Raw genomic sequence first — 52,707 nt, 5'->3', positions numbered from 1 at the left:
CCCCAAGCAACTCGACGTGATCGACCAGCTCACCCGTCCGACGCTGACGGGTGACCCACCGGCCGATATCGTCGGCCTCGATTGGAACGGTGTCCATCGCGGAGCGCAGTTCGGCGAGTTCTGGACGCCCGACGGCTGGAACGACAGCGGTCGCGACGCCGAGCATATGACGATTCGCAAGACCGTGCGCCACGGCCTTGCCCGGATTCGTGAGTTCTGGCAGGCACACGACGTCTGGCCCGAGTCGACGCCCCAGGAGGACGGGCCCGAACTCACATATCGCGGCCCGTCACCAGGCGATATCGAGAGCGCAGCCTGTACCAAGTGTGGAGCGAACGTGTGGACGACCGAGCGCGGTCCGTACGTCGCTGAGTACGACACGGGCGAGATCTGTGGCTACTGTAGTTACGACTGCTACTTCTCGCACCGCCATGGGAACAACCTCGAGGAACTCGTCGGTGAGCAGAGCGTCTACGTCCCACTGGCGTGACGCCACGAGTGTTTTTTGCGCCCCGAGGGGTGCGGCGCGTCCTACTCCGACGCAGTCGCCGTGAACGCGATTTACTGAAATCATGACTCCGACCAGTAACTCGTCGGTCTCATTCGAGGAGACCGACGCCAGACGCGACGAGATGCACAGTACCATCGAAGCGTGGATCGACGAGCTCGTCGCCGGCGTCGACGACGCGCAGGCCAGCGCGGAGTTCCAGGAGTGGCTGGACGTCCAGAGTCGCTTCCAGGACTACTCCTACCGGAACACGCTCCTCATCAAGCGGCAGTGTCCCGAGGCGAGCGGGGTTGCGGGCTACCGGACGTGGCAGGAGGAGTTCGACCGCCACGTCACGGAGGGCGAGTCGGCCATCTGGATTTGGGCGCCGATCATCACCAAGCAGTGCCCGGAGTGCGAGAACTCGCCGAGCTACCACGAGGACAGCGACTGTGAGTACGACGAGACGCCGCCCGAGGAGTGGTCCGAGGGTCTGGTCGGATTCAAGCCCGCGCCGGTGTTCGATGTCTCCCAGACCGAGGGCGAGCCTCTTCCCGACCTGGACACGGAAGCAACCGGGGACGCCGGCGACCTCGTCGAACAGTTGACTGTCGCCGCTGACGACCTCGGCGTCACGGTGCGGATCGTTCCAGCCGAGGAGTGGACCCACGGCGAGGCCAAGGGCATCTGCGAACAGCTGAGCCCCGTCGACGTCCAGCCGCTCGTCAAGGTGCGTGATCGGGAGAACGAGGCCGACCTGGCGCGGACGCTGATTCACGAGTACGCGCACGCTCTGCTCCACTTCGACGTCGACGACACCGAGCGGGCGAAACGCGAAGTCGAGGCCGAAGCCGTCGCGTACGTCGTCGGGCGCTACTGCGGGCTCGACACTAGCGGGTCAGCGTTCTACCTCGCTGCGTGGGAGTCGGACGATCCCGAGATCGTTCGCGAGCGCCTCGGACGGATTAGTCGAACGGCAGAAGAACTCATCGATGTCCTCGAAGACTAATTCTCACGCTAATTTTGTTAACCAACAAATAGCCATTACTCCGCCTATTCGTTTGTTAAGTCTATCAGTCTCGCCTATCGTTATCAGTTGGTCTTCGATATTTTCGGGGCTAATCGAATAGTCCCGGACACCGCAGTGAGGGTGAGAGAAGTACCTGGCTCGGCCGTAGCTGTCGGGGCGGCGTCACCTCACGATCCCCTCGTCGCCGGAATCCAGAAACTGACCGCCACAACCCTCGAGTACGCCGATGGTGATCACTCCCGTCAGCTGGAGAGGACTACGACGGGAAAGCCGGTCCGGTTACGCGGCACAGTTATTCGGTCCTAGTTCGAGTTCAGTCGCCTCGCTCTCGTTGTCGACAGTGTCTTTGCCCGTGTTGATGGCGATGACTGCCTCGTAGTTCGGGGGTTTCTCCGGGACGTCCTCGGTCAGACGCTCAACGAACGCGTCGCGGTCCAGCCCGAGAAAGCCGAGTTCGTTACGGAGGTCCCCGAGTCGGGCCTTGAGGGGATCGCCTGGTGAGCCGTTCTCGTATCGGCCGTCGCTCATGACGGTGAGGTGACCCGGCAGGATCGTCGTGTCGTCTGGAAGTTCGAGGATCGTCTCGTGGAGCGAGTCGTACAGCAGTTCCGCTCCACGCGAGGCGTCGTCCTCACCAAACTGGAGTTCGGTCCGTCCAACGGAGTCGACGAACAGCGTGTCGCCCGTCAACAGGAGTTCGCCGTCAACGAGGTAGTTCAGCATCTCCGAGGTGTGCCCGGGCGTGTGTAATGCCTCGATTTCGACCTCCCCGACCTCAATGGTCTCTCCATCCGATAGTGGTTCGTATTCGTACTGGACGCCACGCTCGCTGGCTGTGTCGCCGAGGTGGTAAGGCAGGCCGATCTTGTCGGCGAGTACCGGGCTGCCAGAAATGTGGTCGGCGTGGACGTGCGTATCGAGTACACGAGTTATGGAGAGTCCGGCGTCCTGAGCGGCGACTTTGAACTGGTCAGTTTGTCGGCTCGCATCGACCACGACAGCCTCCTCCGCCTCCTTCGAGCCGACGACGTAGCCGAGACAGCCCTTCGCTCGTCGCTGGACCTGTCGAACGACGAGGTCGTCACTAACTGTCTCGATGGGGACGGTCTCGTAGAGTTTGCTCCACGCCTCCATGCCGCCAGTGACCGCGGAGACGTCGTCGTAGCCGTACTCTTCGAGTTCGAACGCGAACGCCGTCGACGTCAGGCCCTTGCCACAGATGGCGACGACCGGCTGGCTGGCGTCCAGTTCGTTTTCCCCGTTCAGTGGGTCTTCACTCAGTCCGTCGGCCGGGTCGTAGGGGACGTTCTCTGCGTCGGGCACGTGCCAGGCCTCGAAGCTGTCTTCAGGGCGTGTGTCGACGAGTGTGAACCGTTCGTTCGCGTCGGTCTTCTCCGCGAGTTGTTCCGCAGTGATAGTTTTGACCATTATTTCTGACCTGTGTCGTGTCTGGGTTTCCGCTTGTCACCTCTCCCCCGTACGCTGTCACTGCCTAGCGCGTTCGATTACGCCCTCCTTCGGGGAAAGTGTTCTTGCGCGGAATCGTGGCCGCCTCGCGGTACGCCTCGCCGGCCGTGTAGTCACCACTGCGCTGGATGAACGGATACAGCGCGTTTACGGGCGTGTTCTGGGCCCGACCATCGTCGCCCGCGCTCCCGATCAGTCCCATCACCTCCTCGTCAGCGGGCGAGTGTTCCGCGATATATTCGACGATGACGTCGACCAGTATCGTCGCGACCGCTGTCGTCCTGAAACGGGACGCCGCAGTTGCTGAACTCGCGCTGGAGTAGCCACGTCGAGAGCCAATTTTTAGCGCGGTCGCCACCATACTCTCAACGATGCTCGAACTCTACCAGTCCGAAGGCTGTCCGCACTCCGGCAAGGTCCGCGAGAAGCTCTCCGAGCTCGGCGTCTCGTACGTCATTCACAACCCGCGGCTCCCTGGAGACCAAGGTGGCGACGTGACCAACGAACTCACACACGACGAGCTGGTGGCCGGCGGAAACGACCAAATTCCGTATCTCGTAGACATCGACCACGCTGTTACGGTGTACGGTAGCGACGACATCGTCAACCACCTCGAACAGCACTACCAGTAGCACCCTGGAACTGTGCTCCCGGCATCGAGCCGCTAACTCGGCGTCCAACCGCTCGTCGAGGTTCGTGATTGTAAGAACGGTGCCAACCTTGCGCGGACGCGGATCCACGAAAACACGCACGCCCAGCTTTACTTCGGCGTTGGCGATGACACTGAGCGGTCGAACGCGACGCCGAGGCAGAGGCAGTCTTGCAACGTCGTCGTGCGCTTTTGCGGGCTCGACACCAGTGAGTCAACGTTCTACCCGCCGCGTGGGAGTCGGGCGATTCGGAGGGGGTTCGTGACCGTTTGAGGTGTAGCAGTCGAACGCTAGAAGAACTCGTCGAAGGCTACTCATCGCGTCATTCGAATCAGGAACAGTAGTCATCACAAGAGACGGATCTGGTCGGACGGTTGTCCGCAAATTACTCCTCAAGTCGGCGACGACGCTCTTCGAATTCCTCCTCGGAGAGCTCTCCACGAGCGTACCGGGAACGTAGCGTCGACAGTGCAGTATCCGTGTGAGTTCGCTCATTAGCCGGGGTACGCCCGTGTGTGTAAACTCCATAGCCGACAATGAGAAGCACACTTAGCAGGACGACCGACCAGACGAGTGGCCACCAGGTGAAGCCGCCCATCCCACCCATCCCACCGGAACCGCCGCCGTGCTGGGCGGTCGCAATACTCGAGAAGGGTACTATAAGCGCAGCTGCAGAAACGCCGTGAGCCACGGCAGACCTGAATGTAGGAGTACTCATGGATTTCTCAGGTGGTTACGCGGTCGCGGTTACCGTCGATTCGTCTGCGTCTTGAAGTGTCTCAAGGAACTCCTCGGCGTCGAGGGCAGCCATGCTCCCGGTTCCCGCAGACGTGATCGCCTGTCGGTAGCGGGGGTCAGCAACGTCGCCAGCAGCGAACACGCCATCGACGGCCGTCTGAGCTGTGGGCCGCCCAGCGTCGTCGGTCTGAGTGAAGATGTAGCCGTTCTCGTCCCGTTCGACGCCGGTCCCCTCGAGGAACTGCGTGTTCGGCGTGTGACCGACAGCATAGAACACGCCGCCCACGTCGACCGTCTCTCGTTCGACGTCGACACCGGACTCGGCCTTCTCCCGGGGGTATCCGTCGGGATGGGAGACTAGCGTCGCGCCGGTAACACCCTCCGCTTGGGAGCCGTGGATAGCTTCGAGCTCCGTGTTCCAGCGGAACTGAACGTCCTCGTGCTCGCGAGCACGGTCGGCCATGATCTCTGAGGCCCGCAGCTCCTCACGCCGGTGGACGACCGTCACGGAGTCGGCGAACTTCGCGAGGAACAGCGCCTCCTCCATGGCGCTGTCGCCGCCGCCGACGACGAGGACGTCGTCGCCGCGGTGGAACGCACCGTCACAGGTCGCACACGTCGACAGCCCGGCCCCCATCAGTTCGTCCTCGTTCTCGGCACCGACCCAGCGCGCGCTCGCACCGGTCGCGACGATCAGCGATCGCGTGTAGATCGTGTCGCCGGTCGACAGCGATAGCTCCAGCGGCTGGCCGTCCAGGTCCGCATCCTCGATGCGACCGTGTTCGAACTGGGCGCCGAACTGCTCGGCCTGTTCTTTGCCGCGCTGGACGAGCTCCATGCCGCCGACGCCGTCGGGGAAGCCGAGATAGTTCTCGACATCGGTCGTCAGCGTGAGCTGGCCGCCCGGCTCGTCGCCCTCGAGAATGAGGGGGTCGAGGTCGGCCCGCGCAGCGTAAACCGCAGCCGAGAGGCCGGCAATTCCCGACCCGGCGATGACGAGGTCGTGGATATCCTGAGTCATTTACTCGGTGTAGGTCTCGATGAGCGTTCGGAGCTGGTCTTCGCCCTGGAGACCGACAATTTCCTCGACCTGTTCACCGTCAGCGAACAGGACGAGGGTGGGAACCCCCCGGACGCCGTACGCGGAGGCGAGTTGCTGGTTGGCGTCGACGTCGACTTTCGCCACAGTCGCGTCGGTCTCGGCGGCGAGCGTCTCGACAGTCGGTTCGAGCATCTGGCACGGCCCACACCAGTCGGCGTAGAAGTCCGTGAGGACGACATCGTTCTCTGCGATGACGTCGTCGAGCTGGGACTGCCCGTCGACGTACAGCGGTTCGGTCGTGGACGCGGTGCCAGCGTCGGATGCAGTATCAGTTGCCATCACCAGTACGTATGCACCAGCGCTAATTAAGGGTTTTGGATAATATGTACAATACTACCCAATATAGATTGTCGGCAGGAAAGAGTGGTGGTAACGTTGTAACACGCAAGAATCTGCTTCCCGAGGCGAGTACTAGAACTCTAGGGAAAGAGAAGAAGGAAGCGTTAGCTTTCGGCGGCCGGGGCCGCAGCCTCGGTCTGTTCGTACTTGGTCTCGAACTCCTGGATGAGCTGGCCCATCTTCGCGTACCAGTCGTTGAGCAGCCGCTGCATGTCGTCGGCGATCTTCGCGGGGTCCGTCGGCGAGTAGACGTGGTAGTAGCCACCCTGGTCGTAGTTGATCTGGTTCTTCTCGATGAAACCGGTCTGGAGCAGGCGCTGGACGGCCCGGTAGGCCGTCGAGCGCTCACGGTCGACTGCATCGGCGATCTCGTCCACGGTCAGCGGTTCTTCGGCCTCGACGAGCGCTTGGAAGCACTCCTTATCGAGTTCTTTGAGACCGTGGAAACACTCCAGCAGCCCCTCGCACTCCATGTCCCTACGGAGCTGTTCAGACATCGAATCTGGCATTGTTATCAATACTACGTAGGTCCTAGCCCATTAAAAGACTTTTGCACAGTTCGCACAATTTCGCGGTGAACCAAGAGAGGGAAACAGGAAAAGGCGTGAACAGCTACTTGTCACTCTGGGGAGATCCAGGGAGTAAACAATCAATTAACCCGACCGGGTAGCGGGTTGGCGGAAAAACAGATTAGTCGGTAACCGTGGTTCCCTGTTGACGCTTCTGCCGGAGCGACGAAATCGTCGTGTATAGAATCGCGAAGGAGACGACGACTGCCGCGCCGATAACCAGTACCAGCCCGAGCAGCTCAAGCGTCGGGCTTCCGACGTAGGAGCCGATTTCGCCGATACCCACGGCGATGGCACCGATCAGGAGCATCCCGCCGAAGTAGATTTTGATGCCGTCAGCGTCGACGACGGCGGTCGCAGCAGAGCCGATACGCGCACCGAGTGCGCTCCCGAACAACAGCGGGGCGACGATACCGAGATTCACGCCGCCGCCCTGTCCGTAGAGGTAACTTCCGAGACCGCCGGAGAAGACGATCTCGAAGAGGTCGGTCCCGACGGCGACGGGTACCGGGACGCCGATGGCGTAGATCATCGCCGGCATCCGGATGAACCCGCCACCGACGCCGAGGAAGCCGGACAGAAGACCAGTCGCGAAGGCGACGGCCGTGATTACCCACACGGAGACACGGACGTCGCCGCGGAGCGTCACCATCGGTGGTATCCGAACGGTCCGTTGGATGGTTTTAGCGATTTCGGGAATCTCGTACTCACTGAGGTCCTGGTCGGCCGCCTCGTGGTCGATTCCACCGCCGCCGTCGCTGTTGAGGGCGTCACGGGTTACCATCGCGCCGACACCTCCGAGCAGGACCACGTAGGCGACGCTGATGATACCGCCTGCGAGTCCCAGTGACTCGAGGTAGTAGACGCTGGCGCGCCCGGCCTCGATTCCGATTGTCGTCCCGGTGATCATGATCGCGCCGAGTTTGTAGTCGACCTGCCCGAGGTCGTGGTGTTTCAGGGTCGCGATGACGGCTGTCCCGAACACGAACGCCATCCCGCTCCCGACGGCGACCGACGGTTCGTAGTCCAGCATCAGCAGGGCCGGAGTGACGAGGAACGACCCGCCCATGCCGAAGAAGCCGAACAGGACCCCGACAACGAGACCGAAGCCGACGAATAGCGCCAGCATCTCAGGGCTGGTTCCCAAGATCCCGAGGCCGTCGAGGAGACTATCGAGCATCCACGTCACCCCCGACGAGGACCTTCATTAGATACGGTCCGAAGAGCCGTTCGAGGCCGCCGTAGCCCACGTAGAGCACGATCGCTTCCAGTAGTATCGTGCCGATAAGCAAGGCTGTCTCCGGATCCCATGTGGGAATCTCTAATCCTGCCATCGGTTCTCCCTCTGAGTTTCGAACACGGAAATTCGCTGGTTGCACATTTCTGCTCAGTAGGCCCTACCCGCCTCGTGCCTATAACGGTTTTGGGATTGCTGTACAATATTATATTCTGGTAACCTCGCTCAGAGTATCGATAACTTATAGGAAACATATGGACGCTGGCCGCTCACGAAACTGCTCAGCGGAGATGCCGTTGTCGACTATTCCTACGAAATCGAACAAAACCATGTTGTGGACACTCGACAAAAGGGTCGCTATGAGGGCCCTGTGCGCGACCGACCTGTCGGCTGCAAGTGAGGCCGCAATAGAGAACGAAACCTGCCTCGAGTGCTTGGGCCGTATCGGCGTCGATACAATCCACCTCGTGACAGTCGTTCCGGCGAACGTCCACTCCGGGATGCCCGGCATGAATTTCGAGGAGCAACGTCGACGAGCGCTCGACCAGTATCGGACAGTGATCGAGGCCGCCGGATTCGACGTCGAGACTCACGTCGTCCGTGGGACCCCCTATCGACGTATTAACGGCATCGCTGAGACCGTCCACGCCGATCTATCGGTCGTCAGCTCACGGGGACAAAGCCCGTTAGAGAACCGGATCATCGGCTCGACGGCCCGCAACCTCGCGCGGACGACTGTCGTTCCGTTGTTGGTCAACCGCGTCGAGCGGGGGACCGACGACCCCGAGGTTCTCCGGGAACACCTCTTTCAGCGTGTTCTCTTCGCGACGGACTTCTCTGAAAACGCCAACCGAGCGTTCGACGCCTTCTCGTACCTCCGTCACGCGACCGAGGAGGTGACGCTCGTTCACGTTCGGTCGCCGAAAGACAAGGATGTCGACGCCGATGCCAGCCCACAGGAGCAGTTGGCCGAGCATGCGAGCACGCTGGAAAACTGGGGCATCGAGACACAGGTCAAGGTCCGACACGGCGATCCTGCCAACGAAATCCTCGCTGTCGAATCTGAGGTAACACCGTCGATGATCCTTGTCGGGTCGAAAGGGAGAAGCCGTATCCGACGGCTGCTGTTGGGGAGCGTTTCGGAGGAGATCGTCGCACAGGCAACGGGAAACGTCTTTCTCGTCCCGCCACCTCGGGCAGTCTGAGAGAGACAACAGCAGGGCTTCGATATCGTTGGGCGTCGGCAACCCCTGCCAGCTCTCAGGTCGCGTGGGGGCTCCACGAGACGGGGCCCCACGGAACATTCAATCTTCAGTGACGCTACCCCTTCCGGCCCTCGCAGGCGCGGGGCGGCTTGTGAGTACCGAACTCGGGATGGGTCTCCTCCATCCAGACGTACACCACTGCACCTGACGCGAACATCAGACCAGCGGTCAGGTAGAACGCGACTTCGGCGTTCGCGAACTCCATCGAGAGTCCGATCAGGACCGCGCCGACAGCGTAGCCGGAGTCACGCCACATCCGGTAGACGCCCATCCCCGCCGAGCGCCACGTCGGGTGGGCCGCGTCGCTCGGAACCGTCATCAGGTTCGGGTACAGCAGTGCCATGCCGAGCCCGGAGACGCCAGCCAAGACGGCCCACGGGAGGTAGCCATCAACGAGCACCATCCCGAGGACGCCCCCGCCGGCAAGGAACATCCCGGCGATAACGGGCGGGCGACGGCCAATGCGGTCGGCGAGCCCGCCGGTCGCGATCTGGAGGAAGTACATCGCGCTGTGGACGCCGACGACTACCCCGACCGCCGCGATACCGAGTCCCTCGCTCGTCAGGTACAGCGGGACGGCGATCCAAAACAGCGTGTCGACGAAGTTCTCGATGTGGCCGGCCTGCGCCGCCGCGAACAGCGTCCGGTCGCCGTACGTCGCGCGCTTCAGCACCTCGTCGAACGGCAGATTCGCGTCGTGGTGGTCGTCGTCCCCCTCGGCTTGGGCGTACTGGACGGTCTCCTTGATCAAGAAGATGGAGATGAGGAACGCCAGCACGACGACTACGGCGAGGAAGTAGAACGGCTCGGGCCGCAGACTCCACTGGCCGGCGATGACACCCGTGATCCAGGCGCCGACGGCGACGCCAGTGTAGCCGAACGCCTCGTCGATGCCGACCGCGAGTCCGCGCTGGTCGGGGCCCGCGAGGTCGATCTTCGCGTTAATCGCCATGCTCCAGGTCAACGCCTGGTTAATCCCCAGCAGGACGTTCCCCACCGTGATCCAGCCCCAGCTCGGAGCGAAGATGAGGATGATCGGCAGCGGGAGCGCCGTCGCCCATCCGGCGATTAGGACGGGCTTGCGGCCGTACTTCTCGCCCCACTTACCGGCGTAGAGATTGAGGATCGACTTCACAACGCCGAACGAGACGACGAACGAGCCGATCACGAGGAACGACTCGACGCCGAGGACGTCCTCTCCCAGCACGGGAACGACTGTCCGTTCGGAGCCGATGGTCAGGCCGGTCGCGAAGACGAGCAGGACGTGCAGCGAGAACTGCCCGAGGTGTTCGCGGATCCCCTGGCGGAGTTCAGTTGTCGTACTCATGGATTACTCGGCCGCACAGTTGTTTGGGCCCAGTTCCAGTTCAGCTAGTTCATCCTCGGGGACCGACTCCTGGCCGACGTTCGTCCGTTTGACGCGTTCGAAGTTCGGCGGATGGTCCGGGATGTCCGACGCGAGCTCCTCGACGAACGCCTCTCGGTCGCGGCCGAGGTCGTCGTTCCGTTCTCTGACCTCCGCGAGCGTGGCGGCTACTGGCGGTTCAGGCGAGCCCGGATCGTGCGCCGGCAGGACCAGCGCGTCATCAGGGCAGTCCAGCAACCGCTGGAGGCTCTCGTACAGCGTCGCGGCGTTCCCCTCGACGTCGGCGTCCTCGATGCCGGCCTCGACGCCGAGTTCGACGCGGCCGACGCTGTCGTGGAACAGCGTGTCGCCAGTCAGAAGCGCCGCCCCCTCGACGTCGAAGGAGACGCTGCCCTCGCTGTGGCCGGGCGTGTGGACGACCTCGATGTCGAGGCTCCCGACCGTCACAGTCTGCCCGTCCTCGACCGGCGTCGCGTCGACGGCGAGCGCATCCTTCTGGTGGAGATAGTATGGAACGTCGTGGCGGTCAGCGAGGTCTGCCGCCCCTGAAACGTGGTCCGCGTGGGCGTGCGTGTCGAAGACGCCGACAAGCTCGGCATCATACTCGTCGAGGACAGTGTCGTACTCGTCGAGGTAGTGTGACGGGTCGAAGACGGCGGCCTCGCCGTCGGAGACGAGCACGTGAGAGAGACAGCCCTTCCCCGGACGGGCGACTTGCACGAGGGCCCCATCGACGTCTACGGGGACTTCCGCGTGCCGGTGGACGCGGCTCCAGCCGTTCATCCCGTCCGTCAGCGTCACCGCGTCGTACCCCAGCTCTCGGAGGACGGCCGTCGCAGTCTGGGAGACGACGCCTGCTGCACAGACAGTAACGATTTGTTCGTCACTGGGCAGGACGGAGAGCGGTTCGATGGCCTGTTCCGGGTTGTCAGTCAGTTCGTCGTAGACGTCGACGTTACGGCTGCCCGGAATGTGCCACTCCTGGAAGTCTTCTTCGTGGCGAATATCCAGCACGAGTGGGCCATCATCATCCTGTAACTGTTCGCCGAGTTCCGCTGGCGAGAGTTCCTGCATCGGTAGTCCGGATTAGCAGATATATTAGCATATGGGTACTGCCGGCCATGACCGGCACCGCTAATTACGTCGAGTTCGAAACTACGCGTATGGGACTGTACGAGGCCTCCATTCGAGTTAAACACGAATGCCCGTACCGACGGATCTCGGAGCGATACCCGGATCTGACAATACGTGAGTGGCCGTTGAGCGACTGCCAAGTGCTCGAAATCACAACGGAGACGACGCCAACCGACGAACTACTCGACGAGATCAACGAGATCGGCACCGTACTGTACGAATCGGCGGACGACAACGGGTATCACGTCGTCACCCAGTCCTGTCTTTGCTCGCTCGAAGACTCCGTCATCGACCGCTTCGAGGAGCACAACTGCCTGTACCAGTCACCGACGATCTACCGCCAGGGCTGGGAGCACTACACGGTCGTCGCGTTCGACAGCGAGGACGTGCGCGAACTGCTCGAATCGCTCCGTTCCGACAGAGAGATCGAACTCCTCTCGAAAACATCGATCTCGGAAACACAGATTCCGCATAGTATGCTGGCGCCGGCGAATCAGTTGTTCGAGGACATCACTGACCGGCAGTTAGCCGCCCTCCAGCTCGCCCTCGAAAACGGGTACTACGAACAACCCCGGAAGACGTCGCTCCGCGACCTCGCCGAACAGACGGCCGTCGCTCGCTCAACGTACGAAGAACACCTCCGGAAGGCAGAGAACAAACTGCTCACGAACGCAGGCCAGTTCCTCCGGCTGGTCACCGCGACCTCGACGACCGACCCACTGGGCATCGAGGACGGTCGACGAACCGAACAGGCCGCCGACTAACGCTATCGGCAGCTGCTACAACAGCAGCGCGCCAGCGGCATACGCGAGCGCGAACGAGAGGATGAACGACCCTGCCCACGCCCCGACTGTCAGGAGAATCTTTCTGGCATCCACTGCTTCCCGACCCCCGACAGCGGCGCCACTCCCGATGATGGCGCTGACGACGATCTCGTTGAACGAGACCGGAACGCCAAGCAGCACTGCCAGCTGTGCGATCAAAAACGACGGGACGAGCGCCGAGATGGAGCGCCGCGGCCCCAGCGACGAGTAGTCCTGGGCGAGCGATTTGATCATCCGCGGCGCGCCCGTCCACGACCCGACGAGCATCCCGAGGCCGCCGCCGACGAGCACGGCGAACGTCGAGACCATCTCGACCTCGTCGAGCAGCGGCAGCAGCGGCCCGACGGCGAGACCGACCTGGCTTCCGCCCGCGGAGAACGCCACCAGCGACCCGAGCGCGAGTAGCACGCGCCGCAGGCCGCCGCGTTCGTCACGGCTGACGTCCCACCAGACGACCGCCGCGACGGTCAGCGCCGCGAGCCCGGTGAGCCCGGCCGCCGACGTGAGTCCGTCGACTGCCAGCACTCGCTGTCCGAGCCCGCGAACGGTCCCTGCCGCGCTTCCCTCGCCGAGAAAACTGAACTGAATGTTCACGAGGACGGCACCGATGAGCCCGGCGAGCGCCGGGATGCTGTACCGTTCGGGGACGTCGGGGCGCGGGAGGAGACTCGCAATGGTGAACGCGATACCGCCGCCGACGAACGGCGTCAACACCCAGACGGCGGCGATCTGGCGGTACTTCGGCCAAACCGGCGAGCCGCCGAGCGCGAGACCGACGCCGATGACGGCGCCGGTCACGGTGAACGCGGTCGCGATCGGATAGCCGGTCATGATACCGACCGCCATCAGCCCCGCGCCCAGCACGAGCACGAGGATGACGCCGGCGACGGGGAGACTAATGCCGCCGACAAGCCCGCTCCCGATGGCTTCCGAGACGTTGCCGCCCTGCGTGACGGCGCCGACGAAGCCGAAGATGCCGACCACGAAGGCGGCGCGCATCGTCGCGATGGCGTTCGCGCCGACGGCGGGTGCGAAGGGGGTCGCGCCGCTCGACCCGGCGCCGATGACCCACGCCATGAACAGGCTGGCGAGCGCTGCACCGACGAAGAGGGCGATGAGAGCAGGGTCCATAGAAGTGGGTTAGTCTGCGCCTGCTGGGGACGTGTCGCGGCTCTGGCTACGACTCCGCCAGTAGCCCTGGGCGTACGCACCGACGAACATGCCGGCGAGCGCCCAAAGGATGGTGACGTTGCCGGTGCCGAGGCTCGCGTACGCCGCGCCCGGGCAGATGCCGGAGAGTCCCCAGCCGACGCCGAAGATGGCGCCGCCGACCAGGACGTTCCGGTCGAAGGGCTTCAGGCGCCGCTCGTAGGGGTCGCCCGTGAGGGGGGCGGCGTCCCGAATCCGGGGCAGTAGCGCGAACGCGATCCCGGAGACGATTGCGGCCCCGAACATCACGAACGGGAGGCCGAGGTCGTCGAACTGGAGGAAGTTTAGCACGACCTCCGGCCGCGCCATGTGGCTGAACCCGAGCCCGAACCCGAACACGATGCCGCCGACGAAGATCAGCGGCTTGAACAGCGGGTGGCGGTCGCTCATGGGCTCACCCCCAGCGCGGCGACGACCTGTGCGGTCCCGATGGCGACGGTCAGGAACGTCACGACGCCGACCAGCGACGTTTTCGACGCCGAGCCGACGCCGCAGACGCCGTGGCCTGACGTACAGCCCTTGCCGACTCGGGTGCCGATGCCGACGAGGATGCCGCCGATAAACAGTCGCCACGGCTGGACGTCGGTCGTCCAGAGCGTCACGCCAGCGACCTCGTACAGTTGGCCGGTCGTCCCGGGTTCGTACAGCGAGCTCGTGACCAGCCCGGACTGGAACGTCGCCGCGAACGCCAGCCCGCCAAGGATGATGCCGGCCGTGAACACGAGCCGCCAGTCACGCGAGCCGACGTACTGCTGGAACCGCGACTGGTCGGAAACGTACGACAGCGTCGACTCCAAGAACGTGCTCGCGCCGGCGGGGATCCCCGTCCCGATATAGATCAGGACGGTCCCCAGGCCGACAAGCAGGCCGCCGACGGCGTACCGACTGATCCCGTTGGGGAAGAGGTCAGCACCCGTCTGGAGCAGTACTGGGTCAGTAACCATCGGCGTGGTTAGTCACCCGCGAGGGAGTCTTGGCTAGCTGCGCAGTTGTTCGGGCCGAGCTCCAGGGTGAACGCTTCGTCGTCGTCGACGGCGTTCTGGCCGAGGTTCGTCGCGATGATGTCCTCGTAGTTGGCCGGCCGCGGCGGCATGTCCGAGAGGATGAGGTCGACGAACTCCTGTTCGTCCATCGTGAGTGCGTCCATCTCGTCGACGAGCTCGCCGATCGGTGCGGTGTAGGTACCGTCCGCAGCGGGCTCGGCGGCGTCGCTGAAGTGTGCCCCACCGACGAGCGTGTCGTCGGACAGCGTCAGCACGCGCTCCTGCAGGGACTCGTAGAGCATGCGCGCGGCGTCGGGCGCGCCGTCGTCACCCTCTTCGAGGTCGGGGCGGGCGACGCTCTCGACGAACAGCCCGTCGCCGGTCGCGAGCAGGCTATCGTCGACGAGGTACGAGGTCATCCCAGTCGTGTGACCGGGCGTGTAGACCGCTTCGATGGTGGCGTTCCCGACCTGGAAGGTGTCGCCGTCCGCACCCGTCGTCAGTTCGTCCGCGTACGTGACACCACGGTCGACAGCAGCCTCGGGGATGACGCCCTCGACGCCCTCGTCGTCGAGGTCGCGCACGCCGGAGATGTGGTCGGCGTGAATGTGCGTGTCCAGGGCGTACTGCAGGTCAACGCCGAGGTCGTCCGCGTCCTCGAGGTAGCGGTCGGTGAACGCCCGCAGCGGGTCGATAATCGCGGCCTCACCGTCATCGTACAGCAGGTAGCCGAGACAGCCCGAGGAGGGGCGCTGGTACTGCAGCAGGGTGCCGGCGCCGTCGTAGCGCTCGACCTCGACAGCCTCGTAGATGCGCGCCCAGCCGTTCATGCCGTCCTCTAGGTGGTTCACGTCGTAGCCGCGCTCCGCGAGCGTGCCCGCGACGAACTCGCTGGCGCCGCCCTTCGCACACAGGACGGTCACCTCGCGGTCGTCGGGAATTTCGACGAGCACGTCCTCGTCGATGTCGTCCTCGAGGAACTCGAAGTACGGGATGTTGATCGACGTGACGTTCTCGCCGTCGATACGCCATTCCTCGTAGTCCGATTGCATGCGCGCGTCGAGGAGCGTGACGTCCTCGCCGGCGTCGATACGATCCTTCAGTGTCTCTGGGTCGACGGACTCCACGTCGACGTCCGGAGTCGGGAAGTCGTCAGCGTTCATGTTGTGCAGTCGCTTCTACTGGGTGGACGCACAAAAGCATTTGCATAGTAGTTCCTTCTTCGGACAATACTATTCAGGGCTTCCCCCACTTCAACCGGATTAAACCGCCTGTACAGGACCTACTTCCGATTCAGTGACCTGATTAGGGCTTAGAGTAGTTGGTGGTGTCCACAAGAATCGACAATCTTTTACTTGGGTAGGGGGTATTGTGCGATAGCTCCAATACAGACTCACGGAGCAGATAACCAATGAGTGCTGAATTCGACATCACGGAGACGCTCGACGTCAAAGGCGCATCGTGCCCCATGCCAGTAGTGAAGACGAAGTCCGCCATCGACGACCTCGCGGAAGGTGAGGTCCTCGAAGTGCTGGCGACCGACCCCGGAAGCATGAGCGACATCGACGGCTGGGCGTCCGGAACCGAGGGCGTCGAGCTCGTCGACCAGGAGGAAGGCGACGAGGTGTACAAACACTACGTCCGGAAGACGGAGTAACGATGAGTACGGACACACCCGACGCGTCGGCCGACGACGCGCCCTCCCGCGCGGAGCTGGCCGCACGCGTCGACGAACTCGAGGACGCGCTCGCCGAAGCCACGAGCGAGGACGACGCCAAGAAGATGAGCATCATCGCGACGAAGGGCACGTTGGACATGGCGTACCCGCCGCTCATCCTCGCCAGCACCGCGGCCGCGTTCGGCTACGACGTGACCGTCTTCCACACGTTCTGGGGGCTGGACATCCTCCACGAGGAGCGCTCGAAGAACCTCAAACTCAGCTCCGTCGGCAACCCCAACATGCCTGTCCCGAACGCCGTCGCGGCGCTCCCGGGCATGGACAGCGTGACGACGAAGATGATGGAGAAGAAGATCGCCGACAACGACACCGCCACCATCGAGGAGCTCATCGAGACGAGCCTGGACATGGGCGTGGAGTTCCAGGCCTGTCAGATGACCATCGACCTGATGGACTACGACGAGGACAACTTCTACGACGGCGTCACCACGGGCGTCGGCGCGGCGACCGCCCTCCAAGACATGGCCGACGCCGACATCCAGCTCCTCGTCTAACGGTCGGCAGCTACGCTCGTTCCGTCGAACAGAGCTTTTCAGGGACCCAGCGATGCACAGAGATCCGACCGCAGGAGTAGTGTGGAACTACCGGTGACCAGATGCGGATTCCTCCAGCCACGGAAGGGAGCGAAGTGCATCGATGGACTCGATACGATACGTCGGTGAAGGCTCTACGGCCGCGCTCCCCTCGGCGACCAGTACGGAGTCGAGTCCGGCCGCAGACGCTCCAGCGACGTCCGTGTCCGGTGAATCGCCGACGTGGACGGTGGATTCAGGCGTCACGCCGAGCGTTCGAATCGCTCGTTCAAACGGCTCCGGGTCAGGTTTCGGTGGGACATCGTGGCCCGCGACGACGATTTCGTCGACCCATCGATCGAGCCCAACGGCGTCGATTTTCTGGTGTTGGGCGTCCCGTGCTCCGTTCGTCACGATAGCGGTTCGGTACTCGCTACTCACTTCTCCCAGAACGTCCCCGACGGACGGCAGCAACTCGACGCGCGTCTGATCGCGCTCCTCGCTGAACGCGGCCGCGACGGCCCGTCCACGCCGTCGCTCGTACCCATTCGACTCCGCGAGCGCTGCGAAGCATTCGGAACGAAGTTCGTCCATCGAATCACACTTCTCGGCGAACTCGTCGTATCGCGCATAGTACTCCTCGACCGAGAACAACGGGTCACACCCGACTGCCTCGAAGGCCGCCAGTAACACCTCCCCGGGGGACCGCTCGTACCGGACCAACGTATCGTCGAGATCGAAGAGAACTGCCTCGGTACGTGGCATACGTTCACTCCCCAGGAGCGGCTATTTCAACGCTTTCGTATCCATCATCCGCTCGCTCGAACACCCGAACCTGAGTCTAGAACATCGCCGGCCATGGGTGTGCCAGTGGTGACGGTTCTTTGCAGGCGTCAGGTCCACTCCGATTCGAGGGCGTCCAGCAGCCGCTCGACCTCAGCGTGAGTGTTGACCGCGTGGACCGACGCGCGGACAGCATCCGGCGTCGGCACGGCACGAACGACGATTCCCTCCGACGCGAGTCGGTCGACGGTCGCTTCGGGGTCGTCCACGTCGATGGTCACGAGTCCCGACTCGGGGTCCGCAGGACTGAGAAGCCGGTCGTCGGGAACCCCATCGGCCACCTGGCCAGCCAATTCCTGGATTCGGGCAGCGATACGGTCGACTCCAACTTCGTCGATCGCCTCGATGGCTTCCGCCAAGGCGACGTGTGGAGCCGGGTTCGCCGAGCCGACCTCGAATCGGCGGGCGCCAGTTGCGAACTCGTAGGGATCTGCAGTCGGCGTCTCGACGCTTCGGTACCCAACTGTGGTGGGTAGGAGGGAGTCAGCAGCTGTCCGGTCGACGTAGAGGAAGCCGCCGCCCCACAGCCCCAGCAGCCACTTGTGACCGGCCGCCGCGACGGCATCGGCCCCCCATTCGCCGACATCGAGGGGAAGCTGTCCCGGCACTTGCACAGCGTCGACGAGCGTGAACGCGCCAGCCTCGTGAGCGATGTCGACGAGGTCGGCGACGGGCAACTGGGTGCCGTGCGTCCACGTCACCGCGCTGAAACAGGCCAGGCGCGCGTCGGCGACAGCCTCGGCGAAGGCGTCGAGGTCGACGCGACCGTTCTCCGTCTCGACGACGCGAACCTCGACGCCCTCCTGTTCTAGGCGTTGCCACGGGAGCGTCCCAGCTGGGTGTTCGAGGTCGGTTCGAACGACGGTGTCGCCGGGCTCCCAGTCGATGGCGGTCGCGACGGCGTTGATGCCCGCGGTCGTGCTCTCCGTGAGCGCGATCTCGTCGTCATCCGCACCGACGAAGGTGGCGACGCGCTCCCGCACGCGGTCATAGGTGTCGAACGCAACCTCGTAGGGGTCGTTTCGCGTGCTCGTTTCGTACTCGTGTGACCGTACGAACTCGTCAGCAGCCTCGACAACGTACCGTGGACTCGGCCCGTGAGCGCCGAAATTCAGGTAGACGTCCTCGTGTAAGGCGGGCGTGTCGGCGCGAAGTTCTCTGGGGTTCATCTCGTTGTCGGTGAGTTAGTCCCGATACCGGGCGATCAGGTCGCGGAGTGTCTGTTCGTTCTGGCCGCCGCGAAGCTGTTTCACCGGTTGCCCGTCGACGAAGAGGACGAACGTGGGCGTACTCTGGGCACCGAACTCGATCGCCGTTTCGAGATTCGATTCGATGTCGATCGTCAGGATGGTCGCGTCAGTGTCTTCGGCGAGTGTTTCGAGGACTGGCTTCATTCGTTTGCAGGTGCCACACCACTCAGTGTAGAACTCCACGAGCGCGACGTTACTGTCTTCGACGACCGTTTTGAGGTCGTCGTCACCGAGCGAGACCACGCGGTCCGTCTCCGCTGTCTGTGTTGCCATTACGAGACTCTACGCACCGAGTGTTTAATAGTCTTGGTCTAATCATACAATATAATTATGCTCGGCCATCCCCTCACCACCCAAGCAATCCGGTAGAACCGTCAGTCTGGAGGCGTTACTGACCGATCTGTGACTGCCACCGTGTTGGTAGCTGAGCGTAGACGACGGCGTTGTCGACGAGTACGTCGACCGGAATGTACTCATCCGGCGCGTGGACAGTATCGGTTCCTAGCGCGAACTCGACGGTCGGGATGCCCGCATTCCGGAGTTTCTTGGCGTCACCACCACCCGTAGCGCTCCGCCGGAAGACGCGATCACCCGTGGCCTCCTCCGCGGTCGACGCGACGGCTTCGACGAGTGGGCTGGCGGGTGCTTCGGCCGTACCGACGCTCCAGGAGACGTCGGCGATTGTGATACCGTCGCAGTCGGCGACACACTCCCGAATCTCCGCGAGCACATCGGGCGTGTGGACACCTGCGGTCAGTCGCACGTCAACTTCGGCGTGCGCAGACTGCGGGACGGTGTTTATCGCGTCCCCGCCCTCGAGGACGCCGAGATTGATCGAGGGGTACCGGAACAGCTCTCGAGCGGCGTCCTCACCCATCGAGGGGGCGTAGTATTCGACTGACTCCTCGACGATCGGTGCCACGTCAGCGTCGATCTCGAGTCGCTGGGTGCCAAACCGTTCGCGCATAGTCCCGACGGCGTCGTAGAGCCGGTCGATGGCATTGACGCCGAGTACCGGTCGGGAGCCGTGGGCCCCCTCACCGCTGGCTTCGAGCGTCAGCCAGATGCTGCCCCGGTCCGCGATTGTGACGGAGTGACGGCCTTCCTCGCAGGTCGGCTCGCCAATCACGCATGCGTCAGCGTCGAGCTCACTAGCGTCCAGTAACGCTGGCAAGCCGGCGTCACCACCCACTTCCTCGTCGCTCACGAACGCAAATTGGAGGTCGACAGGTGGCTCAGTATCGGTGGCTGCGAAGGCCTGTAGTGCGAACAGCATCGACGCCACGGCACCCTTCATGTCGGTTGCACCACGGCCGTAGACGTGTTCATCGACGCGCTCACCAAGTGGATCGTGGGACCAGGCATCTGCGTCGAAGGGCACCGTATCGAGGTGGCCATTATAGAGCAGTGTGTGGTCAGACCCACCCGGTAGTCGAACGAGCAGATTCGGCTTTGCTGGATCGACTACAAAACGCTCTACTTCGACCGAAAGCGGGTCGAGGAATTGTTCGATTTTGGCGACGATTTCGCGCGTATCGCCGGGCGGGTTCGACGTCTCAATCGCGAGGAGGTCAAGGGCGAGTGTGACCAGTTCCTCTCGGTGTGCTCGCACGTACTCGGATAGCGTAGCGTCGCTCATTCGCCCGCTAACTTCCCCTCGAGGACTTTCGCCGCCGTGAGTATCGGGTCCCAGACGGGGCTAAACGGCGGGGCGTACGCCAGATCGGCGTTCCGGAGTTCAGTCACGGTCATACCAGCCGCGAGCGCCGTCGCCACCGTGTCGATCCGTTTCGCCCCTTCCTGACCGACGACGCTCCCGCCCAGTAGCCGGCCGGATTCCCGGTCAGCCACCAGCGTGACGGTGAGCTCTGCACCATCGGGGTAGTAGTGAGCCCGCGTCGGTGCCGATATCGTTACTGAGACGGGATCAAAGCCGGCGTCCCGTGCCCGTTCCTCATCAAGGATGCCAGTCCGGGCGGCGCCAAGGTCGAATGCCTTGACGATGGCCGTTCCGGCGATTTCGCCGACCGGCTCCGGACTCCCGGCGACGGTCTGGCCGATTGCGCGGCCGGCGCGGTTGGCCGTCAGCGCCAGCGGCACGTGGTCCGGCTCGCCGGTCACGACATGGCGTGCCTCCGCGCAGTCGCCCGCAGCGTAGATGTTCTCGTAGTTCGTCCGACCGTACTCGTCAGTCGCGATGGCTCCGGTCTCGCCCAGCTCGATGCCGGCGTCCGCGGCCAGATCCGTATTCGGTTCGACACCGACGCCGACGATGGCGACGTCGGCGGGATGGGACTCGTCGTCGAGCGTGACGCGCTCGACCCGGTCGGCACCCTCGAAGCCTGAGACGGCGGTGTCGAGGTGCAGCTCGACTCCCTGCTCGCGGAGGTGGTCCTCGACGACTTCGGCCACCGCGTCACCGAACGGTTGGAGGACGTGCGACAGCATCTCGTAGAGGTGGACGTCGACGCCGCGCGCCGACAGCGCCTCGGCCATCTCGATGCCGACGTACCCGCCGCCGACGATCGCTGCGGAGTCCGGCGAGTGTTCGGTGACGTAGTTCTCGATGGCGTCGGCCTCGTCCATGTCGTGGATCGTGAACACGCCGTTGAGGCCGAGCCCGTCGAACGGCGGTTCGATGGCGCTCGCGCCCGTCGCGACGAGTAGATGGTCGTAGGGGTGGTCGAACGTCTCGCCATCACCCTCGACGGTGACGGTTTCGGCCACGGGGTCGATGCCGACGACCTCGTGGCCGGTCCGGAGGTCGACATCGCGGTCGTCGCGGAACTCCTCGGGCGTCACGGCGACGAGGTCCTCCAGGTCCTCGACCTCGCCTTTGACGTAGTACGGCATCCCGCAGGCGGCGTAGGACACCCACTCGCCCTTCTCGAAGACGACGACGTCCAACTCCGGGTCCTCGCGCTTGGCCTTGCTCGCGGCGCTCATCCCCGCGGCGTCACCGCCGACAACCACGAACGTGTCGCTCATATTTCGGCGTTGGTGCGGTAGCACCAAAAGTATTTCGCGAAATTCACAATATTGCTAGAGTCTCTCCGGTGGCCCAGAGCGACCTCACTCGGAGAGAGATTCCGTAGCAGGGCCAGTCACGGGAGCTCGCGGGGTCAGTGCGGTCCATAGGTCGACAACGAGGAACGCCCAAGCGACGGCGATCAGCAGGTTGCCGACGAGCGCCAGCGGGTCCGCGAGTCCCTCGAGTGGCGGTATCGCCGTGCCCCAGAGTGCGAGCATTCCGACGTTAACGCTTGTAATCTGAACCCATGACGGTCGGCCGACGGCCTCGACGCCCACATCCAGCAGGGAGCCGACGTCCTGCGTCTCGTTCCCGAGGGAAACCACAACGGCGGGCAGAAACGCCATCGCTAGCTGGAGCATCCACCCGAACACCAGGCTGTCAATCGCCGCTAACTCGATTACCGCCCCGGGAACGGTCTCCGGGAACAACAACACGAGCGGCGCCCACGGGACCGGGAACGCCAGCCAGAGATACGCCCCGAGAACGAGCGCGAGTCGCCGAGTGCGAGTCCGGTCACCGGCACGGTACGTCCCGACGACGTTCGCCAGCAGCGCTGCGGTTCCAATGACGTACACAGCCAGTCCGCCCATCGTAAGTTCGTGGCGGGCGAGCCACGGCCCAGCGACGAGTCCCGCCGCCCCAACAGTGACCCCCCAGTAGGTGACGCTACGGAGCCACGGGTACCGGAGGTCGGCTCCGAACAGGTGCGGGATCGATGTGAGGAGTGCGCCGGCGGCGACGAGCGCGAGGAAGCCCCAGACGTTGGCGTGGACGTGTGCTTCGATCAAACCGAAGTACCCGCCAGGCCCGTGGAGGTTCAACAGCATCCCGAACGCGGCGAGGATGCCGACGACTAGGAACCAAGGTGCGGTTCTGAAGAACCGAGTCCCTCGGTCGCCGGACGTACTCGTCCGGAAAACCGTCACCAGCAGCCCGCCGAGGGCCGTGAGGACGAGCGTCGCACCGACCATAGCGGTCGTCGTGTCGCCGGTCGCCATCCCAATCAGAACGAGCGGGTATCCCGCGTTCAGTGTCAGCCACTGGAACCACCTGTTCCGGGTGGTCGCGGCCGTCGTCGCGGACGCAGAACCCGCGAGGGCCGGGAGAACGCCGAACAGCGCCTGTGTCAGCCCTCCGACAGTAACGAAGTGGATCGTCAACCAACGGAGCCGCGGCAACGCGTCGATCGCTCCGAATTCGACACCCAGCTTTCCGATGACGGCCAGCAAGCCGACGGATAGATACAGACCGGCCATGAGAAAGAACGGGTTGTTTCGTGTTTGCATCGTCGTGGACACCTGCCCCAGAATTATCATCCGGTCCGTGTACCAGTTCGGACGAACCTGCCGGATGTATTCGAACATGTGAACATAACTCGAACATGTCAGGAGGTAGTTCAAGAGATCCCAGTGACGATGTTCCAGTATGCCCCGAGCCCAGCTCTCTATTTCCCTGCCGTCGGACGTCTGGATTCGCGATCTGTCGACGTCTTACGACGCCACAACGTTCGAAGTCGTGACAGCGCTTGCAGGCGAGGACACAGGAATCGCACTCCTCCGAATCGAGAGTACCGATCTCCTCGACATCCTCGCTGACGTTCGGGGCCAACCGGACGTCGTCGACGTCGACTTGCTCTGGAAGCGCGAGCGGACTGCGCTCGTGCAAGTCGAAACGACGAGTCCACCGCTCCTCTTTCCTCTGTGGCAGGCAGGCGTCCCCGTCGAGTTGCCGTTCACCGTACTTGCTGGACGCGCGGCGTGGGAACTGACGACGTCGTCGGATCGACTGTCCGAACTCGGCGAGCACCTCGACGAGGCGGGCATCGAGTACGACATCGAGTCCGTCGTCGAAATCGGCTCCTCGGAAGCCGACCGACTACTGACACCTCGACAGCACGAGGTGCTGGCCATCGCGATCGACGAGGGGTACTACGCCGTTCCGCGCGAAGCGACGCTCACCGACGTTGCAGAGACGTTGGGCGTCTCGAAGTCGACGTGCAGCGACATCCTCCACCGCTGTGAGAGCAGCATCATCACCTGGTTCGCCGCAGAAGAGTTCACGCAGCCCTGACGAGTGCCGACCGATATGCGTCAGGGTTCGCTGTCGTCCTGCGCGCTACACGCACAGCCAGATAAGCGGACTCGATAGACGGCACCGAACACACCGACCGTTAGCGCGGTCACGATGATTCTGACGAGCCCACCACCGAGTGCAGCCGCCGTTCCCCCGGCAGCCGCGGCGCCGGCGGCCGGCGCCGCGAAGAGACAGCAGAGACTCAACGCGCCGCCAACACCGAGTAGTCGCCACGGCCGTGTCGACGCGTCCTCCGTACTCGCCTCCGCGTCCGAACCAATCATCGATTGGTCTCTCGTTCGCCTGATCGACCCAAGTGCGTTTGGGTCGTCGAGGCCGTCGGTCGCACTGTCAGCACACCTCGCAACGCCGGCGCTGGTAGACCAGGAGCGCGGCGAAGCACGCGACGCTCACGACACCGAGGATTGGGCGGAGCGGGTCGAAGTACGTCATGAGCGCCGACGAGCTGAACAGTGCGAGCAACACGGCGTTACAGATCGGACAGCCGAACGCCAGGAAGCCGCCGACGATTCCACCGGCAGCGAATCGATCGCCAATTGGCTCCTCGGCTAGCGAGCGCTGGTAGACGAACGCGCCGGCGAAGGCGGCGGTCGCGACGAGGAACAGGTAGTCCGCCGGGGTCCGAGAGACCATCCGCACGTAGACCGGGTTCGGCAGCAGGCCGGTCACCACCCCGAACAGGACAAACATCCCGATGCTCACGCCGACACTCCGGAGCAGATGCGGGCGCGGCAGCGCCGTCATGCACGCCCACCTCCGTCCAGCGAACACGTTCGTGGGTCGCCGGCGCGACCGAGGAAGAAGAGGAGTAGGGCGATTCCGCCGAGTCGAAGAAGGTTGCCGTCGAACGGCAGCACCGCCATCGCACCGACGAAGCCCAGCGCGCCGAGCACGCCCGCACCACAGCTCGCACAGCCGGCGGCGAGCAGTCCGGGGAGCACGCCGACGATCGTCGACGCACTCCGGCGACGTGCGCGCTGGACCAGCGCGAGCGCGTTGGTCACCGCGACACCGGTTAGGACGGCGTACGTGGCGACTAGCGCGAGCCCAAGGTAGCCAGTAGTCAGGTACACTTCGCGCGTGAGCGCCGTAACCGCGTAGCCGACGTCGGTCGGGTCGGTCGTGAGTACCTGGACCGAGAACTGGGGGAATGAGCTCAACACTAGGACGACGTACGTGGCGAGTGTCACGACGGCGGCCGATAGCAACCGGGCGTCCGACGTGAGCGGATAGCCGAGCGCGTCGCGGAGGTCGCGAGTCCAATCGCGACTCGTGGCGGTGTGGTTCCCGGTCACGCCTCCATCACCTTCTCGATCGCCTCGGCGAAGTTCTCGTAGGGGTGGGCGCCGACGAGCTTTCCAGCCGCCCCGGAGTCACGGTTGTAGAGTACGAACCCGGGCGTCCCCTGGATTCTCGACTCCCGGGCCACGGCGACGTTCGGCTCGATGCGCTCCCGGATCGACGCGCCGCGTTCCTCGCGGCAGGTCTCGACCGCGGACAGGTCAACGCCAGCCGTCTGTTCGGTGACCGCCGCAAACGTCTCGTCGTCGGCCCAGTCCGTGCCGGACTCTGGCTGTTCGGCGAAGGCCGCCGCGTGCCAGTTCCAGAACGCGTCCGGGTCGCTGTCGGCGACCTGCGACCACACGCAACGCCCCCAGACCGCCGCTGGCGTGGAGTATTCTCCGATGTTCGGGTAGGGCAGCACGGCCAGGCGCGCGTCGCCGGTGTCGAGGTGCTCTCGGCCGAGTTCCGGGAGTGTCTCCGTCTCGAACTGCTTGCAGAACGGACACAGATAGTCCGTCCAGTAGTAGATGTCTATCGGCGCGTCGCGTTCACCGGCGATGGGGCGGCCGTCGAGGTCGACGTCGAATCCGGTCGTCCCTGTGCCGGCGTGCGTATTGTCCGGGACGTAGTGCTGCGCGGTCGCTCCAGACTGCGACCCAGTGTAGGCGACGACACCACCGAACGTGAGTACCGCGCCGCCGGCGATGAGTGCTCTCCGCCGAGTGATATTGCCTTCTTCGTCCATCTATATACAATACCACTTCGCATCGGCTGATAGACGTTGTGGTCCTAATAGAATTCCAAAATCTCCCTCTATGGGCACCTATACCGCGTTTTCGACGGTCTCAATTATCGAATACGGATCATGTGTGTCATCATTCCGTACCACGACAACGAGCCCGGTCGTCTCCTCGACTGGTACGGTGATGGTGACCAGCGTATCGTACACGCGGACGGTCGCATGCAGCGACTCTCCGTGGTACTCCTCGTAGACTGCAGTGCCGATCGCCTCCAGCTGAATGTGCTCCAGAATCGCCCGGATATCCGACGCTGCGTACTGTGAGGACGCCGCCTCGTCTCGGTACAAGACATCGTACTCGCCACCCTCGTAGGACGCCAGGCCGACCAGCGTCTCACCGAGATCAGCCTTCAGTGTCGATTCGAGGGATTCAGCGATTTCCCCCAGTGAGCGGTTATCCGCGTCAGTAGACTCATCGGTCATCGTTGGTTCACGCGTGCGCTTCGATCACGGAGCGAAGCTGCGCTTCGTCCTGCATTCCGACGAGTCGTTCCGCCGGCTGGCCGTCAGCGAACAGGACGAGGGTCGGAACCCCCTGGACACCGTACTCTGCGGCGAGTTGCTGATTCGCGTCGATGTCGATCTTCGCTACGGTCGCATCGGTCTCGGCCGCGATCGTTTCGACGATTGGTTCGAGCATCTGGCACGGACCACACCAATCGGCATAGAAGTCGGCTAGCACGAGACCGTACTCGGCGACAGTTTCTGACAGCTCGGCGCCGCCGTCGATATGGATCGGTTCGGACGGGCTCTTCGGGGTGGACGCCTCAGCATCGCCCGTTTCAGCCTTGTTTCGAAGCTCCGCCAGTTTCTGTCGACGGATCTCCTCGATATCTTCAGCCATTAGGTGTCCGTTTGAACCGCGCCGCCTTATGTATTTTGCATAACCCGCACAATACTGTTCCGGTAGGATTTGAACGATAGGGTCAGAGACAAGACTCAATCGGCTGCTTCTCGCGATCCTCCAAGTCTCGGCTGTACCGGTCTTCGAACTCCTGAATAAGCTGTCCGATGGCCGCATACCAATCGTTGAGCAATCGCTGCATGTCGTGTGCAACTTCCTCGGATGTCCGCGAACGATACACGTAGTGGTACCCTCCGTGCTCGTAGTTTACTTGCTCCTGAACTACCACGCCGGCCTCAAGGAGCCGAGATATCGAGCGATACGCAGTCGAACGTTCACAATCCATTCGATCTGCGACGTCGTCGACGGTAAGTCCCTCTTCTGCCTGTTGTAGCAGCTGAAAGACCATCTTATCCCGCTCGTTGAGCCCGTGAATGCAGCCCAGGAGGTCGAGGCACCCCAGGTCGCGCTCCAGGTCCTCACGCACTGACGTGGCCACCATGTCCGAAGATAGGGTGGCAGAGACGATTAAAGCTGTTCCCGAATACCACAATACTCCGTTGGCCGATAAGTACTGAAACGACCCTTTCCACATGAATCTGGGCTTTCGCGGGAGAATACCCGAAGAGACTTTGTTCTGAAAACCCAAGATAGTACACGAATGATGCTCCCAATCGACCCGAGCCAGATCGACCCGAAGGACATCGGTGAAGAACAAGCGACCCTCGAGATGAGCCACAAGGACGCGATCGAACACGTCCGCGACGTGTTCACGGACGCCGGGTTCGGCGTCCCCGTCGAGTTCTCGCCCTCCGAGATGCTCAACGAGAAGGTCGACGCGGGCCGCGATCCCTACTACGTGCTCGGTGCGTGCAATCCAGAGGTAGCCGACCGCGCGCTTGACGCGACCGACAACAGACTCGGTGCGCTCATGGCCTGTAACGTCGTCATCTGGGAAGAGGAACCCGGAAAGCAGGTCGTCTATCACGTCTCGATTATGCGCATTGCCCGCCTCGTCGGGATGGCGCCCGACAACGAGGAGATGGCCAACATCGTCGCCGACACCGGCGAACTCGTCGACGAGGCGTTCGCGAACCTCTAATATGGGATATCACACGTTCGACGCTGACCGCGCCGACAAACTCGAGAACGCCCAGCGACGGTACCGCTTCCTCTCCGCGGAGGAATTGCTCTGGGCGCTGTCACCAAAGGGCGACGAAACGGTCGCAGATCTCGGTAGCGGGACCGGCTTCTACACCGATGACGTCGCGCCGGCTGTCGACCACGTGCACGCCGTCGACATCCAAGACGCGATGCACGACTACTACCGGGAGAAAGGGGTCCCCGAGAACGTCGGCCTCGTGACGAGCGGCGTTGACGACCTCCCGTTCGACACTGACAGCCTCGACGCCGCTTTCTCGACGATGACCTACCACGAGTTCGCTGGAGAGGACGCGGTAGGTGAGATTACACGCGTACTCAACCCGGGAGGGACGTTCGTCATCGCCGATTGGTCGGCTACCGGAAGCGGGACCCACGGGCCGCCGGTCGACGAGCGGTTCTCGGCCACGGAGACCGCAAACGCACTCCGCGAGCACGGGTTCGAAATCGAGTTCGGGGCGGAGCGGCCCGAAACATTCCTGCTGATCGGACGTACTAAGTAAATCGTCTAGTGCGTTTTTGGACTGATTTTTTCGTAGGATCTGCCGAGACCGTGTTCGTACGGCGTTCAGATGCAGGAGTTCTTAACCAACAGTCTGAGTACGAAATCGCTACTGTTGGTTAAGTTTTTCTGCGCCCGCGGAGGGGCGGAGGCGCGTTCTGACCTCCGTCGAATGATGACTGAACCATATCTCACGACGGTCCTTGAGGAAGCCGAGCACGTTGCCGAGCAGCACGACCAGGTCGCTCGAACGACAGACCACCAAGCTCACGAGTACCTCCGATACGCCGTTCTTCGAGTGCTCGAAGGCGAGGCGGACCACCTCCCAGCAGACTGGACGCCGGTCGATGGCGTGACCGTCGGCTACGGGAGCGACGAGGCGATGTACGACAGCTGGGGCTCCAGCGAAGACTGGTGGGAGACCGTCCCGCCGCAGGAGGCGTGTACCCGCTTCCGGGTGTTCTTCCCGGACGACCACCAGACAGTTCCCCGTGACATCGTCGACGTGATGGCCGCGCTCGGGGCCTGGCGCGTCTGGACCGGGAGCGCAGCGGCGTGCGGCTCCTACGACCATCGCGAGCGCTGCGAGGTCCACTACCTCTGGCCGGAAGGCCATCCGGTGGAGGAACTGCTCCACGAGCGGCTCAGCGGCCCTGCGGAAGCCGTCGCGCCGGACGGTGGCCGAACGGGCGACGTTCGCGACCGACTGGTCGTCGACGAGAACGCAGAGTCACAGGACGATCTCGAGCCCCGCACGAAGCGTGCCGTCGCCGAAGCGATGGACGTTTCGCTCCTCTCGAAAGGCGGCCGCTACGAGGTGCAGTCCGCGTCCGGGAACCGGTACGAAGTCGACGTCATCGACGAATCGTGTACCTGTCCCGACTGGCAGCAACGCTCACCCGAAGGCGGCTGCAAGCACCTGCGTCGCGTCGATCACGAGATCAAACGGGGCCGCGTTCCTCGACCAGACGGTCGGCTCCCATCTGACTCGAACAAAACCTGAGTAATCAACAGGGGTCTCAAGACTACGCTTGCGTTGGGTGACTCAGTCAGTATCGGTCCACCCGCCGTTACGGCAGCTCGCCAGTCACGTCAACGAGGTCCGCTTCGGTTCGCCAGCAATAGAGCCGTCCCTCCCGGTCGAACAGTTCGAAGACACCGTCCTGCATCCACCCAAATGGGTGTTCTTCGTCCTCGTACTCTCGCTTGAGGACGTGACTTTTCGCGAAAAACTCCGTCGTGCCGACGAGCAGTCCCTGCTCGACGAGGAAGTCACTCGGCTCTTTCTCGGCGACGCCGACGAGGTAGGTCACGATGTCGGCGATCAGGCAGAACTTCTGGATGCTGTTGTCCCACTCCCCGCGGATGTCGACCATCCGGAACGCGTACGCGTCGGTGCGCCGGTTGAGGCGGTCAACCACCAGATTCAGCCGTTGGATCGGTTCCCGGTCATAGTTTCCGAGGACGAAATACGACCGGTCGTTCTCGTAGACTGGGGTTAACTCGCTCAAGGCGTGGAGGACTTCCTCGTTGTCGGCCAGCGTTATCTCTTCCTCGTCAAGCTGGTCTTTGGCACTTCTGAGAACGTCATCGGGAACGGGAGACTCCTCCTCGGTCATTATGTGAGTGTCTCGTGGCGGAGAGATATGATTTATGGAGTAAATCACCTGCTCAAATAAGTATAGTTTACTGAAGAGTGGTTTACCCAGAGGTAAACTACTTGGTGCCCCATCGTGTACGATACAGTATGAGCACTGACCTGGGAACTGCTGAGGGGATGGAATCCCGCGAACTCGTCCACTTCGTCACCCAACAGACGCGGTTCGTGCTGATCAATAACATCCTCCAGCACCCCGAGCAGCTTCCCTCGATGTACGAGCTCGAGGAACTCAACCCTAGCGTGAGCGACGCGACCGTCTACAAGCACATCCAGAAGCTCATCGACGCCGGCATCGTCAAGGAAGTCGCCCTGGACGATGACCAGCGCCGACAGGGCTACCCCTGGAAGTTCTACGGGCTCACCGAGAGGGGACGGGCGTTCCTCGACGACCATAATCTCCTCGCAGCAGAGGAGACGCTCCAGCAGATCTACGACACCATCTCAGACAAACCCGAGAAGATGGTCAAGTATGAGAACGCTCCCCGTCCGGAAGAAGCGTAACTCCCGACAGTTCGCCCCAAATTAGCACTTGATCAGGATTCGATTTTGTAGTCAGCCGCCAGCTTCTGGAACTCGTCCCACTCCGGGAGCCGCTCGTCATCGACCTCGCCGTGCGTTTCGAGGTAGCGGAGTAAGGCATCGATTTCGTCTTCGAGGTCATACTTCGCCGCCTGCTCTCGGAGGCCCTCCTCGTCGACGTCGACGTGGCTGAGCAGGAGGAGACAGTACGAGCGGTGGCGGCTGCCGTCGTCGATTAGTAGCGTGTGACAGCAGAGCTCCGCCGGCGAGACTACGTCGAGCTCCTCGGAGTAGACGTAGTAGCGGTGGCCGGTGAGCAGGAACTGGAGGTCGAAGGCCGCGAACCGAGCGAGGCCGGTTTCGTGGAACGCCTCCGCATCGATCTCTGTCTCGGCCTGGGCGAGGAATTCGTCGTAGTCCTCCCAGAGAATCGTGCCCTTCGGGGCAACGGCTTCGAGGCGCTGGCGATGTAGATGGTGTGCGAGTTCACGGGCGAACTCGTGGAGGCGGTCGAAGTCGGCGTTGAAGTCATAGCGGCCGTCGGCCGTCCGGACGAGCCCACGGTCGCGAAACCGCTTGAGGACGCGGTTGACCGTGTTGCGGTAGTTGTCGCTCCGGTCCGCAATCTCGGAGACAGTTCGCGGCTGGTCGAGGTAGTGCAGCACCTCGAGTGCCTTGCCGGTCAGTAGCTCGGGGAAGTCGATGTGGGAGTGCTGGCGGACGAGGTCCTGGTAGCGTTCGACGGCGCGAGCATCTGATGGGACGACTCGTTTTCGGCGGCCGTCGCGTTCCGTGTAGACGAGCCCCTTCTCGACGAGGTCCCCGACGGCACGAGAGAGGTAGCTCTCGCTGTGGTCGAGCTTCGTCGCGAGTTCGGAGATCGTGTCGCCGCGGTCGACCGTGGCGAGGACCTCGAGTTCGATGCGCCGGAGCACGGTGTAACATAGTACGAAACTAGCATATAAAGAAGTTTCAAGTAGTGTTACAACCAGCAGGCACCGGAGCCGTCCCTATCGTCTTAACCAACAAAACTATGGAGTCTCGGATTGTGTTGGTTAACACGAGAGCAGCCGATGTCCTACGAACCCCCGACCCCACCGGCAAACCTTCCGACGCAAATCGTCAACACGCTCAATGAAGCCACACCGGAGCATCTTCGGGACGTTGCCAGCTACGCCGAGGCGTTGGCCGAATACAAGGAGCGTGAAGCTCGTCTCGAGGAGGAAGAGGCGGATGACGCCGACGTCAAGGAGCGCCCCGATGACCTCCCGGACGACGTGCCAGCGAAGGCGACGATCACGATCAAGGAAATCAACGACAACCGCTACTACTACTGGCAGTGGCGGGAAGGAGATTCGGTGACGTCGAAGTACAAAGGGCCAGTGAATCCTGACGAGTAGACGAGATTGAACTGTAGTCTGATGTTCTTTTCAGTACCATTAGAGACGTAGCAGGCGGCACCCCCCAGAGTGTGAATGGGCCCAGTCAACCCGGATGAGTGAAACTCGAAGGGAGAGGACATCCACCCCACGTTTCCGTCGTAACAGGATGTGTGTGGAGGGGGTGACGCTGATTTTGAAGGGACCACACCCCCGTATTTCCGTCGTTTCTCCACCGTCTCCGCATCATCGATGGGACCGACGACAAAGAAATCGTAGGACACACCCCCCGTTTTCGAGTTGTAAATGGGAGAGGGCAAGGGGAAAGCACAGTACATCGACCGGCACGTCAAATCTCTTGGCTCACCCACCCCCCGTTTTCGAGTAGTAACGAGACATCCCGACGAATGACACCCCCCCATTTTCGAGTTGTAACGCATCGCGCGGGATACGAACACCCCCCGTTTTCGAGAAGTAAGTGCGGGGAGAATACGGGCGAGATTAGTTTTTACTCCGGAACTGCTTCAGCCGTTCGCGGACAACCGCGCTGATAGTCGCCTCTTCGTGAGCTAGATCTTCGAACCGGGAATCCTCACGGATCGTCTCCATGATTGTTTCCGGATCCTCGGAGAGGGAGAAATACATATGCACTCCTCTGCCTCGCCCCTTGCCCCGACGCTCGAAGTCCAGTACACCGTACGTACTCTGCTCTGTGACGTGATTCACGAACGTCTCGCGACTGTACTGGTCCGCATCCATCGTATCGGCAATGAATTGATACGTCTTGAACGCAGGTCCGGCAGGGATCCACTCAGGATGTTCTCTTGCGTAGTGGGCAGTGGCCGCCACAGCGTAGATGGAGAGTTTCTTTTGAGTCGAAATGCCGCTGATATGCCGGAGCTTGCGGTTTTCGGTGTATTTTTCCTGAGCATCACGGACATCAGTCTCGATAACCGTGTCAGCCCCACGCCGCTCGGCTAATTCACCAGCCCATCTGAGGAGATCAATCGCTTTCCGCGCATCCCCGTGCGTTTGGGAGCCGAACGCAGCAACAAGCGGAACAACGTCATCTGCAAGTGAGTCTGGCTTGAAGGCGTCCCGCCGGTTGCGGAGAATACTACGGAGCTGGTTCGCATCGTAATCATCGAAGAAGATGTCGTCAGGGTTGTAAGAACTCTGTGCGCGGCTGTTGAGGTCCTTCATAAAGTCGGCGTAGTTCGTAATCGTTGTGAGCGAGATGGGGCCATCAAAGTCAGCGAGTTTGCGAGCCCGTGAAAGCTGGTAGATGAGAGAATTGTACTCTGCTTCCTGATACGGCCCCTCGAGCATATCGATCTCATCGAGAATGAAGATGACACCGTCGTAATACTCTCGCATGAGTTCGTACAGTCGCTCCAGCTTCTGATCCGTTGAGACACCGGTTTGGGGAACACCAGGATCAACGCCGAGGTCGTCGGCAGCAGCTTTGACTAACCGATAGACAGCCCGATCTGCAGTCTTCGGCCCCTCGCAGTTGATTGAAATGACCCCGAAGGTCTTGCCTTGGGATTCACACAGTTCGACGATCTGTTTGCAGACCGCATGAATGATGAGCGACTTCCCAGTTCCAGAAGGACCACTCAGAAGCATATCGGGGATCCCCTCATTCTGGAGGACCGGTTTTAGGTTGTCGACGACACGGCCTAGCTGGTCGTCACGACCGACGATCCGGTCCTCGTCGATGATGGTATCTGACCGGACGAGGTCTTTGTTCGCGAAGACCCCGCCGGACGACTCGGTTTGGAGCCTATCACGAATTGAGATGCCGCCACCGTCGCCATTAGTTGCTTCTTGAGACGAATCAGCGGGATCTGATCCGTTTTCGAAGGTCGTTTGTGACGTGCCAGGAGACGCCACCTCCTCATCCGTCGATTCAGGAGTTTCAGGATCAGCAGCAGAAGATTCACGATCCTCCTCACCTTCCGGATTATTCGATCCTGCTCTACGTCCCTCTCGTCCCATTATGAACCCCCTCGAACTCTGGGTATAAAAATATGGACCCTTGTGGAGTTGTAACCGGGCGAAAACAGGCTATCTAACGACTACAGCCCCGTATCCTCTGGATGAGTCAGATACCGTCTTCGGAATCTATCACCCTCCGTTTTCGAGTTGTAACGGTTCAACGAAGCTCGCTATCGTCGAACTTCCTCGATGACCCGGACCCCCCGTTTTCGAGTTGTAAGATGTTGGGAGGCTGTAACACACATGGTTCGATGCACCCACCCTCACGTTGTAAGGAGAAGTGAGTCGAGGTGGGTCTCGGAGCAAAATCCACATAATCCGGATTTTGTGAATGATGCCCAGGGTGATACGGTCTTTCTCACACTCCCCGTTTTCGAGTAGTAAGCGCCAGAATGGTTGCGAAAGAACGCCGCTCGTAGAATCCGTTCACGAGTGAGAGGAATGCCGGGTTTCGGACATATTGCTGGAGAAGCCGCTTTGGTGATCTCGAATGTTTCACCCCCTCCCCCCTTTTTCGAGTTGTAAGTCGCGGGGAACAGGCCATCCAAGACGTAGTGTAACGAGAGTTGAGGTAACTAAAGTTGGTATAGAGGCGGTGAGACGCGATAATACACGGGATGAGAACCACAAGCGAGATGGAGTCGTTATCTACATCCCGAGACATCAATCGTCTAGCTGAGCTAGACGATATGTACTATTTGTCTCTAGTGCGGTTATGGTAAGGCAACGTGTTACATAAACTTTGGCATATCTAGTTGCAAGTTAGAATATTAGACTCTCAGACTCTCTATCGCGTATATCCGCCACAATCGGCTGTTTTGCAAGCCCTCCTGCTGTTCACCCCCTCCCCGGCGTCACGAGTTTACAACTCGAAAAAGGGGGGAGGGGGTTCGTCAGGTCCAGTCTGTGATCCCGACTACATGTGTTTCGTTGAGTTCTCGTCGGATGTCATTCCGATCCCAGTCAAGAGGTGCCAGTATGCTCTCAACCGCTCGAACCAGCTGCGTCTCGTAGTACGAGGCGTCGTAGGTCTCGATCGCTTCGTGGGCGAGAGCGACCCGGTCTCGCGAGCTCTTCTCGTCGTCGACGACCACTCGTGGAAATTCAAGGGTTCCGGGATTTCCGGAACATCGTGTCACGGGCGAGAACTCGTCACACCGGGATTTTGCCAGTCGTCGGCTTCGTGTTCACTCCAGGGGATGAGGTATACTCCGTTGTCAGCGCGACTTTGACAGTCCAACTCATCCATCAAGTTATTCCAGCGTTCTTCGATCGTATTGCCGGACTGCTCGAGGAGTGACTTATCGAGTTCGTCGATCAGCTGCTTTTGGAGTTTCTGGTGTCGTTCGCTTCCGTACTCGCCAAAGACATCCTCATATCCTTCCCCTCGGAGTAGTCGAACGAGTGTCGTGATACGGAGGGCCCGGTCCTCGCTTATGTCAAACTCCTCTTCTAGTCGCAAACACATCCTGCCAGCCCAATCAGATGCGCCCATACTCCCCCTCTTGTCGTCAGTATAATAGATGTCCGTGGGCCCAGACTAGAAGCAGTCAGGACATTCCCATACATACTCTCGACTCCTGCGCCGGTCGATTTTTGGCATTTGAATAGACTCACAGAGGCCGCAGGTCTTGAATTCAGACTCAGGAATTAGTTCTATGAGCTCCTCCTTCCAGATCCGAATTTCAGCCGTCTTGATGTTGTTTCGTTCGTTCTCTACTGTGGAACTGTTCCTGTTGAATTCCCACTCTCGATTTTCGTTACGGCGCCATTCAGCCAATATTCGGAGAACCTCGTCTTGTTCGTCCACGCCATCAAGATCCTCCTGGCAATCCTCCACGACATCGCGCCGAATTTTCGGTTCCACCTTGTCCCAAACCGCGGGTGTGCTTCCATCTCCTTCGTGCCGCTCTTCCTGGCGTTTTTGCTCCTCTTCCAGCTCCTCGATTCTGACATCAAGAGACTCTCGTATCGGGGTGAGATCGGGGATGCTCATACAAAATACCACGACTGGAACGTCATAATATTCTGGTGCTGTACCGCTTCTGTCTGGTTTAAACAGGTGTTGCGGACCGACTGATTCTATCGTGTTCCGCTATTCACGATCAGCGATTCAGCTCGAATTGACACTATTCTCAGGGAATCAGGTGTCGTTTGACTTCTCTGGAACAATGGTTGCAGAGTGCCGCTGGTATCGGGAGCGTATCTGGGGAGAATTGCCGGGTGTCGCCTGAACGGGCTTCATGACCACAGACGGTCGTCCCAGTTTCATTCCGTACGAGGTGGTACTTCGCCTTCCCAGATTGGCGGAGCGAGAACGCAGATTCGTCTTCTGTGGGATAATCGTCGTCTACAATATCTTCGACCGTTGCCGAGGTAATCCAGTATCTGCTGAGATCCGTCCACCAGGTGTTCGAGCATCGAATTTGCTGGCGGAAGAGCTGCCGGTAATCAACCGTGAACCGTTGCGAATCCTGCTGAATGAGGTCATCGGTGTGGAACTCGAGTGTCCGTGGGGATCGCTCTCCCCTGTTTGATTCAGGCTCCAACTCGATGGTCCACTCCGTTTTGACGTACGCCCCACCGGTGTATTCGACAGTGTCTGCGCTTACAGACTTGGTACGGTCACGAAGCCAACGAACGGTCGGTGGACGGAGCTTCTCAGTAAGTTGCTCTGAGAAGATGTCGTGTAGCAGTTCATCCGTGACGAGTGCGTCTTGGAGGGCGGTTCCGAGCTCTCGAGGTGCTGTCTGGTTCGTATAGTTCTCTGCCTGTGCGATGAGTGTCTCTCGAGCTTCGGCAATCCCATCGACGGTCAACCAGAATCCGTACGGTTCGTGACCATCGGTGAGCACTTCGCCATCGGTGAGCCGAACCAGCATCGGCCGGATATGGTCAGGTGCCGGGAACAGATGTAACTGGTATTGGTCGGTGACCGGGACTACTGGATAGGGGAACTCTTCTCTAGAGGGTACTCCCCCCTCGTTACGGGGTATGGAGAAGCCCCTCAGGTCTGCTACCGGGACGTGCCTTGGCATACACTCCGGGATACGATTCCAGTACGTCCCATATCGGTGGTCGCGAGGACCGCGATTAATTTGCATTGTGAGTAGACCGATTACCCCCAGTCACTTAGTATTCAGGGGGTAGTGGGGGGAGGGGCTATAGAAGAACTACCATACTACAAATCGGGAACTTAGACTAAGTAAAGGTTATAACATTCCCGCTAGGTGATGTGACTATCCAGATGACTCAGAAGACAATTGGACAGAACACCGGCCAATCGGGCCGGGTGAATCTGTCGGGACCCGAACTCGACCAATTCGATGCGGAGGTTGGGGACACTATCAAGGTCGATGTCGCGGAGTCGAAGGGGATCGCCAAGGCGATCATCGAGAACAGCACGGAGTGTGAATTCGTAATCGTATCCAAACCAGAAGCTGATTCCTCACCCACGGAGGAAATCGATGAGTAATGAGTACCCTTCTCTCTTCGAAAGCTGTCAGCCACGAGACGACGTCTTAGACGGCTCGCTCCAAGAGGAACAGTTCGCTGCGAAACTCTCGACTGTCGTCCACAACCCTGAGAAGGCAGCACCAGTCTATCGAGACCCCGACTCGTTCTACGATATGACCTATCCCACGGAGGGTCTCCGCACGCTGCTCTCCAATCTCACGGGGCGTTTCTTGGCGACCACAAAGTACGACCCCGGCTCGTATACTTCGAGCATTCTCTGTCTCGACACACGGTTCGGTGGTGGGAAAACGCACGACCTCATCGCCTCTTACCATCTTGCTGAGAACCCCGTAGATATTGACGACCTCTCACACTACCTGCTGGACGGCGACGAGGAGCTTGCGGCCGACTATCAAGATGCGGTGGCAGAGGGCCTCGATATTGCGACGGGGGTCTTCATCGGAACGAAGGCTGATAGCAAGGATGCCCGCCATACCGACGACGATCCGGATGCTCCGAATACCCGGACGATGTGGGGTGAACTCGCGTACCAGCTCTATGGGCTCGATGGCTACGAGTACCTCAAGGACTACGACCAAGACCGGGACGCCCCCGGTGAGGGGACGCTCTCGAAACTCTTCGCTCAGCACGACCAGCCGGCCCTCATTCTGATCGACGAAATCGCCGACTACATGAACAAAGCCGCGGGCACGCCTGTCGGCGACAAGACGCTCGCCGATCAGACGCTTTCGTTCGTGATGGCGCTCCTCGAAGCGGCTGCCGAATCGGAGCACGTCACGGTCGTCTACTCTATCGCGGATACGGCCTTTGGTGAGCAGGCTGACCGGGTTCGTGATGGCGTCCGTGACCATATCGAGGAGGTCAATGAGATTGGCCGGCGGCAGCACAAGACGGTCACGCCGACCGACGAAAACGAGATCGGACAAGTCCTTCAGCACCGACTCTTCTCGGAAGTTCCAGAAAACGCCGCGCACGAAGCCGCCGACTCATACTTCCAATTCTATGACCAGGAAGACCGGCAGTATCCACAGGAAGCCACCGACGCTGGCTACGTGGATGTCCTCGCTCGCGAATACCCCTTCCATCCCTCCTTAATCGACGCTCTCACGGACAAGATCGATACGATCCCTCGATTCCAACGCACTCGTGACGCCCTCCGCTTGCTTGCTCGAGCCGTCTACTACCTCTGGAATCACCAGCCCGACAGTTACGACCGCCACTGGATTCGGATCTACGACCTCACAGTCGCTGATGACGATCCTGGCGGCGGGATTCAGACGATCCTTCGTGAGCGCCTATTCGACTTCGTCGATCTCGGCCCCGCAGTGACCGCCGACATCTACGACGACGATGGTACCGCGCACGCCCAGCTTGAGGATCGGAAATGGACCGAAAACGGTCTCCCGCCCCTCGGAACCCATCTGACAACGACAGTTCTCTGGCACAGCCTCGCATACGGTGAACAGGCCGCCGGCCTAACTCACGCCGATCTGAACCTCGCCATCGGTCATCCCAATCTGAACTTCGACGACTACGATGCCGCACTATCCGCACTCCGGGGCGACGATATGGACGTCGCGTGTTACTTCCTCTACGAGGAAGAGCGCCTCCGATTCAAGCAAGAACCAAATCTGATCCGGATCATCGACCAGCGGATCGAGTCTACCCCCGAAGCGAGCGCTCATTCGCGTTTCCAGAACCGTCTCACCTCGAAGGAAATCGGCGATGGTGGCTTCCAGCCGGTGGAGTTCCCTGAATCGCCAGCGGACTTACCGGATACCCCGGATACGCCGAAGCTCGCGGTGATGCATCCGGACACCGCTGCTGTCGAAGACGGCGGCGATACGCCGCCAAATCGTGTGACTCAGCTCTACGAGCAGCAAGCCGCAAAACACGAGGGAGAGACTGAGACGCGAATCTACAAGAACTACGCTCTGTTCCTCGCCCCTGACGCTGATCGAATGGATGCGGCAATCGACGAGGCTCGGCGTCTCGAGGCTATAGAGGCCCTGCTTGATAGCCCCGAACAGAAAGCCGACCTCTCCTCGGAACAAATCGAGGAGCTTCGAGAACGGAGCGACGAGGCACAGCTGATGCTCGGAGAGCTCGTTCGGAACGTCTACCGGCACCTCTACTACCCTGACCGGGACGGGCTTACCCACATCACCATCGGTGCGACCGAATCCAACGGCGGGACGACACTGGTCGACGCTGTCCAGACAACGCTCGAGGATAAGATCGTGAAACGCGACGCCGGCGCTCGTGGGTCCGCTCACGTCCAACAGAAACTCTGGCAGCAGACCCAGGACGCTATGTCCACCGAAGCGCTGGTCAACCAATACGCGAAGAAGCCGGGGCTGGACTACCTCTTCAGCACAAAACCGATTCGAGAGACTGTCTCCTCCCTCGTTAGTGACCACGGGTACGCATACTGGGATGGCGAGTCTGGGACAGCGTACTGGGTCGGGACAGCGGAGCCTGAAACGTGGCCGCATCCGGAACCGTTCGCGAAATCTCCCGATGTCGAGACCTCGATTCGGGACAGCGATGTCCAAATCGGGAGTGCATTCGTCGTTTATCGAGATATCGACGCGCTCGTCGACGACCACCTCGACGAAATCGACCGGCCAGAACAGACGGTTGCTACCTGTGCCGAGTGTGGGGCGGAGGTTGAAAACCCAGAAGGAAGCGAACCCTAACCAATGTCCCGAGTGCGACGGCCGGGTCACCACCAACGCAGTCGAAACCATCTGCGAGGAGTGTGGGCTCGTCATCGACGAGGAGCGGATCGACCACGGGCCAGAGTGGCGAGCGTTCGACGACGAGCGTGAACGAACTGGCGCTCCGTTGACGGCGGCACGACACGATCGAGGGTTGTCGACGGAGATCGGCCGCGGGACCGATGCGAACGGGAACGAACTCTCAGGACGGAAGCGACGGCGGCTCGCTCGGATGCGGCGTGAACAGACCCGTGGGCGGTTTCAGTCGAAAGCCGAGCGCAATCTCGCGCACGGTCTGGGTGAGGTTCGCCGGATCGTGAGCGCACTTGAGCTGTCCGAGATGATTCGTGACCAGGCCTGCCAGCTCTTCCGGAGCGCCCAGAACGAGGACCTCCTGCAGGGCCGGTCGATCGAAGCGATGGCCACCGCGAGCGTCTACGGCGCCTGTCGGTGCGACGGACTCTCGCGAACCCTCGAGGACGTCACCGACCCGGCGCGCGTCGAGCAATCGCGAGTGACGAACGCGTACAAGACGCTGAATACGGAGCTTGGCCTTCCTGCCCAGCCCGTGACGCCCAGTGCGTTCGTTCCACGGTTGGCGTCGGAGCTCGACGTCTCCGATCAGATCCGGCAGCGGGCTCGGCAGCTGGCGGAAGCATCCGAATCGACCGGGGCAACCACGGGGGTTCAGCCGTCCGGGTTCGCTGCAGCCTGTCTGTACAAAGCCGGACGCGAAGACGGGCGGTGGCTCACCCAGTCGGACATCGCTGAAGTAGCGAACGTCTCAGCGGTCACCGTTCGGACCCACCGCGACACACTGGACGAACTGGCTGTCTAACGCCTCTACTGTTGATTTTCAGTTGTCTGTAGAGGCTGTCATAGAACGCTTTCAGCGAAGTTGATTTCATCTATCTCTACGGTGAACACGCCGATAAGCAAGCCTGCGTACCGAGCGTCAATCACTGGGAGACGAAGATGGTGCTTCGTTATTAGTAGTGTCTGGAGACTCGTGTGCGAGCGCCACTCCAGCATACACGCCACCGGTCCAGATACTCCCTAAGAGGGCCACTATCGACAGGTCATCCGGGAGGAGCGGGCTAATTGGCGTGAGAAGCATTATTATCGGGGCAAGCACGCTGAGGAGAGTGTACCAGAATTTCGAGTGAGGACCAGACCATTTGAATCGATACTGGGGATATGCAAGAAACCCGTACGCTGCGATTGATGACGTAACTGCGATACTACCCCCAATCCACCAATCTCCACGCCGTATACCGAATAGATAGCCAAGCACGCCACCTATTCCGAGACCGATTAACGCCGAGGACCAAGACTTCATACCGGAAACCACGGCTGGCTGGATGATAAGTTGTTTCTCTGTACTTACCGAAGCTACGCACCACATCGAGGCGAATTCTTACCAGCAAATCCTGAGTGAAACAGCCGCTCCGTAGGTGTGCGAATGTATCGAGTCAGTTGCCCAGGAGAGCATCGTATCCGCCTTTGTAGCTCAGGTAGTACGAGACCACTACGAGGAGTACGAGGACGAACAGCTGTCCGAATATATCGGGTGGCGAAATAATCGCTGAGAGCGGAAACGCGGCGAGGAAGCTGATAATAAAGCGAACGTGTGGGGAGTCAAGCATATTTCGACCGAATACCCAGCGTAGTAAATAGGTTTTCCATATGAAACGATGCGTGTTCCACCTGTACTTACCGTTTGTCGGGGTAGTCATAGACGGTGTGTGTGCCGTTTGATGACGCTCGCTGCCGAGGAGCACGATCAGTTACTCGGAAATCCGGTGGTGCCCGATCTCGTCTGATCCACAGTCAGGACATTGATCTGCGTCTGGTGGGAGCTTCGTTCCGCAGTGGCGGCACTCAACGACGACCTCCGGCTCGTCACCGGGGAGTAGCTGAGCGAGTACCGCACGGACACTCATGAGTATCCGATATTCCGGCAGCAGTGAGTTAATGGTACTGGTGCGGGATTTTCTCCGGAAATCCGGGGGTGTACAACCAGTAAACCCGCCAAAGGCTTATCTTCCAACCGGAGTGAACTCCACGTGGAAGGACCTGTCACACGCTCCTTTCACCCCTAGGCATGCCTACCGATGACTCGTCGCTTGGTCAGTGTCCGGACTGTGGCGACCCGATTACCTCTGCGTGGCTGCTTGTTGAATACAATAAAGACGACGGGACTGACGGCGTTTGGGCAGAGTGTCCATCGTGTGGGGACGTCGTCGCGCCGGAGTAGCCAGACCGCAGCCTCAAGTGGGCTTCACTGCGTATCTCGATCAGAACACGAGTAATGGAGATTCCCACCCAACTGCGGTGTCTATTCGCTGGCGCTGTCGAACAGCAAGACGGGACGTATCTCATTAAGATTCCCGAGCGCGAGATAGACCGTGGCGAGCTGCAGCAGGGCGACACGTACCGCGTGGCTGTTCTCGGAGCAGCAGCCACCGACGACGCTGCCGAGACTCCCACCGACTCACAGCGCGGGCAGACGCCGAGCACGCCACCGGTTGCCGAAGGCGAGCAGCGTACCGTCGAAATCGAAGATATTGGCGATCAAGGAGACGGCATCACGCGTGTCGAGCGTGGCTTCGTCGTCATTGTCCCTGATACCGAGCGCGGCGAGCGTGTCACCGTCGAAATCACCGACGTCACTGAGAACGTTGCCTTTGCCGAGATCACCGAGCGCGAAAATCACGACTAACAATTCCCGGGTCTGATATCTGTCTGAGCGAGTGCTGGCCCGTGAGCTCGTCCTAGTAGACGATTGGTGTGGTGCAGCCACACACTCAGTGACACTTTCGGGGAGAGGGCGTTCCATATACAGTAACTACTAGTAGACTCGGAGAGAACGATATCAGTCGTATCACTGGCTCTTATTGGTGAAATCCTGGAGGTATAGTGTGCCGACGATTAACTTCTAGTGCGCTTCTCTTCACCAGTGTGTCCGGTGCAATAGCCGCTCAGTAGGTGGCGCATTTTGTATACTCACACTTAAAGAAGACAGTACAAGCTACACAAAGATAGGGCTACTCGGAGCGGAACGCTGTCACCCGTTCTACGGTAGCCGTACACTTTTTATGCGGTAGTACGTAGACTAATTCAGTATGTCACGGTCAAAGCTCATCGCAGGTGTCGCTATTGTTGCTATCATTAGTATTCTTCTCCGTCGTCGTGGAGATGGAGCAGCGGAATCCGATAACTGATTCAACTGTACTTACCGAAGCTACGCATCACATCGAGACGGATTCTTACCAGCCTATTTGGAGTGAAACAGCCGCTTAGTCGGTGTGCACAATAACCGGAAAGCCAGTCGGCCAGTGTATGTAACACAGATGGTTTTTTAGCCGCAGTAACCACAGTTCGGGATATGCGTCGTGCCCTCCGGTACGCTGTGTCACTACTTGTTGGACTGTTAGTTACGGCGTCCGTCGCAGAATTCGCTGCGACAGATCACTTGCTTACAATCTCACTATTACCGCTCTATGTGGCTGTGAGTTCAATGATGATAGCACATCGCCGAACGTTTATTTCTCTCTCTCGTGAGGCCGCCCCGGCAAGGAAGCGTGGAGCTATTGTTGGCGGTGTTAGTGCGTTCACCGGCGGATTCCTCCTACAGAGCTCGATCCCGGCAGGTGCCGCTGGGTTTGGGTTGATGTTTCTCGGCATGGCGACTACCGTTGCTGACTTCGACGACTTATAAGAAGTTGTGTAGGTTGATTCGGTCGCTGTACCGAACGATCTGTGGGTCGCCTGTACTTACCGACCTGCGTCAGAATATGTTATCCGTTGAGGATTTCAATAGAGCCGAACCGCTCTATGACACCCCCTGTCTGTAGGCTAATTAATGTGAGAGCTATTGTTTAAACCCGAAGACGAAGCATGATACGGCCAGAATACTCTATGACCAATCAGTACGCCGACTACGAAGCCCTCCGACCGCTCGGTGAAGCGACCCACGTTCCCGACGACCAACTCGCCAGTAGTAGTGGCCAGCCCCGGCGCCAACGCTCTGGTGGCGTCGACACGGACTATCCAGACGGCCCCACAGCAGATGAGAGCGAGTGCGCTTCCTGTGGAGCGTCAATCCCCACCGACCAGTCGAAGTGCCGGTTCTGTCTCACGAATCATCTCGAAGGAGCCGATGATCAGGACACATCGACTGCCGAAACGACTCACCGCCACGTCATCCAGCTGCTCGTTGAGGCGTCGACGTTCTACGGCGCCGTCGGGAAGGGATCTGCTGCGGCCACCCTCCTCGCGAAGGGAGATGATGACCCAGTAGTCGATGACTGCAAGCTAATCTACGATCTCGACGAGGAACCGGCCCCACAGCTTGTTGATCAGTGGACCTCGTTCCCCTCGGCAACACGGATCACGTCTGAATGTGGTAATCAGCTGCTCGCGGCTGCTCGTGAGCGGACGGCGTGGACCGAGACGACGCAGTCCCGTCACGACGGCGAGCACGCGACGTTTCTCTACGACGAAACCGGGAGCGCGGTTCGCACCGAAGAGGGTCTTGGAAGCCTTCGTGAGAACGCAGACAACGACCTCTGGCTGGTGCCAGCGATTGCGCTCCAGGAATCCGTTGACAAGACCGATACCGAACAGCCACGACGCGAGCGCCCGAACAGAACTCACCTCGAGTGCCGGGAGTGCGGTCGGGAGACGAAGCATCGATTCCGCGAACTCGAGGCTGTCCCCGATGACGAGTGGACCGGACAGCCCTTGTGGGAGTGTCAGCGGTGCGGGACACCTCGCTATGGGCCCGAACCCGAAGCCAGTCAGTAGAGACGGTGGCCGTTTAACCAACGAATCCTGATGTCGATTCGTTCTGTTGGTTAACTGGAGGCCCGTTCGTGATTACCCCCGGACTGCCCTGCTGACAGCTCGCCGGTGTTTTTCGCGCCGCAAATTGGCGGAGGCGCACACATGGACCCACGAGACACCCCCGGCTATCGACTCCACCGCGCGCTCAGCAGCCTCACCAGTATCGACGTCGACCAATTGGAGCCCGCTGATCGAGAGCGAATTAGCACAGCGACGACGCTCCTTGAGCAGGTGGATGTTCTCACCCAACCGAATACAACGGGGGACGGTGACGTCAACAAAGAATCCTGACAGCTCGACGCGTCGGCGGTGCAGTGTCCTGTGGCCGTTACAGCGTGAGCGGTTGTTCGCCCCCTGAAGGGGTGCGGGGGCGCGAGACCGCTCCCGAGAACAACCCATGGCAACACTCCAAGCCGCAACGACATCGACCGGCGCGCTCGTATCGGATCCACAGGCAGCCCGCCAGCTCTGTGAGAACCACTGCTTCGGGACGCTCAACTGGGAAGTGGACGACGACGGCGAACTCGTTATCTGGGGCTACGATAGCTTCGAAGTGTACGAGGCCCGTGAGAACGGTCTTCCTGACTACGACGGTGGCATCGTCACCCACGAGTTCCTCCGGTCGCTCGCAGAATATCTCGAACCGGACGAAGAATTCGACATCCAGACAGCCGGATTTACCAAATGCCGATTTCCCGTGCTGGCGAAACGGTACGTCGTCCGCGACGGTGAGGTGCTGTACGCGGACCTCAGTTCCCCTGACCCGATCGACGAGTAGCGTTGTTCGTCCCCCGGGAGGGGTGCGGGGCGATCCAGTCGTGGGTCGTCCTGCGAGGTGATTGTTCAATGGGCCACCGCGCACTCGTTGCGTACGAACGAACTGACGGACAGTACACGCTCCACTACTCTCATTGGGGTGCAGCGAATCTCAAGCTCAAGCACCGAATCTCGGCTGAGTCGCCGTTCGGTGGCGAGGACACCGACTCCAAGTGGGCGAAACAGCTGCTGGCGGAACTGGCCGATGGCCTCGAGGCAGATGCCGTCGACGGGTACCTCGCCGGCGAAGACCGACCGTCGACGGTCGTCGAGCCGAAGCCTCGCGTCACCGGGCTCACGCTCGAGGAGATCATCGCTAACCATCTCGACTACCTCCATCACGAGGCGTTCTACGTGGTGTCACCCACCTTCGAGGTGGCCGCCTACCGGACGCTGTGGTTCGGCCTGCAGTACGACTCCGAGACAATCGACCACGGCGAGACGGTCGGGAACGGCGCGCTCGCGACCGTTCGGTGGCACGATGGCGAGCCGGTCGGCGACGGCCATCTGAAGGGGCAGTTCCGGGCACTGAAAGACGTCGTTGTCGATATGGTCAACAAGGGTGTGTTCACCCAGTCGACTGCTCGCCAGTACCTCAAGCAGAAGCTCGGCGAGTGGGTCGGGAAACGCCAGGAACTGCGTATCCCGGGCGGTGAAGCACCGTCTCCGGACGCGACACTCAGCCGCTCGTAGGCCGATTTGCGTCGAAGCAGATGGTGGTTTTTCTGGGGCAAAAAGGACTGAGCCCCACCGTAGGCTCGTGATTGGATGCCCGAGAAACCAGACGACGACCCATTCCACGATTGCGAGTTAGATCCCGACGCAGTCCTCGGGACACGCACCTTCCACGATGTCCTGTTCACCAACGATACCGAGACGCCGGTAAACGTGCTAACCGGCGAGACGCCCGCACATTCGCAGGCGACCGTCGAGGAAGCGAAGGCGTTCGCTGCGAGTATCGACACGGACACACCACAAATCGCGCTCCCGGCCTCTGTCGAGACGCAGGTCGAGACCCAGAGCAAGCCCTACACCTCAGCTGCGTTCTTCCACTTCAAGGCGACGGGGTCACTCGAACGACACTGTGCCTACCACGCCGCGTACGACTCGGATGCGTTCACCGTCGACTTCGAGGCCGACTACGCGTCGGGCGATCTAACCATCACAGTCGACCGAGCGAACGAGTCCTAAGAATCGACCGCTAGATCAGGTTTTTCGAGCGCCGGCGATGGGTGCCGGCGCAGCAGGAGTGAGCGAGCAATCATTCCCGGTGCGTCGGCGCTTCGAGGTGTTCGAGATGCACATGGTGATTTACGCTCTGGTAGAAGAATCGACCCACGACGACGCACTGGCCACCGGAAAGACGGTGTTCGACCGCCTGGTCGGCGCGGACCCACATGCCAGCGCCGTCTTCGACTACCACGTGACGTTCGATGAGGAGGACACGTCCGTTGCGGGGAAGGCGCGATGGGGTGAGTTACCGACTGCAGCCCCCGTCGACTCCGATGACGGCCAAGACCTGCTTGAGCGTGGCTGGGAGGCGACGAAAGAGGAGTTCAAGCGGAATCTCGAACGGGTGAGGGAGGCACTTGACGAACTTTCCGATGAGGAGATCATGCGCGACGAAGATCTCGCTCGGCACGCCTTCCATCAGGTCGGTGCGTACGACGGCCCGACTATCTTCCTGTACACCGAACACGGAACCGGCATTCGCCACCGTGGACAGCTGGATCGACTCCTCGAGGAGAGTGAGGAACTCTGGATCGTACCCGCTGACGTCCACTTCTAACAGATGCCTCGAATCACAAACTGGCGGCGTGAGAGCCGTACACCGACGCTTGCGTACCGGAATACCGAGGCCGGGGCGAGAGCCGTCCTGTATCGGGCACCGGACTCCTACCGGTACAAATGGCGTGGAGCAATCCTCGTTGACGGCTATCCTGTCTGGTCGCGGGGCTTCGAGACGAAGGAGACCACCACGTTCCGGGATATACTTCGGGACAAGCCGACTCCCGAACTGACCTGTCCCGAGTGTCCGAACGACGACGTTGTCGTTGGGCAGAAGTCAGCAGACGGGGCGAAGGTACAGCGATGGTACGACTGCCCCGATTGTGGATACGAAGCCCCCTCACGCATCGTGTACGGCGCCGAACGATGAGAATGGGTCTTATTTAGACGCTTGAGAGAGCATTCTGTTCCGGTGAACTGACCAACAACAAAGCCAAAACCGAGCAGTGCGGTACGCTCCGAGCAGAACGTGGTTTGGTCAGTTCCGTGAACTCGTGCTGAAAGAAGCCGTGAGAAATATCGAGCTTGCCTGCTAACTTCGGTCAATTTACTGCACTGGCCGATTCATCGTTCACCTGGGTTAATTATGGCGAAGCGGCGAAGGATTCGTGGGTTTGTATATTTTCGTCAGGAACACGTGCGACGGTCGTGATAGCTCTCGGACTTCGAGATGAAGCTTGCTGGATGTAGTGGTGGAAGTCAACAAACCCTGCCTCGGTGAACATATAGTCGGCTTCGTCCTTGTCATAGAACAGCATAATGGCGTCGGCAGCGCGTTGAAGGATTGGGTTGGAGGGGTAATCTGGACCGACAATGAGTATTTGACCGCCTGGTTTGGCAACACGACGAATCTCTTTGAGACCCTGAATTGGGTTTGGCCAGTATTCGATAGATCCGGAAGACCAGACAATATCGAAGGTGTTGTCCGTGAAGGGGAGGCGTTCGGCGTCACCCATATGGAAGGTTACCTGACCTTGCTTGCCGAACTTCTCAAAAGCGTTCTCCATCTGATGGATGCTCTGGTCGAGAGCATGAACATTGTCAGCGTATTCTAATAATCCTGCAGTTCCGAATCCAGTCCCGCATCCCACGTCAAGAACTCTATCATTGGCGCCAAACTCCAGCCATTCCAACGCTTCCGACCGCATCTCTTCAGTCCAATTTATCCGGTTGACTTGGTCGTATACCTTTGAAAGGTACTTGTAAAAGAACTGAGCGTTAGATTTGTCTTCAAGAATCCCCATTTCGGCCAAGTTGTATCGGCCGTCTAATAACAATACTGATTCGGCGAGTTGTGTTTCAGCCGTAAGCGTACCCCGGATTTCAGTTTGTCTTGCTCTCTGTACACTGCGTATGTAGGCTGTAACGTGGACAACGATAAGTCCGAGCGTCCCGAGGGTACGAACTACCTCGAACACTCACAGATTAACTGACCGCGTGGTTCGTAACGTCTCTGGCGAAAGAAACCCCCAGTCTCGTCCCGCGTCTAAACAAGGCCCTGAGGATGGACGCGTACCTGCGGTGAAGTCTGTTTTCGGGCCGAGAAGGGTGGCCCGTCCCGATCAGGCCAGATCCACAGATGAGTCTGGAAGTCATTGACCGTTACAGTGAGGCACTGATCGAGTTCCTCTGGTGTCCGGTCTGCGGGCACGAGGTGTTCAGCCACATCCCGTTCGAGGGGGTGTTCTGCAAGCACTGTAACACGCAGGTGGAACTCCAAGAATCCCGAGAGACACGTGGTTACGAGGAAGCCGTCCTCGCCTGCTTCGACACGGACTCGACCTGGAACCTCCACGTCGACGAGAAACTGCGTCGCGACCTGCCGGATGGATCGGCGCGGGTGAAGGTCTTCGGCGCGCCAGGCGCCTACGAGGTCGACTGGTGGAGTCCAGAACCCGACGACGACTGGAAGCCGGTTGGGCGGGGCGAGTTCGACGACGTCGACGAGCCTGCAGACGTTTCCCACCTCGCGTAGGGAGACAGAGTGTCACTGAACAGTTCCGGTTCCAGTGGTGTCCGACTCCACCTTCCGGTACATGTTGAATAAGCAATTAGCGGCCATCAACGGGGGACCGTACCGCTCATAATGTAGTAGTCGTGGTGGGGTTCCCGACCCCAGAGTGTCGCATCCATCAGCGGTTCATGCGTAATGTCGGCAAATCCCTGGTCGGCAAGCACGTCGCGCAGTTCGTCTGGGGGTCGGCCATCGTACATCGGGAGGTCGTCGTGCATCTGCTCGTACTCATCCCACGGCTCGTCGTGGTCCCAGTAGCCCTCAATCAGGAGAATCCGGCCACCGGGCTCAACGACACGTTGCCACTCCTGTAGTGCCGCAGTGGGACGAGGGAGCGTCCAGACGAGGTGGCGCGCAGTGACCAGGTCGACCGTATCGTCTGGCAGGGCGAGAGCCTCGGCATCCCCTCGCTGGAACGTGACCGAGTAGTCTGTCCGTCGGGCTTTCGCTCGGGCACGTTCGAGCATCTCTGGCGCGAAGTCGACCCCTATGACAGCATGGCCAAGCTCTGCCAATAATATCGAGACAACGCCCGTCCCACAGCCGACATCGAGGACGTCAAGAGAATCGTCGCCGGTCCACTCGCGCAATACTGTGAGCCAGCGGTCGTGTTGTTCGTCGGAATGGATTCCATGTTGGCTCTCGTCGTCGAACGTCGCTGCCCGGCCATTCCAGTGCTGTTGGACGAGTTCCTTGACGGTCTTATCGCCTTGATTTGGCTGTGCCATGAACGGAATCCTCCAATCATGTACGCTACCGCTCTGGTTCATCATAACCCCACGGGTTCGATCGATATGCCCGCTCTTGCTACCAGTCGAATCACCGACTGTCGGCGGAAACCCAATTCTCGGGGATAGTTCGACGACACCCTCATGGGGCAGGCAGTCACGGTGGTTGTTTGTCGCCCCCCGAGGGGTGCGGGGGTGTTCGAACGAACTTCCGCGACCCGACCTATGAGTGGAATCAGCAACCCACACTCACACGAAGAGTAAATCTTTTGGTTGTTGCACAGAATTGTGTATCTATAGGATGTACGAAGCGTGTGGCGAGAAGGAATTCAAGGTCCTCCTCGCGCTCGATACAGGGGACTCCATCTCGGGCGTCGCGCGGAAGATCGACGAAAACCGGGAGACGATCCGTCGCGTCGTGAACCGCATCGAGGAGGCCGGGTACGTCGCGTACGATGACGGCCTCCAGCTCGTCGATCAGACGCTCCGTGATGTCGGTCTCGAGTTCTTGGCCGTGGCAGCAGACACCTCGACACCATCGATCCCGGAGGCGTACGTCCTCCCACAGTTCGCTGGCATGGACTACGCATTCACCGCTATCGATGCCGTCTACGTCTGGACACGCGGTGGCTACCAGGTCGCCCGCGACCCGGAGGACTATCCGCTGTTCATCGCTGTTCGCGAGCAGGACGTCGACGGCTGGACAGCGTTCTTCGACCGATTCGGGATTCCGGTCGCACAGGAACGACAACCGGCCGACGACCTCGATGGTGCGATACAGGTTGTTCTCGAGCCGCGGTCACAGATCGAGGCCGAGATGGTCGACGGCCGGCCCGTCATCTCGCTCCAAGAGACCGTGGCGTTCGCAAACGAGTACTACGCGACCTTCGAGTCGGCACTCGACATGCTCGGCCGAATGTACGACGACGTCGACACTGATGCGACCTACCGCATGGAGCCAGCCTAAGTATGAGCCAGGAAGACCGAAGTGAGGCACTCATCGAAGTACTCGAAGAACTAGAGCAGTCAGAAATTGGGTTCGTCCTCGTTGGCGGATACGCGATTAGTCAGTTCGAACCACGGTTCTCGACCGATCTCGATCTCGTCATCGCACCGGACGACTACGACGAAGTCGTTGCATTTCTCGAATCACGCGACTTCGAACGAACGGCAGAGCTCGAAGTGCCAGCAGAGGAAACCATCTACAACCGGGAAATCGAATGCTTCGAGCGAACCGAGGGACTACCCCACCCGGTCGGCGTGGACATCCTTGTGAACGGCCTCGGCTGCCGACAGACCGAAGCGGAGTGGTCGTTCGACTATCTGCGCACGCACAGTTCCCCGACGACGATTTCAGGCGGTACTCGGTCAACGACTGCACGAGCAGCTGCCGGCGAGGTCCTCGTCGCCGCGAAACTCCACAGTGGCCGGAAAACAGATCTCGCAGATGTCCTTGCTGCGATTCCCTCGATCGATTTAGATCGAGTCGAGACACATCTGCATCGCGGAGATGCTGATGCCCTTCGTCAACAGCTCAGTGACGCACACGCGTTCATCGAAGAGGGTGGGCTCGATCACCGGTTCAAGAGTCTGTTCGGCCAATCATCGGCCTCGGCCGAGGATATCGAGACGCTTCTCGAATTCCTCGATCAACAGCAGTAGTGGGGCAATCCTCACCGCGAGTCCTGCATCGGACAGTGTCTGTCCGTGTCTGTCGCTGAGAAGGTACGCGAAACGGAGAGCGAACTGGCGCTGTTTTTTCGTCGCCGAAGCAGGGGCGGAGGCGACAGTCAGTGAGCAACTCGTCAGAGCAATCCACGGTATCGAGCGGCCTATCACCAGAGCAGCGTCTTGAACCCCCAAACACGCGACTTCTCAACGCCGGTATCGTGACGATCAACGACATGGAGACGCTGCGGGCCTGCGTCGCCTACGAGAACGCCCACCAGCAGCGTGTCCAGATCCTTCGCCGACTCGAACATCGCGCCACCGAGCTCCGCTCTCAAGAAGACTGAGACGACGCTCGGGGGCAGTTTTTCGGAGCCTCCAGTGGGTGGAGGCTCAATTCACATGAGCAATCGACCAGAAATCGAAATTCAACAGCAGACCGCCTTCGGAGACGATGGCAAGCTCGAAGTGACTGAAACGAGCGTCGAAACCTCGCTCGAAGACTTCGGTGCGGACGTGGACCACCGCGACCGTGATTCACGGCTCGATCGGCCCGAGGCGAGTGAGTTCGGCGTCGACGACCGTCCGGAGGTAGAACAATCGTCCGAGAGTGATCAGTCGAACCTCT

65 protein-coding genes and 1 pseudogene (1 of these 66 only partly in view) are annotated in these 52,707 nt (G+C 60.7%); 30 read left to right on the top strand and 36 right to left on the bottom strand.

Translation table 11 applies throughout. The features are described from left to right. Together DPQ64_RS09995 and DPQ64_RS09990 are read left to right on the top strand one after the other, a co-directional pair. Positions 1-490: the 3' portion of a DUF6610 family protein gene (locus DPQ64_RS09995; RefSeq protein ID WP_115864206.1), read on the top strand. It extends 512 nt beyond the left edge of the window; the window shows 490 of its 1,002 coding nt (coding positions 513-1,002); its start codon lies beyond the left edge, outside the window; the stop codon is at positions 488-490. Between the two features lie 82 nt (positions 491-572). Further along, complete coding sequence (locus tag DPQ64_RS09990; RefSeq protein WP_115864205.1) at positions 573-1,496, top strand: M78 family metallopeptidase domain-containing protein; 924 nt, start codon at positions 573-575, stop codon at positions 1,494-1,496. Between the two features lie 300 nt (positions 1,497-1,796). Here the strand turns inward: DPQ64_RS09990 and DPQ64_RS09985 are convergent, their stop codons facing one another. Together DPQ64_RS09985 and DPQ64_RS18765 are read right to left on the bottom strand one after the other, a co-directional pair. Next, positions 1,797-2,945 (bottom strand): MBL fold metallo-hydrolase, encoded by a 1,149-nt coding sequence (locus tag DPQ64_RS09985; protein ID WP_115864204.1) that lies wholly within the window; start codon positions 2,943-2,945, stop codon positions 1,797-1,799. Between the two features lie 64 nt (positions 2,946-3,009). Beyond that, the gene (locus DPQ64_RS18765; protein WP_157971659.1) at positions 3,010-3,186 is read right to left on the bottom strand and encodes a hypothetical protein; all 177 of its coding nucleotides are present in this window, start codon (positions 3,184-3,186) and stop codon (positions 3,010-3,012) included. Positions 3,187-3,355: 169 nt separating this feature from the next. Between DPQ64_RS18765 and DPQ64_RS09975 the strand changes: the two genes are divergently transcribed. Continuing rightward, on the top strand, positions 3,356-3,616 hold the full coding sequence (locus DPQ64_RS09975) for a glutathione S-transferase N-terminal domain-containing protein (RefSeq protein WP_115864202.1): 261 nt from the start codon (positions 3,356-3,358) through the stop codon (positions 3,614-3,616). 403 nt (positions 3,617-4,019) lie between these two features. On the opposite strand, the gene DPQ64_RS19555 is transcribed toward DPQ64_RS09975, so the two are convergent. The 6 genes from DPQ64_RS19555 to DPQ64_RS19225 form a co-directional block, all read right to left on the bottom strand. Beyond that, entirely contained in the window at positions 4,020-4,232 is a 213-nt protein-coding gene (locus DPQ64_RS19555) for an SHOCT domain-containing protein (RefSeq protein WP_232820556.1), read from the bottom strand. A 135-nt stretch (positions 4,233-4,367) separates the two neighbouring features. Continuing rightward, positions 4,368-5,393, bottom strand: a complete 1,026-nt coding sequence (locus DPQ64_RS09965) for an NAD(P)/FAD-dependent oxidoreductase (RefSeq protein ID WP_115864200.1) — start codon at positions 5,391-5,393, stop codon at positions 4,368-4,370. Continuing rightward, complete coding sequence (gene trxA / locus DPQ64_RS09960) at positions 5,394-5,753, bottom strand: thioredoxin (protein ID WP_115864199.1); 360 nt, start codon at positions 5,751-5,753, stop codon at positions 5,394-5,396. It abuts the gene before it with no gap. A 164-nt stretch (positions 5,754-5,917) separates the two neighbouring features. Further along, entirely contained in the window at positions 5,918-6,322 is a 405-nt protein-coding gene (locus DPQ64_RS09955; protein ID WP_115864198.1) for a helix-turn-helix domain-containing protein, read from the bottom strand. Positions 6,323-6,503: 181 nt separating this feature from the next. After that, complete coding sequence (locus DPQ64_RS09950; protein WP_115864197.1) at positions 6,504-7,562, bottom strand: sulfite exporter TauE/SafE family protein; 1,059 nt, start codon at positions 7,560-7,562, stop codon at positions 6,504-6,506. After that, complete coding sequence (locus DPQ64_RS19225) at positions 7,552-7,716, bottom strand: DUF7512 family protein (protein WP_198662083.1); 165 nt, start codon at positions 7,714-7,716, stop codon at positions 7,552-7,554. Before DPQ64_RS19225 ends, DPQ64_RS09950 begins: the two co-directional genes overlap by 11 nt. Positions 7,717-7,978: 262 nt before the next feature. Between DPQ64_RS19225 and DPQ64_RS09945 the strand changes: the two genes are divergently transcribed. After that, positions 7,979-8,824, top strand: a complete 846-nt coding sequence (locus DPQ64_RS09945; protein WP_115864287.1) for a universal stress protein — start codon at positions 7,979-7,981, stop codon at positions 8,822-8,824. Between the two features lie 115 nt (positions 8,825-8,939). Here the strand turns inward: DPQ64_RS09945 and DPQ64_RS09940 are convergent, their stop codons facing one another. Further along, positions 8,940-10,211 (bottom strand): MFS transporter, encoded by a 1,272-nt coding sequence (locus tag DPQ64_RS09940; protein ID WP_115864196.1) that lies wholly within the window; start codon positions 10,209-10,211, stop codon positions 8,940-8,942. A gap of 3 nt (positions 10,212-10,214) precedes the next feature. Beyond that, positions 10,215-11,324 (bottom strand): MBL fold metallo-hydrolase, encoded by a 1,110-nt coding sequence (locus tag DPQ64_RS09935; RefSeq protein ID WP_115864195.1) that lies wholly within the window; start codon positions 11,322-11,324, stop codon positions 10,215-10,217. Between the two features lie 89 nt (positions 11,325-11,413). Between DPQ64_RS09935 and DPQ64_RS09930 the strand changes: the two genes are divergently transcribed. Then, positions 11,414-12,148, top strand: coding sequence for a helix-turn-helix domain-containing protein (locus DPQ64_RS09930; protein WP_115864286.1), 735 nt, complete (start codon positions 11,414-11,416; stop codon positions 12,146-12,148). A gap of 15 nt (positions 12,149-12,163) precedes the next feature. Here the strand turns inward: DPQ64_RS09930 and DPQ64_RS09925 are convergent, their stop codons facing one another. The 4 genes from DPQ64_RS09925 to DPQ64_RS09910 are packed head-to-tail and all read right to left on the bottom strand — an operon-like array spanning position 12,164 to position 15,563. After that, on the bottom strand, positions 12,164-13,339 hold the full coding sequence (locus DPQ64_RS09925; RefSeq protein WP_115864194.1) for an inorganic phosphate transporter: 1,176 nt from the start codon (positions 13,337-13,339) through the stop codon (positions 12,164-12,166). Between the two features lie 9 nt (positions 13,340-13,348). Next, positions 13,349-13,807, bottom strand: coding sequence for a YeeE/YedE family protein (locus tag DPQ64_RS09920; RefSeq protein ID WP_115864193.1), 459 nt, complete (start codon positions 13,805-13,807; stop codon positions 13,349-13,351). Beyond that, a complete protein-coding gene (locus DPQ64_RS09915) occupies positions 13,804-14,361 on the bottom strand; it encodes a YeeE/YedE family protein (protein ID WP_115864192.1) in 558 nt (185 codons plus the stop codon). The genes DPQ64_RS09920 and DPQ64_RS09915 overlap by 4 nt, the downstream gene beginning before the upstream one ends. 8 nt (positions 14,362-14,369) lie before the next feature. After that, on the bottom strand, positions 14,370-15,563 hold the full coding sequence (locus DPQ64_RS09910; RefSeq protein ID WP_115864191.1) for an MBL fold metallo-hydrolase: 1,194 nt from the start codon (positions 15,561-15,563) through the stop codon (positions 14,370-14,372). 248 nt (positions 15,564-15,811) lie between these two features. On the opposite strand from DPQ64_RS09910, the gene DPQ64_RS09905 reads away from it, so the two are divergent. Continuing rightward, on the top strand, positions 15,812-16,057 hold the full coding sequence (locus DPQ64_RS09905; RefSeq protein ID WP_115864190.1) for a sulfurtransferase TusA family protein: 246 nt from the start codon (positions 15,812-15,814) through the stop codon (positions 16,055-16,057). A gap of 2 nt (positions 16,058-16,059) precedes the next feature. Continuing rightward, complete coding sequence (locus DPQ64_RS09900; RefSeq protein ID WP_115864189.1) at positions 16,060-16,632, top strand: DsrE/DsrF/DrsH-like family protein; 573 nt, start codon at positions 16,060-16,062, stop codon at positions 16,630-16,632. A gap of 87 nt (positions 16,633-16,719) precedes the next feature. On the opposite strand, the gene DPQ64_RS09895 is transcribed toward DPQ64_RS09900, so the two are convergent. From DPQ64_RS09895 to DPQ64_RS09870, 6 genes are all read right to left on the bottom strand, one after another. Continuing rightward, entirely contained in the window at positions 16,720-17,415 is a 696-nt protein-coding gene (locus DPQ64_RS09895; RefSeq protein WP_198662081.1) for an HAD family hydrolase, read from the bottom strand. Positions 17,416-17,543: 128 nt separating this feature from the next. Next, the gene (locus DPQ64_RS09890; protein WP_115864188.1) at positions 17,544-18,662 is read right to left on the bottom strand and encodes an aminotransferase class V-fold PLP-dependent enzyme; all 1,119 of its coding nucleotides are present in this window, start codon (positions 18,660-18,662) and stop codon (positions 17,544-17,546) included. Between the two features lie 15 nt (positions 18,663-18,677). After that, positions 18,678-19,016 carry a thioredoxin family protein gene (locus tag DPQ64_RS09885; RefSeq protein WP_198662080.1) on the bottom strand — a complete coding sequence of 113 codons (339 nt, stop codon included), beginning with the start codon at positions 19,014-19,016 and terminating at the stop codon, positions 18,678-18,680. 115 nt (positions 19,017-19,131) lie between these two features. Continuing rightward, the gene (locus tag DPQ64_RS09880) at positions 19,132-20,382 is read right to left on the bottom strand and encodes a M20 family metallopeptidase (RefSeq protein WP_115864187.1); all 1,251 of its coding nucleotides are present in this window, start codon (positions 20,380-20,382) and stop codon (positions 19,132-19,134) included. Further along, complete coding sequence (locus DPQ64_RS09875) at positions 20,379-21,731, bottom strand: FAD-dependent oxidoreductase (RefSeq protein WP_115864186.1); 1,353 nt, start codon at positions 21,729-21,731, stop codon at positions 20,379-20,381. Before DPQ64_RS09875 ends, DPQ64_RS09880 begins: the two co-directional genes overlap by 4 nt. Positions 21,732-21,815: 84 nt before the next feature. Next, positions 21,816-23,141: a heme-copper oxidase family protein gene (locus tag DPQ64_RS09870; protein WP_198662079.1), complete on the bottom strand. Its 1,326-nt coding sequence runs from the start codon at positions 23,139-23,141 to the stop codon at positions 21,816-21,818. A gap of 151 nt (positions 23,142-23,292) precedes the next feature. Here DPQ64_RS09870 and DPQ64_RS09865 point away from each other — a divergent pair, with 151 nt between their 5' ends. Beyond that, positions 23,293-23,847, top strand: coding sequence for a helix-turn-helix domain-containing protein (locus DPQ64_RS09865; RefSeq protein ID WP_198662078.1), 555 nt, complete (start codon positions 23,293-23,295; stop codon positions 23,845-23,847). A gap of 354 nt (positions 23,848-24,201) precedes the next feature. Here the strand turns inward: DPQ64_RS09865 and DPQ64_RS09855 are convergent, their stop codons facing one another. From DPQ64_RS09855 to DPQ64_RS09830, 6 genes are all read right to left on the bottom strand, one after another. Continuing rightward, positions 24,202-24,615, bottom strand: a complete 414-nt coding sequence (locus tag DPQ64_RS09855) for a hypothetical protein (RefSeq protein ID WP_115864183.1) — start codon at positions 24,613-24,615, stop codon at positions 24,202-24,204. Continuing rightward, positions 24,612-25,166, bottom strand: a complete 555-nt coding sequence (locus DPQ64_RS09850) for a hypothetical protein (protein WP_115864182.1) — start codon at positions 25,164-25,166, stop codon at positions 24,612-24,614. The genes DPQ64_RS09855 and DPQ64_RS09850 overlap by 4 nt, the downstream gene beginning before the upstream one ends. Continuing rightward, entirely contained in the window at positions 25,163-25,900 is a 738-nt protein-coding gene (locus DPQ64_RS09845) for a DsbA family protein (protein ID WP_115864181.1), read from the bottom strand. The genes DPQ64_RS09850 and DPQ64_RS09845 overlap by 4 nt, the downstream gene beginning before the upstream one ends. A gap of 78 nt (positions 25,901-25,978) precedes the next feature. Beyond that, positions 25,979-26,377, bottom strand: a complete 399-nt coding sequence (locus DPQ64_RS09840; RefSeq protein ID WP_115864180.1) for a hypothetical protein — start codon at positions 26,375-26,377, stop codon at positions 25,979-25,981. 7 nt (positions 26,378-26,384) lie between these two features. Then, positions 26,385-26,798, bottom strand: coding sequence for a thioredoxin (gene trxA / locus DPQ64_RS09835; RefSeq protein WP_115864179.1), 414 nt, complete (start codon positions 26,796-26,798; stop codon positions 26,385-26,387). A gap of 82 nt (positions 26,799-26,880) precedes the next feature. Next, positions 26,881-27,300 (bottom strand): helix-turn-helix domain-containing protein, encoded by a 420-nt coding sequence (locus DPQ64_RS09830; RefSeq protein WP_368276043.1) that lies wholly within the window; start codon positions 27,298-27,300, stop codon positions 26,881-26,883. A 159-nt stretch (positions 27,301-27,459) separates the two neighbouring features. On the opposite strand from DPQ64_RS09830, the gene DPQ64_RS09825 reads away from it, so the two are divergent. The 3 genes from DPQ64_RS09825 (at position 27,460) to DPQ64_RS09815 (ending at position 29,464) form a co-directional block, all read left to right on the top strand. After that, the gene (locus tag DPQ64_RS09825; RefSeq protein WP_115864178.1) at positions 27,460-27,900 is read left to right on the top strand and encodes a DUF302 domain-containing protein; all 441 of its coding nucleotides are present in this window, start codon (positions 27,460-27,462) and stop codon (positions 27,898-27,900) included. Position 27,901: 1 nt separating this feature from the next. Beyond that, positions 27,902-28,462 carry a class I SAM-dependent methyltransferase gene (locus tag DPQ64_RS09820; protein ID WP_115864177.1) on the top strand — a complete coding sequence of 187 codons (561 nt, stop codon included), beginning with the start codon at positions 27,902-27,904 and terminating at the stop codon, positions 28,460-28,462. A 174-nt stretch (positions 28,463-28,636) separates the two neighbouring features. Beyond that, complete coding sequence (locus DPQ64_RS09815; protein WP_115864281.1) at positions 28,637-29,464, top strand: hypothetical protein; 828 nt, start codon at positions 28,637-28,639, stop codon at positions 29,462-29,464. Positions 29,465-29,531: 67 nt separating this feature from the next. Here DPQ64_RS09815 and DPQ64_RS09810 read toward each other — a convergent pair whose 3' ends face one another. After that, a complete protein-coding gene (locus tag DPQ64_RS09810; protein WP_115864176.1) occupies positions 29,532-30,080 on the bottom strand; it encodes a hypothetical protein in 549 nt (182 codons plus the stop codon). Between the two features lie 128 nt (positions 30,081-30,208). Here DPQ64_RS09810 and DPQ64_RS09805 point away from each other — a divergent pair, with 128 nt between their 5' ends. Further along, the gene (locus DPQ64_RS09805; RefSeq protein ID WP_115864175.1) at positions 30,209-30,622 is read left to right on the top strand and encodes a MarR family transcriptional regulator; all 414 of its coding nucleotides are present in this window, start codon (positions 30,209-30,211) and stop codon (positions 30,620-30,622) included. Positions 30,623-30,654: 32 nt separating this feature from the next. Here DPQ64_RS09805 and DPQ64_RS09800 read toward each other — a convergent pair whose 3' ends face one another. After that, on the bottom strand, positions 30,655-31,575 hold the full coding sequence (locus tag DPQ64_RS09800) for a MarR family transcriptional regulator (RefSeq protein WP_115864174.1): 921 nt from the start codon (positions 31,573-31,575) through the stop codon (positions 30,655-30,657). A 138-nt stretch (positions 31,576-31,713) separates the two neighbouring features. Between DPQ64_RS09800 and DPQ64_RS09795 the strand changes: the two genes are divergently transcribed. Further along, the gene (locus DPQ64_RS09795) at positions 31,714-32,040 is read left to right on the top strand and encodes a hypothetical protein (protein ID WP_115864173.1); all 327 of its coding nucleotides are present in this window, start codon (positions 31,714-31,716) and stop codon (positions 32,038-32,040) included. Between the two features lie 480 nt (positions 32,041-32,520). Here DPQ64_RS09795 and DPQ64_RS09790 read toward each other — a convergent pair whose 3' ends face one another. The 5 genes and pseudogenes from DPQ64_RS09790 to DPQ64_RS09770 all read right to left on the bottom strand — a co-directional run bounded on the left by DPQ64_RS09790 (position 32,521) and on the right by DPQ64_RS09770 (position 37,058). Then, positions 32,521-34,020 carry a Cdc6/Cdc18 family protein gene (locus tag DPQ64_RS09790; protein ID WP_198662077.1) on the bottom strand — a complete coding sequence of 500 codons (1,500 nt, stop codon included), beginning with the start codon at positions 34,018-34,020 and terminating at the stop codon, positions 32,521-32,523. A gap of 893 nt (positions 34,021-34,913) precedes the next feature. Then, a pseudogene (locus DPQ64_RS09785) lies at positions 34,914-35,114 on the bottom strand (type B DNA-directed DNA polymerase); the annotation flags it as partial. 41 nt (positions 35,115-35,155) lie between these two features. Further along, complete coding sequence (locus tag DPQ64_RS09780) at positions 35,156-35,515, bottom strand: hypothetical protein (protein WP_115864171.1); 360 nt, start codon at positions 35,513-35,515, stop codon at positions 35,156-35,158. Between the two features lie 45 nt (positions 35,516-35,560). Then, positions 35,561-36,016, bottom strand: coding sequence for a hypothetical protein (locus tag DPQ64_RS09775; RefSeq protein WP_115864170.1), 456 nt, complete (start codon positions 36,014-36,016; stop codon positions 35,561-35,563). Between the two features lie 139 nt (positions 36,017-36,155). Continuing rightward, positions 36,156-37,058, bottom strand: coding sequence for a hypothetical protein (locus DPQ64_RS09770; RefSeq protein WP_232820540.1), 903 nt, complete (start codon positions 37,056-37,058; stop codon positions 36,156-36,158). A 209-nt stretch (positions 37,059-37,267) separates the two neighbouring features. Here DPQ64_RS09770 and DPQ64_RS09765 point away from each other — a divergent pair, with 209 nt between their 5' ends. From DPQ64_RS09765 to DPQ64_RS09755, 3 genes are read left to right on the top strand one after another with little or no spacing between them, the layout of a single operon-like run. Further along, a complete protein-coding gene (locus DPQ64_RS09765) occupies positions 37,268-37,495 on the top strand; it encodes a hypothetical protein (protein WP_115864280.1) in 228 nt (75 codons plus the stop codon). Continuing rightward, positions 37,488-40,196, top strand: coding sequence for an ATP-binding protein (locus DPQ64_RS09760; protein WP_115864168.1), 2,709 nt, complete (start codon positions 37,488-37,490; stop codon positions 40,194-40,196). Before DPQ64_RS09765 ends, DPQ64_RS09760 begins: the two co-directional genes overlap by 8 nt. Further along, positions 40,147-41,055, top strand: a complete 909-nt coding sequence (locus DPQ64_RS09755) for a transcription initiation factor IIB (protein ID WP_232820539.1) — start codon at positions 40,147-40,149, stop codon at positions 41,053-41,055. The genes DPQ64_RS09760 and DPQ64_RS09755 overlap by 50 nt, the downstream gene beginning before the upstream one ends. Before the next feature lie 634 nt (positions 41,056-41,689). Here the strand turns inward: DPQ64_RS09755 and DPQ64_RS19220 are convergent. Beyond that, the gene (locus DPQ64_RS19220; protein WP_168216306.1) at positions 41,690-41,863 is read right to left on the bottom strand and encodes a hypothetical protein; all 174 of its coding nucleotides are present in this window, start codon (positions 41,861-41,863) and stop codon (positions 41,690-41,692) included. Positions 41,864-42,321: 458 nt separating this feature from the next. Between DPQ64_RS19220 and DPQ64_RS19550 the strand changes: the two genes are divergently transcribed. The 9 genes from DPQ64_RS19550 to DPQ64_RS09700 all read left to right on the top strand — a co-directional run bounded on the left by DPQ64_RS19550 (position 42,322) and on the right by DPQ64_RS09700 (position 48,039). Next, on the top strand, positions 42,322-42,474 hold the full coding sequence (locus DPQ64_RS19550) for a phage terminase large subunit family protein (RefSeq protein ID WP_230892484.1): 153 nt from the start codon (positions 42,322-42,324) through the stop codon (positions 42,472-42,474). A 54-nt stretch (positions 42,475-42,528) separates the two neighbouring features. Beyond that, entirely contained in the window at positions 42,529-42,939 is a 411-nt protein-coding gene (locus tag DPQ64_RS09740; RefSeq protein ID WP_115864164.1) for a TRAM domain-containing protein, read from the top strand. Positions 42,940-44,138: 1,199 nt separating this feature from the next. Further along, positions 44,139-45,026 carry a biosurfactant protein 1 gene (locus DPQ64_RS09730; protein WP_115864279.1) on the top strand — a complete coding sequence of 296 codons (888 nt, stop codon included), beginning with the start codon at positions 44,139-44,141 and terminating at the stop codon, positions 45,024-45,026. Positions 45,027-45,167: 141 nt separating this feature from the next. Then, the gene (locus tag DPQ64_RS19895; RefSeq protein ID WP_115864163.1) at positions 45,168-45,356 is read left to right on the top strand and encodes a hypothetical protein; all 189 of its coding nucleotides are present in this window, start codon (positions 45,168-45,170) and stop codon (positions 45,354-45,356) included. 106 nt (positions 45,357-45,462) lie between these two features. Beyond that, a complete protein-coding gene (locus DPQ64_RS09720; RefSeq protein WP_115864162.1) occupies positions 45,463-45,843 on the top strand; it encodes a hypothetical protein in 381 nt (126 codons plus the stop codon). A 68-nt stretch (positions 45,844-45,911) separates the two neighbouring features. Beyond that, on the top strand, positions 45,912-46,574 hold the full coding sequence (locus DPQ64_RS09715) for a DUF6735 family protein (protein WP_115864161.1): 663 nt from the start codon (positions 45,912-45,914) through the stop codon (positions 46,572-46,574). Between the two features lie 75 nt (positions 46,575-46,649). Beyond that, a complete protein-coding gene (locus DPQ64_RS09710) occupies positions 46,650-47,072 on the top strand; it encodes a hypothetical protein (protein WP_115864160.1) in 423 nt (140 codons plus the stop codon). Between the two features lie 106 nt (positions 47,073-47,178). Beyond that, complete coding sequence (locus tag DPQ64_RS09705) at positions 47,179-47,670, top strand: hypothetical protein (RefSeq protein WP_115864278.1); 492 nt, start codon at positions 47,179-47,181, stop codon at positions 47,668-47,670. A gap of 3 nt (positions 47,671-47,673) precedes the next feature. Then, complete coding sequence (locus DPQ64_RS09700; RefSeq protein WP_115864159.1) at positions 47,674-48,039, top strand: DUF7568 family protein; 366 nt, start codon at positions 47,674-47,676, stop codon at positions 48,037-48,039. A 214-nt stretch (positions 48,040-48,253) separates the two neighbouring features. On the opposite strand, the gene DPQ64_RS09695 is transcribed toward DPQ64_RS09700, so the two are convergent. After that, complete coding sequence (locus tag DPQ64_RS09695) at positions 48,254-48,913, bottom strand: methyltransferase domain-containing protein (protein ID WP_115864158.1); 660 nt, start codon at positions 48,911-48,913, stop codon at positions 48,254-48,256. Between the two features lie 335 nt (positions 48,914-49,248). Between DPQ64_RS09695 and DPQ64_RS09690 the strand changes: the two genes are divergently transcribed. After that, the gene (locus DPQ64_RS09690) at positions 49,249-49,644 is read left to right on the top strand and encodes a DUF7567 family protein (protein ID WP_115864157.1); all 396 of its coding nucleotides are present in this window, start codon (positions 49,249-49,251) and stop codon (positions 49,642-49,644) included. Positions 49,645-49,730: 86 nt separating this feature from the next. Here the strand turns inward: DPQ64_RS09690 and DPQ64_RS09685 are convergent, their stop codons facing one another. Further along, the gene (locus DPQ64_RS09685; protein ID WP_115864277.1) at positions 49,731-50,411 is read right to left on the bottom strand and encodes a class I SAM-dependent methyltransferase; all 681 of its coding nucleotides are present in this window, start codon (positions 50,409-50,411) and stop codon (positions 49,731-49,733) included. A gap of 301 nt (positions 50,412-50,712) precedes the next feature. On the opposite strand from DPQ64_RS09685, the gene DPQ64_RS09680 reads away from it, so the two are divergent. The 4 genes from DPQ64_RS09680 to DPQ64_RS09665 form a co-directional block, all read left to right on the top strand. After that, entirely contained in the window at positions 50,713-51,378 is a 666-nt protein-coding gene (locus tag DPQ64_RS09680; RefSeq protein WP_115864156.1) for a helix-turn-helix domain-containing protein, read from the top strand. A 2-nt stretch (positions 51,379-51,380) separates the two neighbouring features. Further along, positions 51,381-52,073 carry a nucleotidyltransferase family protein gene (locus DPQ64_RS09675; RefSeq protein ID WP_115864155.1) on the top strand — a complete coding sequence of 231 codons (693 nt, stop codon included), beginning with the start codon at positions 51,381-51,383 and terminating at the stop codon, positions 52,071-52,073. A 131-nt stretch (positions 52,074-52,204) separates the two neighbouring features. Beyond that, positions 52,205-52,426: a hypothetical protein gene (locus DPQ64_RS09670; protein ID WP_115864154.1), complete on the top strand. Its 222-nt coding sequence runs from the start codon at positions 52,205-52,207 to the stop codon at positions 52,424-52,426. Between the two features lie 55 nt (positions 52,427-52,481). Continuing rightward, a partial coding sequence (locus DPQ64_RS09665; RefSeq protein WP_115864153.1) for a hypothetical protein occupies positions 52,482-52,707 on the top strand: 226 nt, incomplete at its 3' end.

Source organism: Halorussus litoreus, from assembly GCF_003382685.1.
Taxonomy (GTDB): domain Archaea; phylum Halobacteriota; class Halobacteria; order Halobacteriales; family Haladaptataceae; genus Halorussus; species Halorussus litoreus.
Note: the sequence above shows the minus strand (reverse complement) of the source record. Positions and strands in the feature narration are given on the sequence as shown.

What these genes read in the sequence shown, in the direction of transcription:
- DPQ64_RS09675 (WP_115864155.1), top strand. Translation starts at nt 51,381, where the DNA reads ATGAGCCAGGAAGACCGAAGTGAGGCACTCATCGAAGTACTCGAAGAA.
- DPQ64_RS09810 (WP_115864176.1), bottom strand. Translation starts at nt 30,080, where the DNA reads ATGACCGAGGAGGAGTCTCCCGTTCCCGATGACGTTCTCAGAAGTGCC.
- DPQ64_RS09680 (WP_115864156.1), top strand. Translation starts at nt 50,713, where the DNA reads ATGTACGAAGCGTGTGGCGAGAAGGAATTCAAGGTCCTCCTCGCGCTC.
- DPQ64_RS09825 (WP_115864178.1), top strand. Translation starts at nt 27,460, where the DNA reads ATGATGCTCCCAATCGACCCGAGCCAGATCGACCCGAAGGACATCGGT.
- DPQ64_RS09840 (WP_115864180.1), bottom strand. Translation starts at nt 26,377, where the DNA reads ATGACCGATGAGTCTACTGACGCGGATAACCGCTCACTGGGGGAAATC.
- DPQ64_RS09885 (WP_198662080.1), bottom strand. Translation starts at nt 19,016, where the DNA reads ATGGCAACACAGACAGCGGAGACGGACCGCGTGGTCTCGCTCGGTGAC.
- DPQ64_RS09815 (WP_115864281.1), top strand. Translation starts at nt 28,637, where the DNA reads ATGACTGAACCATATCTCACGACGGTCCTTGAGGAAGCCGAGCACGTT.
- DPQ64_RS09950 (WP_115864197.1), bottom strand. Translation starts at nt 7,562, where the DNA reads ATGCTCGATAGTCTCCTCGACGGCCTCGGGATCTTGGGAACCAGCCCT.
- DPQ64_RS09965 (WP_115864200.1), bottom strand. Translation starts at nt 5,393, where the DNA reads ATGACTCAGGATATCCACGACCTCGTCATCGCCGGGTCGGGAATTGCC.
- DPQ64_RS09820 (WP_115864177.1), top strand. Translation starts at nt 27,902, where the DNA reads ATGGGATATCACACGTTCGACGCTGACCGCGCCGACAAACTCGAGAAC.
- DPQ64_RS09895 (WP_198662081.1), bottom strand. Translation starts at nt 17,415, where the DNA reads ATGCCACGTACCGAGGCAGTTCTCTTCGATCTCGACGATACGTTGGTC.
- DPQ64_RS09900 (WP_115864189.1), top strand. Translation starts at nt 16,060, where the DNA reads ATGAGTACGGACACACCCGACGCGTCGGCCGACGACGCGCCCTCCCGC.
- DPQ64_RS09945 (WP_115864287.1), top strand. Translation starts at nt 7,979, where the DNA reads ATGAGGGCCCTGTGCGCGACCGACCTGTCGGCTGCAAGTGAGGCCGCA.
- trxA (WP_115864179.1), bottom strand. Translation starts at nt 26,798, where the DNA reads ATGGCTGAAGATATCGAGGAGATCCGTCGACAGAAACTGGCGGAGCTT.
- DPQ64_RS09855 (WP_115864183.1), bottom strand. Translation starts at nt 24,615, where the DNA reads ATGACGGCGCTGCCGCGCCCGCATCTGCTCCGGAGTGTCGGCGTGAGC.
- DPQ64_RS09975 (WP_115864202.1), top strand. Translation starts at nt 3,356, where the DNA reads ATGCTCGAACTCTACCAGTCCGAAGGCTGTCCGCACTCCGGCAAGGTC.
- trxA (WP_115864199.1), bottom strand. Translation starts at nt 5,753, where the DNA reads ATGGCAACTGATACTGCATCCGACGCTGGCACCGCGTCCACGACCGAA.
- DPQ64_RS09795 (WP_115864173.1), top strand. Translation starts at nt 31,714, where the DNA reads ATGTCCTACGAACCCCCGACCCCACCGGCAAACCTTCCGACGCAAATC.
- DPQ64_RS09915 (WP_115864192.1), bottom strand. Translation starts at nt 14,361, where the DNA reads ATGGTTACTGACCCAGTACTGCTCCAGACGGGTGCTGACCTCTTCCCC.
- DPQ64_RS09890 (WP_115864188.1), bottom strand. Translation starts at nt 18,662, where the DNA reads ATGAACCCCAGAGAACTTCGCGCCGACACGCCCGCCTTACACGAGGAC.
- DPQ64_RS09805 (WP_115864175.1), top strand. Translation starts at nt 30,209, where the DNA reads ATGAGCACTGACCTGGGAACTGCTGAGGGGATGGAATCCCGCGAACTC.
- DPQ64_RS09695 (WP_115864158.1), bottom strand. Translation starts at nt 48,913, where the DNA reads ATGGGGATTCTTGAAGACAAATCTAACGCTCAGTTCTTTTACAAGTAC.
- DPQ64_RS19225 (WP_198662083.1), bottom strand. Translation starts at nt 7,716, where the DNA reads ATGGCAGGATTAGAGATTCCCACATGGGATCCGGAGACAGCCTTGCTT.
- DPQ64_RS09790 (WP_198662077.1), bottom strand. Translation starts at nt 34,020, where the DNA reads ATGGGACGAGAGGGACGTAGAGCAGGATCGAATAATCCGGAAGGTGAG.
- DPQ64_RS09730 (WP_115864279.1), top strand. Translation starts at nt 44,139, where the DNA reads ATGACCAATCAGTACGCCGACTACGAAGCCCTCCGACCGCTCGGTGAA.
- DPQ64_RS09690 (WP_115864157.1), top strand. Translation starts at nt 49,249, where the DNA reads ATGAGTCTGGAAGTCATTGACCGTTACAGTGAGGCACTGATCGAGTTC.
- DPQ64_RS09775 (WP_115864170.1), bottom strand. Translation starts at nt 36,016, where the DNA reads ATGAGCATCCCCGATCTCACCCCGATACGAGAGTCTCTTGATGTCAGA.
- DPQ64_RS09720 (WP_115864162.1), top strand. Translation starts at nt 45,463, where the DNA reads ATGGCAACACTCCAAGCCGCAACGACATCGACCGGCGCGCTCGTATCG.
- DPQ64_RS09925 (WP_115864194.1), bottom strand. Translation starts at nt 13,339, where the DNA reads ATGGACCCTGCTCTCATCGCCCTCTTCGTCGGTGCAGCGCTCGCCAGC.
- DPQ64_RS09930 (WP_115864286.1), top strand. Translation starts at nt 11,414, where the DNA reads ATGGGACTGTACGAGGCCTCCATTCGAGTTAAACACGAATGCCCGTAC.
- DPQ64_RS09765 (WP_115864280.1), top strand. Translation starts at nt 37,268, where the DNA reads ATGACTCAGAAGACAATTGGACAGAACACCGGCCAATCGGGCCGGGTG.
- DPQ64_RS09985 (WP_115864204.1), bottom strand. Translation starts at nt 2,945, where the DNA reads ATGGTCAAAACTATCACTGCGGAACAACTCGCGGAGAAGACCGACGCG.
- DPQ64_RS09940 (WP_115864196.1), bottom strand. Translation starts at nt 10,211, where the DNA reads ATGAGTACGACAACTGAACTCCGCCAGGGGATCCGCGAACACCTCGGG.
- DPQ64_RS19555 (WP_232820556.1), bottom strand. Translation starts at nt 4,232, where the DNA reads ATGGGCGGCTTCACCTGGTGGCCACTCGTCTGGTCGGTCGTCCTGCTA.
- DPQ64_RS09685 (WP_115864277.1), bottom strand. Translation starts at nt 50,411, where the DNA reads ATGGCACAGCCAAATCAAGGCGATAAGACCGTCAAGGAACTCGTCCAA.
- DPQ64_RS19895 (WP_115864163.1), top strand. Translation starts at nt 45,168, where the DNA reads ATGGACCCACGAGACACCCCCGGCTATCGACTCCACCGCGCGCTCAGC.
- DPQ64_RS09910 (WP_115864191.1), bottom strand. Translation starts at nt 15,563, where the DNA reads ATGAACGCTGACGACTTCCCGACTCCGGACGTCGACGTGGAGTCCGTC.
- DPQ64_RS09955 (WP_115864198.1), bottom strand. Translation starts at nt 6,322, where the DNA reads ATGCCAGATTCGATGTCTGAACAGCTCCGTAGGGACATGGAGTGCGAG.
- DPQ64_RS09830 (WP_368276043.1), bottom strand. Translation starts at nt 27,300, where the DNA reads ATGGTGGCCACGTCAGTGCGTGAGGACCTGGAGCGCGACCTGGGGTGC.
- DPQ64_RS18765 (WP_157971659.1), bottom strand. Translation starts at nt 3,186, where the DNA reads ATGGGACTGATCGGGAGCGCGGGCGACGATGGTCGGGCCCAGAACACG.
- DPQ64_RS09920 (WP_115864193.1), bottom strand. Translation starts at nt 13,807, where the DNA reads ATGAGCGACCGCCACCCGCTGTTCAAGCCGCTGATCTTCGTCGGCGGC.
- DPQ64_RS09780 (WP_115864171.1), bottom strand. Translation starts at nt 35,515, where the DNA reads ATGGGCGCATCTGATTGGGCTGGCAGGATGTGTTTGCGACTAGAAGAG.
- DPQ64_RS09880 (WP_115864187.1), bottom strand. Translation starts at nt 20,382, where the DNA reads ATGAGCGACGCTACGCTATCCGAGTACGTGCGAGCACACCGAGAGGAA.
- DPQ64_RS09710 (WP_115864160.1), top strand. Translation starts at nt 46,650, where the DNA reads ATGCCCGAGAAACCAGACGACGACCCATTCCACGATTGCGAGTTAGAT.
- DPQ64_RS09740 (WP_115864164.1), top strand. Translation starts at nt 42,529, where the DNA reads ATGGAGATTCCCACCCAACTGCGGTGTCTATTCGCTGGCGCTGTCGAA.
- DPQ64_RS09760 (WP_115864168.1), top strand. Translation starts at nt 37,488, where the DNA reads ATGAGTAATGAGTACCCTTCTCTCTTCGAAAGCTGTCAGCCACGAGAC.
- DPQ64_RS19220 (WP_168216306.1), bottom strand. Translation starts at nt 41,863, where the DNA reads ATGCTTGACTCCCCACACGTTCGCTTTATTATCAGCTTCCTCGCCGCG.
- DPQ64_RS09905 (WP_115864190.1), top strand. Translation starts at nt 15,812, where the DNA reads ATGAGTGCTGAATTCGACATCACGGAGACGCTCGACGTCAAAGGCGCA.
- DPQ64_RS09870 (WP_198662079.1), bottom strand. Translation starts at nt 23,141, where the DNA reads ATGTTCGAATACATCCGGCAGGTTCGTCCGAACTGGTACACGGACCGG.
- DPQ64_RS09715 (WP_115864161.1), top strand. Translation starts at nt 45,912, where the DNA reads ATGGGCCACCGCGCACTCGTTGCGTACGAACGAACTGACGGACAGTAC.
- DPQ64_RS09990 (WP_115864205.1), top strand. Translation starts at nt 573, where the DNA reads ATGACTCCGACCAGTAACTCGTCGGTCTCATTCGAGGAGACCGACGCC.
- DPQ64_RS09875 (WP_115864186.1), bottom strand. Translation starts at nt 21,731, where the DNA reads ATGAGCGACACGTTCGTGGTTGTCGGCGGTGACGCCGCGGGGATGAGC.
- DPQ64_RS19550 (WP_230892484.1), top strand. Translation starts at nt 42,322, where the DNA reads ATGCCTACCGATGACTCGTCGCTTGGTCAGTGTCCGGACTGTGGCGAC.
- DPQ64_RS09705 (WP_115864278.1), top strand. Translation starts at nt 47,179, where the DNA reads ATGCACATGGTGATTTACGCTCTGGTAGAAGAATCGACCCACGACGAC.
- DPQ64_RS09845 (WP_115864181.1), bottom strand. Translation starts at nt 25,900, where the DNA reads ATGGACGAAGAAGGCAATATCACTCGGCGGAGAGCACTCATCGCCGGC.
- DPQ64_RS09700 (WP_115864159.1), top strand. Translation starts at nt 47,674, where the DNA reads ATGCCTCGAATCACAAACTGGCGGCGTGAGAGCCGTACACCGACGCTT.
- DPQ64_RS09770 (WP_232820540.1), bottom strand. Translation starts at nt 37,058, where the DNA reads ATGCCAAGGCACGTCCCGGTAGCAGACCTGAGGGGCTTCTCCATACCC.
- DPQ64_RS09935 (WP_115864195.1), bottom strand. Translation starts at nt 11,324, where the DNA reads ATGCAGGAACTCTCGCCAGCGGAACTCGGCGAACAGTTACAGGATGAT.